The organism is Peptoniphilus rhinitidis 1-13 (assembly GCF_000246925.1).
GTDB lineage: Bacteria > Bacillota > Clostridia > Tissierellales > Peptoniphilaceae > Peptoniphilus_A > Peptoniphilus_A lacydonensis.
The window spans coordinates 57,672-115,342 of the sequence record NZ_BAEW01000004.1 but is presented as its reverse complement, the minus strand read 5'-3'; the positions used below and the strand labels follow the sequence as shown (position 1 = coordinate 115,342).

The window sequence follows — 57,671 nt, the reverse complement described above, 5'->3', positions numbered from 1 at the left end:
GGAGTATGACAAAAATATAAAAAATAAGTTTGTCGCTTTTAAGGATGAAATTCCAAGGGACACTTTGGGAGAAGTTTTAGAAAAAAATAAAATAAACCAACTTAGAATTGCAGAAACTGAAAAGTATGCTCATGTTACATTTTTCTTTAATGGTGGACGTGAAAAGCCATTTGAGTTGGAAGATAGAATCCTAATTCCATCACCAAAGGTTGCAACTTATGACTTAAAACCAGAGATGAGTGCAGATGAGGTGACTGACGCTGTAATAGAAAAATTAAATGAAGATAAATATGGTGTAATAATTTTAAATTTTGCAAATCCAGATATGGTTGGACATACAGGAGATTTAAAAGCTGCTATAAGAGCAGTTGAAACAGTTGATAGAGATTTAGGTAGAATTCTAAAAGTTTTAAAAGAAAAGGATGGCGTGGCAATAATTACTGCTGATCATGGAAATTGTGAATACATGATTGACGAAAGGGGGAATATTGTGACAAGTCATAGCACAAATCCCGTTCCAGTTTTTGTATTTAATAAGGATGTAAAACTTAGAAGTTGCGGAGCACTTTGCGATTTATCGCCTACAATTTTAAAAATTTTAGATATAGAAAAGCCAGAACTTATGACTGGAGAAAGTTTATTTTAGGAGGAATTATGAGTTTAATTGATTATGTTTATGCAAGAGAAGTTCTTGATTCAAGGGGGAATCCAACTGTTGAAGTTGAGGTTGCAACAGTAAATGGTGGATTTGGATCAGCAATCGTGCCAAGTGGGGCATCAACAGGTGTTCACGAAGCCGTAGAACTACGTGATGGTGAAGATAGATATAATGGCAAAGGTGTAGAAAAGGCTATCCAAAATGTAAATGGAAAAATTGCAGAAGAATTAATCTATTTTGATGTTTTTGATCAACTTGGAATTGACAAAATGTTAATAGAACTTGATGGAACAGAAAACAAAGGTGAACTTGGTGCCAATGCAATTTTGGGAGTTTCAGTAGCAGTTGCAAGGGCAGCAGCAAATGAAGCGGGTCTTCCGCTATATCAATATCTTGGCGGAGTAAATGCAAAGACAATGCCAATTCCAATGATGAATATAATAAATGGTGGAGAGCACGCTGACAACAATGTGGACATTCAAGAATTTATGATTATGCCAATAGGAGCAGAATCTTTTAAAGAAGCACTTAGAATGGGTTCAGAAGTTTATCATGCACTTAAAAAAGTTTTAAGGGACAAGGGACTTTCAACTGGTGTTGGCGATGAAGGTGGTTTTGCACCAAATCTTGAATCAAATAAAAAAGCTTTTGATTGCATAATTGAAGCAGTGAAAGTTGCAGGATATGAACCAGGAAAAGATATTGTACTTGCAATTGATGCAGCAGCTTCAGAATTTTATGATGAAGACAAGAAGAAATATATTCTTGAAGGTGAAGGACGTGAATTTAGTTCCAAAGAACTTTCAAAGTTTTATGAAAAACTCGTAAATGAATATCCAATTTATTCGATTGAAGATGGACTAGCAGAAGATGATTGGGAAGGCTGGAGGAATCTAACAGAACTTCTTGGAGAAAAGGTTCAATTAGTTGGAGATGATTTCTTCGTTACAAATACTAAAAGACTTCAAAAAGGAATTGATGCTAATTCTGCAAATTCAATTTTGATTAAATTAAATCAAATTGGAACAATTACTGAAACATTAGATGCAATTGAACTTGCAAAAAGGCACAATTACACAGCAATAATTTCTCACAGATCTGGAGAAAGTGAAGATTCAACAATTGCAGATCTTGCAGTTGCAACTAACGCAGGATTTATAAAAACTGGAGCGCCAGCAAGAAGTGAGAGAGTTGCAAAATATAATGAACTCCTTCGCATTGAAGATGAATTAGAAGACCTTTCAAATTATCTTGGATTTGATGCTTTTTACAATTTAAAAAATATAAAATGAAAATATATTTTATAAGACATGGCGAAGCAGAAATTTATGCAGAAGATGACTTTAAGAGAAAACTTACAACTTTGGGAAAAAGAAAGTTGGAAGAATCGTTCAAAGCCTTTACAAATAATTTGGAAAATAAAAATTCTTTTGTAATTTATTCTTCTCCTCTTGAAAGAGCAAAGGAAACTGCAGAAATTTTAGCAAGACATTTAGATTTGAAATATGAAGTAAAGGATTATTTGGCTGGCGGAAGAATAGATGACATTTTAAGAACTTTAGATGAAGATAAAAACTATATTTTTATTTCACATGAACCTTTTATATCAAATTGGATTTACCAATTAACTGGCGAGATGAAAATTATTTCAAGGGGAAGCATTAATTTAGTTGAACTTAATAAATAAAAGTAAATTTCAGCTCCAAGTGGGCTGATTTTTTTATTGTATATGGCTAACTTCATTTTACAATCTTTCTTAAAAATATATTTTATAAAGAATAGTAAAAATCTTGTAATAATTTCTTTAAGATTTGAAACTTGTAATAATTATTCAATAAATATATAATACTTGAGGTAATCAAATAGATTTTTAAGGAGAAAAAATGAAGACTTCCTATATATTAATGGCAATCACAATAATTTCAAAAGTTTTTGGTCTTGTTAGAGAAAAGGCTCTTGCATATTTTTTTGGCGTTGGAATGGTAGCTGATATTTTTCTTATCGCTTTTCAACTTCCTATGACTTTTACAAATGTAATAAGCGGTGCGGTAGCCAATGGCTATATCCCAATGTATGATAAGATAAAAGAAAGAGAAAATAAAAAGAGTGCAGATATTTTTACTGCAAATCTTTCAAATATTATTTTAATTGTTTTTTCGATTATTACGATTTTATCGATTATTTTTGCAAGACCTCTTGTCAAACTAATGGCAGAGGGGTTCACTGGTGAAAAACTTGAAACTGCAATTTTTGTTTCTAGAGTTGCAATGCTTTCCATTGCTGTTACCGCTGTAAGTTCGATTTATAAGGCTTATCTGCAAATTCATGAAAAGTTTATAGTTTCAGTTTTACATTCTATTTTAATGAATGTAATAATAATTATTTCAATGGCTATTTCTTATAAAAAAGGGATAAATTATCTTGCAATTGGAATTTTAGTGGCATTTGTATTTCAGTATTCAATTTTTATTATGCCAATTAAAAAACTTGGATATAGACACAGATTAAAAATTGATTTTAATGAAGATATGAAGGCAATGTTTGTTTCAATTGTTCCCATTTTAATTTCAACTTCGGCTATTGAAATTAATTTTATGGTTTCGAGATCTATTGCTTCAGGAGTTTCATCTGGAGGAATTTCTATTTTAAATTATGCTTATAAACTTCAAAGTTTTGTAACAGGGATTGTTGTAACTTCAATAATTACTGCAACATATCCAAAACTTGCAAGTTTTGGCTCTAAGAAAGATTATCTAAATTTAAAATCGTCGCTCTCAGAAGGGCTTTCAAATATGCTTTTATTAGTTGTACCTGCGGCTTTTGGACTTTTTGTTTATTCTTTTCCAATTGTAAATTTGTTATTTGTTGGTGGAGAATTTTCTGTTGCAGATGCTAAAGTCACAGCAGTTGTACTGTCTTTTTTTGCCTTTGGTGTAATTGGTATAGGTGTACGTGAAATTATTTCAAGAGTTTTTTATTCTCTTGGTGATAACAAGACTCCTGTTGTAAATTCTGTTTTAATTGTAGCTATAAATGTTTTTCTTTCAATAATGCTTTCAAGAGTTATCGGAATAGAAGGGATTGCTCTTGCAACTTCAATTTCTTTTATTGTTGGCGCTATAACTCTTTACATTCCTTCAATAAAATTAATTGGAAATGTATTTGATAAAAAGTTATTTACAAATATAATAAAAATTACATTATCTTCTGTTGCAATGGCTTATGGTTCTAAATTTTTCTATGATATTTTGTTAAATAAATTTGGAATGAATTTATCTCTATTGATTTCAATAGTAATTGCAGCAATTATTTATTTAATTTGTCTAATCATTTTTAAAGTAGATGAGTTAAGTGATATTTTAAAGAAGGTTTTAAAAAAGTAATTTAGTAAATTAAAAGCTCCTTTTATTTTGCTCTTTAATAGTGTAAAATGGTAGTAAAGGAGTGATATTGATGAAAGTAATTTTTCATGTAGTTGAAGCGGACAAGTGGGATGACGTAATTTCAAATGTAAAGGATTTATTAAATAATATTGATGATATAAAAATAGAGATAATTGTAATGTCAAAGGCAGCATCACTTTTTAATAGATATTCTGGTGTTGATTTTGAGGGTGTAATGGGAAATCCTAAAGTAAATATTACAATTGGAAAGAAAGCTTTGGAAGAAAATAGACTTACAAAGGAATTAATTCCTTCTAGCATCAAGGTTGAAGACTTAGTTATAACAAAAATTGTACAACTTCAAAATGAAGGATATGCATATATTAGACTTTAATTTTTTAAAATTCTGCCATTTGGTGGAATTTTTTTATTATGCACCTTGAAAATTGTTATTAAAAATGATAAAATACCTATTTGCATAATAATAATTAGAGTGGTGCACTTTACTCTAATTCGATCCATTCATTTGAAAGGCTAGGGTGAAAAATTAATGGTACATCCTGTAAAATATGGGAAACGTGAAAGAATGAGTTTTTCTCGTGTAGATGAAGTAATGTCACTTCCAAATCTTCTTGACGTGCAGACTTCTTCATACAAGTGGTTAATTGAAGAAGGATTGAAAGAAGTTTTCGATGACGTCTCACCAATCGAGGATTACTCTGGAAATTTAATTTTAGAATTTGTCGATTATCATTTATCTGACGAGATAAAATATGATATAGATGAATCAAAACAAAGGGATACAAATTATTGTGCTCCCTTAAAGGCAAAAGTAAGACTTATAAATACTGAAACTGGCGAAGTAAAAGAACAAGAAGTTTTCATGGGAGATCTTCCTCTTATGACGCCCACTGGTACATTTGTAATAAATGGAGCAGAGCGTGTAGTAGTTTCACAACTTGTCAGAAGTCCAGGAGCTTATTACAAAGAAGAAAGAGATAAGACAGGTAAAAAGATTTATTCGGCGACTCTTATACCAAATAGAGGTGCTTGGCTAGAATTTGAAACTGATGCTCAAGGTGTTATAAATGTAAGAATTGATAGAACTAGAAAAATTCCTATTACAATACTTTTAAGAGCAATAGGAGTTGAATCGAATCAAGAAATAATTGACATGCTAGGCGAAAGTGAAGCTTTATTAAAGACAATAGAAAAAGACTTGACGACTAACAAAAATGAAGCACTTCTTGAAATTTATAAAAAACTTAGACCAGGGGAACCCCCTACTATTGATTCTGCACAGTCACTTTTTGAAAATATGTTTTTCGACGATAGAAGATATGATCTTGCAAAAGTTGGAAGATATAAATTTAATAAAAAACTTGGGATAAGTGCTAGAATTGAAAATAATATTCCAGCAGAAGACATTGTTGACCCTATGACTGGAGAAATATTAGCAGAAGAGGGCGAGCTTCTTACAAGAGCAAAGGCTGAAAAAATTGAGGCTGCTGGAGTTAACCAAGTTATTTTAAAAACTGATGAGAATTATGAAAACGCAACTGAAAATACAATTGTTATAGGAAACAATTTTTCTTTTGTAGATGCATATGATCTCGATTTTGATATGGAAGAACTTGGTTTTAAAGAAAAAGTGTACAGACCACTTTTTGATGAACTTTATGAAGAATATTCTGAAGATACAGAAAATTTTAAAAAAGAACTTATAAAGGCACATAGAGAACTTTCTCCAAAACATATTTTAATTGATGATATTATTGCTGGAATTAATTATGAATTTGGACTAATGAATAATGTTGGAGAGGTTGACGATATTGACCATTTAGGCAATAGAAGAATAAGATCAGTTGGAGAACTTTTACAAAATCAATTTAGAATAGGTATTTCTAGAATGGAAAGAGTTATTCGTGAAAGAATGACAGTTCAAGATGTTGATGCTACAACGCCACAATCGCTTATAAATATAAGACCTGTAACGGCAGCTATAAAAGAATTTTTCGGTTCTTCACAACTTTCACAATTTATGGACCAAAACAATCCTCTATCAGAATTAACACACAAAAGAAGGTTATCTGCACTTGGACCTGGTGGGTTGAGTAGAGATAGAGCTGGATTTGAAGTGCGTGATGTCCATAATTCACACTATGGAAGAATGTGCCCCATTGAAACTCCTGAAGGGCCAAACATTGGTCTTATAACATCACTTACAACTTATGCAAGAATTAACGATTATGGTTTTATCGAAACTCCATATAGAAAAGTTGTTGACGGAGTTGTAACTGATCAAATTGATTATTTGACAGCAGATGTTGAATACGAACAAATTATTGCACAAGCTGATGAAAGGCTTGATGAAAATAATAAATTTGTAGAAGACAGAATTGCAGCAAGGGGTCATGGCGGAAATGCAGATATATTTGACATTAAAGATGTAAACTATATGGACGTTTCACCTCAACAAATTGTTGCAGTTGGTACTTCTATGATTCCTTTCTTGGAAAATGATGATGCCAACAGAGCACTAATGGGTGCCAATATGCAGCGTCAAGCAGTGCCTCTTTTAAAAACAGAAGCACCTGTTGTTGGAACTGGTATTGAATACAGAGCCGCAAAGGATTCTGGTGTAGTTATAGTAGCTAAAAATGCAGGAACTGTTAAAAAAGTTGATGCAGTTCATATTGAAATCGAAAGAAAATCAGACAAGGGAATAGACCACTATAAACTTCACAAATTTATGGGTGGAAACCAAGGAACTACAATTAATCAAAGGCCTATTGTAAATGCAGGTGATGTTGTAGATGAAGGCGAAATTATTGCTGACGGTCCAAGTACTGACCAGGGCGAAATGGCACTAGGTAAAAATATTCTAATAGCTTTTATGAACTGGGAAGGATATAATTACGAAGATGCAATGCTTGTAAGTCAAGAACTTGTTATTGATGATGTACTCACTTCACTTCATATTGAAGAATACGAGTCAGAAGCAAGAGATACAAAACTTGGGCCAGAAGAAATCACAAGAGATATTCCAAATGTTGGCGAGGATATGCTAAAAGATCTAGATAGCAGAGGAATAATTAGAATTGGAGCAGAAGTAAAGCCAGGAGATATATTAGTTGGAAAAGTCACTCCTAAGGGTGAAACTGAACTTTCTGCAGAAGAAAGACTTCTTCGTTCAATCTTTGGTGAAAAAGCAAGAGAAGTAAGAGATACATCTCTTAGACTCCCACATGGAGAACATGGTATTGTTGTAGATGTAAAAACATTTAATAGAGCAGATGGAGATGAACTCCAACCAGGCGTAAATGAAATGGTTAGAGTTTTCGTTGCAACAAAAAGAAAAATTCAAGTTGGAGATAAAATGTGTGGTCGTCATGGTAATAAAGGGGTTATTTCTAGAGTAATGCCTAAGGAAGATATGCCTTATATGCCAGATGGTACACCTATTCAAATTGTTCTAAATCCACTAGGGGTTCCTTCTCGTATGAACCTTGGACAAGTTCTTGAAGTTCACTTGGGACTTGCCGCAAAAAAGCTGGGATGGCATGTTGCTACTCCGGTATTTGATGGTGCAAATGAAAATGACATCTTAGATACTTTAGAAGAAGCAGGATATTCAAGAGATGGCAAAATTCAACTTAGGGATGGTAGGACTGGAGAAGAATTTGACCACCCAGTGACAGTTGGTTATATGTATATGTTAAAACTTCACCATTTAGTTGATGAAAAGATCCATGCTCGTTCTACTGGACCTTATTCACTTGTAACACAACAACCTCTTGGTGGTAAAGCACAATTTGGTGGACAAAGATTTGGAGAAATGGAAGTTTGGGCCCTTGAAGCTTATGGTGCCAGCCATACATTACAAGAAATGCTTACAGTTAAGTCTGATGATATAGTTGGTCGTGTTAAGACTTATGAAGCAATTGTAAAGGGTGAAAATATTCCGCAACCAGGAGTTCCTGAATCATTTAAGGTTTTAATAAAAGAATTGCAAGCATTGGCGCTTGAAATTCAAGTATTAGATGAAAATGGAAATGAAGTAGATCTTGAAGTTGATGAAGATGAACTTACAAAAATTGACAATATAGATGATAAAAGTTCTGAATCAGAAGATGATATAAAGGAACTTATTGAACACACAGGAACTGGAAACATAGGAATCAGAACAATTTCAAATGATGAAGTTGAATCTTTTGAAAAAAGCCACTACTATGAAGATGAGGATGGCGAATTAGAAGATGTAGATTCTGATGATGAATCCGATGAATCTGAAGATTAATTAGTTATATTTTAACTTGTATGAAAGGAGAAGTGCTCCTTGAGCGAACATGAATTATTCCATTCAATAAAAATTGGACTTGCTTCACCTCAAAAAATAAGATCATGGTCTTATGGTGAAGTAAAAAAACCGGAAACCATAAATTACAGGACATTAAAACCTGAAAAGGAAGGCCTATTTTGTGAAAAAATATTTGGACCTACGAAGGATTGGGAATGCTCCTGTGGAAAGTATAAAAGAGTAAGATATAAGGGAGTAGTCTGCGAAAAGTGTGGCGTTGAAGTCACAAAAGCAAAGGTTCGTCGTGAAAGAATGGGTCATATTGAACTAGCTGCTCCAGTATCACATATTTGGTATTTTAAAGGAATACCTTCAAGAATGGGTCTTGTACTTGATATGAGTCCAAGAGCACTTGAAAAAGTTCTTTATTTTGCATCTTATGTAGTAACGTATGTTGAACCAGGCGAAACAACTCTTTATGAAAAGCAACTTCTCTCAGAAATTGAATATAGAGAGTTAAAGAGAGAATATGGAGATAAGTTTACTGCAAAAATGGGTGCAGAAGCCATTAGAGATCTTCTTGTAAAAGTTGATTTGCAAAAAGAAAATGATGAACTAACAGAAGAATTACAAGATGCAACAGGTCAAAAGAAAATTAGAATAACTAGAAGACTTGAAGTAATAGATGCTTTTATCCAATCAGATAACAAACCTGAATGGATGATACTTGATGCAATTCCAGTAATTCCACCTGATCTTAGACCTATGGTACAACTTGACGGTGGTAGATTTGCAACAAGTGATTTAAATGATCTTTATAGAAGGATTGTAAATAGAAATAATAGACTTAAGAAGTTGATGGACATCAATGCTCCAGATATTATTGTAAGAAATGAAAAGAGAATGCTTCAAGAGTCTGTTGATGCTCTTATTGATAATGGAAGACGTGGAAGGCCTGTAACTGGTCCTGGAAATAGACCGTTAAAATCTTTATCAGAAATGTTAAAGGGTAAACAAGGACGTTTTCGTCAAAATCTACTTGGAAAGAGAGTTGACTACTCTGGACGTTCTGTAATTGTTGTTGGGCCAGATCTTAAGTTTTATCAATGTGGTCTTCCAAAGAATATGGCGCTAGAACTCTTTAAACCTTTTGTAATGAGAGAACTTGTAAAAAGAGAACTCACTTACAATATAAAATCTGCAAAGAGAATGGTAGAAAGAGGAAGAGATGAAGTTTGGGACGTTCTTGAAGATGTTATAAAGGATCACCCAGTTCTTCTCAACCGTGCACCGACACTTCACAGACTTGGTATTCAAGCATTTGAACCAGTCTTAGTAGAAGGAAAGGCTATTAAACTTCATCCACTTTCTTGTACAGCATATAATGCCGATTTTGACGGTGACCAAATGGCAGTCCATTTGCCACTATCAACAGAAGCTCAAGCTGAAGCAAGACTTTTAATGCTATCTACAAATAATATTTTAGCACTTAAAGATGGAAAACCGATTACAACTCCAACTCAAGACATGGTATTAGGATCTTATTATTTGACACTTGATAGAAAGGACAAATTAAAGGGCGATGGCTCAGTTTACAGGAATTTTGATGAAATGTTCCACGCTTATGAATCAGGATTTTTACACCTACAATCTCATGTATCTGTGAGAAGATATGCAGATGAAAATGACAAGAGAGGTAAAATTGTTCCATCAACTGTTGGGAGATTTATTGTAAATGAATTTATTCCTCAAGATTTAGGATTTGTAAATAGAGATGAAGACAAATATTCTCTCGAAATTGATCAAGTTGTGGACAAAAAATTACTTGGCAAAATAATTGAAAAGACTTATAAAAAACATGGAAATATAAGGACCGCAGAGCTTTTAGATAATATTAAGGCAACTGGATATCACTACTCAACTATTGGAGCAGTTTCAATTTCAATGGGTGATGTAGAAATTCCTGATACAAAACCAGAACTTTTGGCGAATGCCGAAAAAGAAGTTGCTAAATATGAAAAAGCCTTTAGAAGAGGTTTAATATCTGACGAAGAAAGATATGAAAAAGTAATAGAAATTTGGAACAAGGCAACTGACGACTTAACTGACGATGTAATGGACGGCTTTGATGCTCTTAATAATATCTACATCATGGCAGACTCAGGAGCCAGAGGTTCAAAGAACCAAATTAGACAACTTGCAGGTATGCGTGGACTTATGGCATCACCATCAGGAAGAACTATTGAAGTCCCAATTACTTCAAACTTTAGAGAAGGTCTTTCTGTACTTGAGTTTTACATGTCAGCCCATGGTTCCAGAAAGGGACTAGCTGATACTGCACTAAGAACAGCTGACTCAGGATATTTGACAAGAAGACTTGTAGATGTATCACAACAAGTTATAGTATCAGAAGAAGATTGTGGAACTGATGAATATTTAGTAGCTAGAGCCTTTAAAGATGGAAAAGAATTAATCGAATCCTTGGCAGATAGAATAGAAGGAAGATATTCCTTCGAAGACATAGTTAATCCAGAAACGGGAGAAACTATTGTAGGTGCAAATGAAGTTATCTCAGATGATGATGCAGTACTCATTGAGTCACTTGGAATTAAAGAAGTAAAAGTTAGATCTGTTCTTGGATGCAAGACTAAAAATGGAGTTTGTGCTCACTGCTATGGAAAGAATCTTGCAACGGGTTCAAAAATTGGAATCGGAGAAGCTGTTGGCGTAATTGCAGCACAATCAATTGGGGAACCAGGTACACAACTTACAATGAGAACATTCCACACAGGTGGTGTAGCTGCAGCAGCAGATATTACACAAGGTCTTCCAAGAGTTGAAGAACTTTTTGAAGCTAGAAAGCCAAAGGGACTTGCAATTATAGCAGAACGTGGTGGAATTGTTGATATAAAAGAAAACAACAAGAAAAGAGAAGTTCTTGTAACAGCAGAAGACGGAACAGTAGATTCTTATAATATTGTCTACGGATCGAGATTAAAAGTTAAGCAAGGCGATGAAATAGAAGCTGGGGACGAACTTACACAAGGTTCTGTGTATCCACAAGATTTACTTCGTGTAAAAGGTGAAAAGGGTGTACAAGAATATATTGTAAAAGAAGTCCAAAGAGTTTATAGGCTTCAAGGTGTAGACATAAACGATAAGCACATTGAAATAATAGTAAGACAAATGCTATCAAAGTGCAAAATAGAAGATGCAGGGGATACAGAATTACTTCCAGGCTCTCTTGTAAATGTTGTTGACTATAAAGAAGCTAACAAAGAAGCAATAGATGTAGGTAAAGAACCAGCGGTTGGTAAAGTGAATTTACTTGGAATTACAAAAGCATCTCTTGCGACAGATTCTTTCCTATCAGCGGCATCTTTCCAAGAAACAACTAGAGTTCTTACCGATGCAGCAATAAAGGGCAAAGAAGATATGCTTGAAGGGTTGAAAGAAAATATTATAATTGGACAACTTATACCGGCAGGTACAGGTGCACGTATAAACTCACGTGTTCAAATAGGAATAGACGAAAGTTTAAAAGAAGATTACAATATTCTTGAAAATTCTGAAGTAATAACAAGTGATGATGTGAAACTTGAACTTGAAACTGTAAAAGAAGAGTAATAATTTTATAAAAGTCATGACATGATGAACTGAGTGAAACGAAAATAAGTTCTATAATATCTGTTAGGGGGTAAAAATATCCTTTAACAGATATTTTTTTGCAAAGAAATAACACTTGCACCCTATATCCTTTAAAATAAGTTCTCTAATATCTAAAATTATAAAAATTCTTTTATAAAATTTACAACAAATTTAATTTTAAATAACATTATATACACATAAAGGATTTAAATTATATAAGAGGTGATTAATATATATAAAATTTTTATTTCATCTTCTCTTATGTGGGATTTTTCTGGAGAAGAGATTTTTGGATATGCCTATAACAATAAAATTTCGGGTATAGAGTTCTGGTCTCAACAAATAGAAGATAAAAACTTATCCACTAAAAAATTAAGAGATTTGTCAAAAAAATTTAACCTAGACCTAACACTTCATGCTAAAAGTTGGGATTTAAACCTAGCTTCTATTAATGAAAGAATTAGAGAAGTAAGCCTTAAAGAGATTTTAGATGATATAGATTTAGCAAGAAATATTGGAGCAAAAGAAATTACAATTCATCCGGGTAGATTTTCAGTGAGTTTTAATAAGGAATTTTATTATAAATTTTTAAAAGAAAGTTTACATACCATTTTAGATTATTCTACAAAGAAAAATATAAATGTTTCAATAGAAGTAATGGAGAAAACAAAAAATGAATTTATTATAGATCTCAAATCTTTAAAAAAACTTATGGGAAATAATTACGAAGATTTTAAATATACTCTTGATATATCTCATTGTGATTCTTTAGAAGAGATATATTTTAATTTGGATAATATTAAAAATATATCTAAGTGCCATATTAGCAATAGATTAGAAAATAAATATCACACTGAGCTTGCAAGAGGAATTTTTCCAATGGAAGAAATTATTTTTAAAATAGGAGAGAAAAATATTCCTATGGTAATAGAGGGTATGGAAATAGGTAGAAGTACGACTTTATTGGATAAAAATATTAGATATTTAAAGGAGAAAAATTTATTATGAAAAGAATATTCGCTGTAATTTTAATAGCTCTCACTCTTGTAGCTTGCTCATCAAATTCTAGTGAAGTTGCAAGAGAAAATCCATCAAGTGCCAATAAAAATAACAAGACTGCAAGTATAGAAAAGGAAGGAAAAGATGTAAAAGGAACTATAACATTATATACTTCACAACCAGAAGAGGACGCAAAAAAATTAATTGACGGATTTAAGAAAGTCTACCCAGAAGCTGATGTTGTAGTTTTTAGATCAGGAACAGAAGAACTTGTTTCTAAAATTCTATCTGAAAAAGAAGTTAATGCACTACAAGCTGATGTTGTATTAGTTGCAGATACTGTTACTTTTGAAATTTTAAAATCAAAAGATATCCTAGAGAAATATGTTTCGCCAGAGCTTGAAGGCATTGATAAAAAATTCTACGATGAAGAAAACTACTATGCAGGAACAAAAGTAATTTCAACAGGAATTATCCAAAATACAGATGTGTATAAAGGTGAAGTAAAAGGATTTAATGACTTAATCAAAGAAGAAACAAAATCACAAACTATTATGCCATCTCCTTTATATTCTGGAGCAGCCGCTTATAACTTATCACTTCTAACAAGAACAGAAGGAATTGGTTGGGAATTTTATAATGGACTTAAGGAAAATAACATTTTAGTTGATAAGGGAAATGGTGCAGTTCAAAAATCTGTTGTAGCAGGTCAAAAGGGACTTGGTATTATTGTAGACTATATGGCAAATCGTTCAAAAAATGAAGGTGCACCAGTTGAATTTATATATCCAGAAGAAGGATCTCCAATAGTTACAGAACCAGTGGGAATTGTAAAGGGAAGCAAAAATATTGATACAGCTGAAGCTTTTTATGATTATATAATTTCAAAAGATGGTCAAGAACTTGCATCTGCAATGGGTTATACTCCAATAAGAGGAGATGTAAAGGCACCTGAAGGGCTTAAATCATCTAATGAATTAAATATTTTAACAGGAAATAATAAAGAATTATTAGATAATAGAGAAACTGACAAAGAAGAATTTTCAAAACTATTTCAATAAGAGGAATAAACCTTGAAAAGAGATAAAGTACTAGACTATTTAATAGCCATTGTAGTTTTATTTGTATTTGTCATCCCATTTGTAAAGCTTTTTATTAGAAGTTTTGGAGAGAATGGTCTTATTATCAACTATAGTAGAATATTTTCAGACAAAAGAATTATAAAGGGAATAATAAATACATTTATTATAGGGATAATATCTTCTTTTTTAACTTTAGTAGTGGGGTCTTATCTGGCACTTATAATAGCTTATACTAATATTAGATTTAAAAGTATTTTAAAAATATTAGTGTACCTTCCTTTTATTGTGCCAAGTTATATTATGACACTTGCTTGGACAAATATAACATCAAGTGTTGGGATTGTTACAAAATTACTAACTGCTCTAGGGTTAAAATCAATAAACCTGTATTCAATAGGTGGCATAATTTTTCTTATGATTATTTGCTATACACCCTTTGCCTATTTAAGTGTTTACAGGAGTCTAATTAAAGTTCCACAAAGTCACGAATATGCATCAAAATTATTAAACTATGGAAGTTTTGAAACTTTTAAAAATATAAATTTAAAACAAATTACGCCAACTTTAGTAAGTACTTTTGTCCTTGTGTTTCTATCAAGTTTAGATAATTTTTCAATTCCAGCATTTTTAGGAGTTCCAGCAGGTATTTCTGTTCTATCTACTTTAATTTATGAAAAGACAATATCTATATCAACGGGAGGTTTTACTGATCCTGCTGTTTTATCGGCACTTTTATTTATAATTTCCGTTTCAGCTTCTGGTATTGAATCATCCATAATTAAGAGATCGAGAACGAGTAAAGACTCATCAGAAGATACAAGTATAAGATACTCCTTTAAACCAGGTGTTAGAAAAGTTGTAGAAGTTTTAACTTTTGTAATATTTATATTTATAAACATTGTACCAATAAGTTTTATGATTTATTCTTCACTTGTAGTAAATTATGTGAGTGGATTTTCTTTTTCAAACTTTAGCCTAAAAAATTATAGATTACTATTTTCAATATCTTCAATTAAGATGTCCATTACAAATAGTATAACCTATGCAATTATAACGGTAGTGTTGTGTGCAATTTTATCGATTATTTATGCTTATTTTAAATGGAAAAAGAGATTCAATATAAGTATATCTTTACTGGAGAAGGCCACAAGTATTTCATACTCCTTACCAGGTATGGTATTTGCACTTTGCATGATATTTCACTGGGCAAAACCAATTCCTGGACTTAATATTGGTTTTTATGCTAGTCCAATAATAATTTTAATTGCCTATGTAAGTAGATTTTTAATTATAGATATGAAGTCGGCATATCAAGGTTTTTCATCTATATCAACAAGCTTAGAATATGCCGCAGATCTATCAAATGGTTCCAAGTTAAAAAAATGGACAAAAATATTTTTGCCATTAATTTACAGATATATTTTAACATCAAGTTTATTGATTTTTGTATATTCTCTATCAGAACTTAGTCTGTCTGCCATATTATCAGGGCCATTTACAAAGACTATTGGACTTTTCATTTTTAACTTACAACAATCAGGTGATTATAATTTGGCTTATGCAATGTCAACATTGGTGTTAATAGTCCTATTAATAATGTATATTATAATAGAAAAAATAAATGCAGGGGGAAAAAATGAGCTTAAAAATTAATAACATTTATAAAAGTTTTGGAGATAAAATAGTTCTAAAAAATATAAACTTAGAAATTAAAGACGGAGAGTTTGTATCTCTTCTTGGAGCGAGTGGATGTGGTAAAACTACACTATTAAAAATCATTGCAGGATTTGAAAGGGTTGACTCTGGAGAGATTACAAAAGATGATAGAGTTTTTATAAGTGATAATAAAATTTTTCTTCCCCCACAGGATAGAAGTCTAAATATGGTATTTCAACAGTTTGCTCTTTGGCCACATATGAATGTAAAAAAACATCTTGAGTATGCACTTAATGGGAGAAATAAAAATATAAATGCAGATGAAGATATAAAGTATATGCTTGAAATAGTGGGACTAAGTGGATTTGAAGACTCCTATCCCGAAGACCTTTCAGGTGGACAAAAACAAAGAGTTGCCTTGGCAAGAGCTTTGATAACAAAACCAGAAATGCTTCTTATGGACGAACCGTTATCAGCCCTTGATGCAAATTTAAAAATTGAGATGCGTAAATTTATAAAGGAAATTCATATGAAATTTAAAACTACGATAATTTATGTAACTCATGATCAAGATGAAGCTTTAGCAATGAGTGATAGAATTGTCATTATAAAGGATGGAGTTGTTGAGCAAGAAGGAAGTCCTTATGAAATATACGAAAATCCTAAAACAGAATACGTAGCAAAATTTGTAGGTAAATCAAATTTAATAAGAGGAAAGTGGCAAGGAGATTTATTTGTAGTAGAAGATTCTGATATTTTCTTTCGAAACAAGTCAGTAAAAGAAAACTTTTCGAATAAAAACCTATATCCAATAAAACCAGATGAGCTTTATATATCTAAGGGTGGATCTGGTATAAGTGCAAGAATATTATCCATTGAATATATGGGAACAGGGTACGAATATAAACTAGAATCTAAACATGGAATATTAAATGTACACAGCAAAAGTTCAATATATAGACCTGGTGAAGAAGTAAAAGTAACGAAGGAGGAAGTTTATAAAAATGCTATGTGACCTTCATACTCACACAATAATAAGTGGTCATGCTTACTCAACTTTAAGGGAAAATATAGAAGAAGGAAAGAAAAAGGGACTTAAACTTTTGGGAACAAGTGAACATTCTCAAAAGATGCCTGGATCTTGTAACAATGTTTACTTTTACAATATGAAAATATTAAAAAGAGATTTTGATGGGATTTTTTTGTTAAGAGGTGCTGAAGCAAATATAATGAATTATTCGGGAGAACTTGATCTTACAGAAGAAAAACACATAAGAAATCTAGATTATATCATAGCATCACTTCATACAACTTGCATAAGAAATGGAGGTATTACAAATAACACGGAAGCTTTAATAAAAGCCATGGATGGACAAAAGGTTAGAATAATAGGTCATCCTGATGATGATAGATATCCTATAGATAGAGAAAGTCTTGTACTTTCTGCAAAAGAAAAAGGAATATTAATAGAACTTAACAATTCTTCACTGGCAAAAAATAGTTCAAGAAAAAATGCAAGAGAAAATAATATAGAAATTTTAGAATTTTGCCAGAAACACAAAGTAGATATAATAATTAATTCAGATGCTCATGTAGACTACCAAGTAGGTGATTTTAAAAGAGCAGTAAATCTTATAGAAGAATTAGATTTTCCAAAAGAACATATAGTAAATTTTGACAATAATGAAGATAGACTCTTTAGTTATCTTAAAATAGATAAAGATAGTTTTTATAATAGTTAAAATATTAATCAAAAATCTCCTAACATAAGGGAGATTTTTGATATAATTAAATTGAGTTTTAAGTATTTTATAATTGTTTAAAAATATATATACTATCTTGATTTGCTTAATTTTTACAACTTATCATATTTTAAAATTATTTTTATTGTCGCTTTTATTTGTTGTTTATAATTTAGTAAATGTTAATCGTTTTGATTTTTATTTGGACAGTTTTACAACTTATCAAATAATAAAAAATATTTACATAATTTTAAAATAAAGTCATAAATATGAAAATATATGAAGAATTAGCTAGTTTCTAATATTTTTTATTGACTTAATAGCTTTGTAATGATAGAATTGATGAGTATTTGAAATGTAAAGACTACCTAATAGTGGGTAGTCTTTGAATTGTCAAATATTATTATTAAAACAGGAGGTGCAATTAATGCCTACAATTAACCAATTAGTAAGAAATGGTAGAAAGAAAATTCACACAAAATCTAAATCGCCAGCTCTTGATGTAAATTATGACACACTTAAAAAAGTTGAAACTGAAGTTAATTCTCCACAAAAAAGAGGAGTTTGTGTTGCAGTAAGAACAGTAACACCTAAAAAACCGAATTCAGCTCTTAGAAAAGTTGCCAGAGTTCGTTTAACTAACGGATATGAAGTTATGGCTTATATTCCAGGAATCGGACACAACCTACAAGAACACAGTGTTGTTTTAATCCGTGGTGGAAGAGTTAGGGATTTACCAGGTGTTAGATACCATATTGTAAGAGGTACTCTTGATACAGCTGGAGTTACAGACAGAAAACAATCTAGATCTAAATATGGTACTAAGAAACCTAAAAATTGATAGAATTTTTTAAAGAATTTATAGATTTTTGGCTTACGGGCTCAACCTGAGTACCAATGAATCGACTGAAAATAGTTAAGGAGGGAAGTTATGCCAAGAAAAGGACATATCCAAAAACGTGAAGTTATGGCTGATCCAGTATATAGCGATGTTGTAATCACTAAACTTATAAACAATGTTATGCTTGACGGTAAAAAAGGTACTGCTCAAAGAATTGTTTACGGAGCACTTGAAACTGTTGCAGAACAGACTGGTGAAGACGCACTTGAAGTATTTTATAAGGCACTTAATAATGTAATGCCTGTACTTGAAGTAAAGGGAAGAAGAATTGGCGGTGCTACTTACCAAGTTCCAATGGAAGTTAGACCGGAAAGACGCCAAACACTAGGACTAAGATGGTTAGTTAGATATGCAAGGGCTAGGGGCGAAAAGACAATGGACGAAAGACTTGCAAAAGAAATACTAGACGCATCTAACGGTTTAGGCGGAAGTGTTAAGAGAAAAGATGAAATGCATAGAACAGCAGAAGCTAACAAAGCCTTTGCTCACTATAGATGGTAATAAGGGGAGGAATTTATGGCTCGCGAAATACCATTAAAAAAATATAGAAATATAGGTATTATGGCCCATATTGATGCTGGAAAGACTACTACTACAGAACGTATTCTTTTCTACGCCGGTAAGATTCACAAGATTGGTGAAACTCACGAAGGTGCAGCACAAATGGACTGGATGGAACAAGAACAAGAAAGAGGTATTACTATTACTTCTGCAGCTACAACTGCTCACTGGAAAGGTTACAGACTTAATATTATAGATACTCCTGGACACGTTGATTTTACTGTTGAAGTAGAGAGATCTCTTAGAGTACTTGACGGTGCTGTTGCACTTTTTGATGCAAAAAGTGGTGTAGAACCTCAATCAGAAACTGTTTGGAGACAAGCAGATAAATATCATGTTCCAAGAATTGCACATATTAATAAGATGGACGTTACAGGGGCTGATTTCTTTAGATCAGTTGATACAATTGATAAAAAATTACACGGCAATCCTGTTCCAATTCAAATCCCAATGGGAGCAGAAGATACTTTCATAGGAATGATTGACCTTATTGAAATGAAAGCAGAGATTTACAAGGACGAACTTGGTAAGGAAATTGAAATTACTGATGTTCCTGAAGAGTATTTGGACCTTGCTAATAAATATAGAGAAAATTTAATTGAAGTAGCTTCAGAATTTGATGAAGATTTAATGATGGCTTATCTTGAAGGAGAAGAAATAGATAATGAACTCCTTAAGAAAGCTATTAGAAAAGGTACTCTTGCAGTTGAAATCACTCCAGTATCTTGTGGTTCTTCTTACAAGAACAAAGGTGTTCAACTTCTTCTTGATGCTATTATTGATTATCTACCATCACCATTAGATGTACCAGCTATTGAAGGTATTGACTTAGATGAAAATGAAGTTAAAAGACATTCATCAGATGATGAGCCTTTCTCAGCACTTGCATTTAAAATTGTAACTGACCCATATGTAGGTAAGCTTGCATACTTTAGAGTTTACTCTGGAGTTTTAAAGGCAGGTTCTTATGTAATGAACTCTACAAAAGGTAAGCGTGAAAGAATCGGAAGAATTCTTCAAATGCACGCAAATAAGAGAGAAGAAATTGAAGAAATCCATGCAGGAGAAATTGCTGCAGCTGTAGGTCTTAAAGATACTACAACAGGAGATACTCTTTGCGATGAAAAAGAACAAGTTATTCTTGAAAATATGGAATTCCCAGAACCGGTTATTTCAGTAGCAATTGAACCTAAGACAAAAGCATCTCAAGATAAGATGGCTCTTGCACTTGCAAAACTTGCTGAGGAAGATCCAACTTTCAGAACTTATACTGATGATGAAACTGGACAAACAATTATTGCTGGAATGGGAGAACTTCATCTTGATATTATTGTTGACAGACTTCTAAGAGAATTTAAAGTAGAAGCTAATATAGGTAACCCTCAAGTATCTTACAGAGAAGGTATTAAGAAGGGTGCTGATGGTGAAGCAAAATATGCTCGTCAATCAGGTGGTCGTGGACAATATGGTCACGCTAAAATTAAGATTGAACCTAATAAACCAGGCGAAGGGTTTGTATTTGAAAATGCAATTGTCGGTGGTGCAATTCCTAAGGAATTTATCGGACCTACTCAACAAGGTATTGAAGAAGCACTTCAATCAGGTATTGTTGGTGGATATGAAGTACTAGATGTTAAAGTAACTCTTTACGATGGTTCTTACCACGAAGTCGACTCTTCTGAAATGGCATTTAAGATAGCAGGTTCTATGGCAGTTAGAGATGCTCTTGCAAAAGCAGATCCAGTTCTTCTTGAACCAATGATGAAAGTAGAAGTTACAACTCCAGAAGAATACATGGGAGATGTAATTGGAGATATCAATTCAAGGCGTGGAAGAATGGAAGGTATGGAACTTGTAGCTGGAGCACAAATTGTTACAGCTTATGTGCCACTAGCAGAAATGTTTGGTTACGCAACTAGTCTTCGTTCAAATACACAAGGAAGAGCAAATTACTCAATGCAATTTGACCACTACGAAGAAGTGCCTCAATCAATTGCAGACGAAGTAGTTGGAGATAAAAAACAAAATTAAAATTAGGAGGAAATATAATGGCTAAAGCAAAATTTGAAAGAAATAAACCACATGTAAACATTGGAACAATAGGTCACGTTGACCACGGCAAGACAACATTAACAGCAGCAATTACACTAGTAATGAATAAAAGATATGGCGGAGGAGAATTCGTAGACTACGCACACATAGACAAGGCTCCAGAAGAAAGAGAAAGAGGAATCACAATCTCAACATCTCACGTAGAATACGAAACAGAAAACAGACACTACGCACACGTAGACTGCCCAGGACATGCTGACTATGTAAAGAATATGATTACAGGAGCAGCACAAATGGACGGAGCAATCCTAGTAGTATCAGCAGCAGACGGACCAATGCCACAAACAAGAGAACACATACTATTAGCAAGACAAGTAGGCGTTCCAAAAATTTGTGTATTCCTAAACAAAGAAGACCAAGTAGATGATCCAGAACTAATCGAATTAGTAGAAATGGAAGTAAGAGATTTACTATCAGAATACGACTTTGACGGAGATAACACACCAATCGTAGTAGGAAGTGCACTAAAAGCCCTAGACGATCCAGACGGAGAATGGGGAGATAAAGTAGCAAAACTAATGGAAGAAGTAGACGCATACATTCCAACACCAACAAGAGATACAGATAACCCATTCCTAATGCCAATCGAAGACATCTTCTCAATCACAGGAAGAGGAACAGTAGCAACAGGAAGAGTAGAACAAGGAGTAGTAAAAGTAGGGGACACAGTAGAAGTAGTAGGTCTAACAGACGAAAAAAGACAAGTAGTAGTAACTGGAGTAGAAATGTTCAGAAAACAACTTGACCAAGCAGAAGCAGGAGACAACATAGGAGCCCTACTAAGAGGAGTACAAAGAGAAGAAATCCAAAGAGGACAAGTACTAGCAGCACCAGGAACAATACACCCACACACAAAATTTGAAGCAGAAGTATATGTATTGACAAAAGAAGAAGGAGGAAGACACACACCATTCTTCAACGGATACAGACCACAATTCTACTTCAGAACAACAGACGTAACAGGAGATATCCAATTAGCAGAAGGCGTAGAAATGGTAATGCCAGGAGATAACTCAACGTTCACAGTAACACTAATCACACCAATCGCAATGGACGAAGGATTAAGATTTGCCATTCGTGAAGGTGGAAGAACAGTAGCATCTGGTGTTGTATCTAAGATTATTGACTAATCCTTTAAATATAAGCATAAGATATGGGGCAGGGAACTGTCCCTATTTTTGTGAGTTTTTTTAGAAAATAAAAAATGGCACAATAAATACTTGCACCATTAAAAAAATTTTTTGAATTCTAATAAACTTAGAAAAGTTATATTAGTTCTTCTATTTTTTTATCAATTTTGTCCATTTTTTCAGTTGGTTCAAATCTTTCTACAACATTACCATCTCTATCAACTAGAAATTTTGTAAAATTCCATTTGATATCCGAATTGTTTTTGTAATCTGGGTCGATTTTTTTCAGCATTGCACTCATAGCAATAGCTTTTGGGCCTTTTCCAAATCCTTCAAAGGATTTTTTTGATTTTAAAAATTTGTAAAGTTTTATTTCATTTTCGCCGTTGACATCGGCTTTTTTCATTTGAGGAAATTTTATATCATAGTTCAATTGGCAGAATTTAGTGATTTCTTCATCACTTTCTGGAGCTTGATCTTTAAATTGATTGCAAGGAATATCAATTATTTCTAAACCTTTATCGTGATATTTTTCGTATAAATTTTCAAGGTCTTCATATTGCGGTGTAAAACCACATTTTGTAGCTGTATTAACTATTAAGATAACTTTACCCTTTAGTTCACTTAAATCTAAAAAACTTCCATTTTGTTTTTCAACTTTATAATCGTAAATCATATTGCCTCCTAAAAATTTTATACAAACAGATTACCCAGAATTAAAAAAATTACACAAAAAAAGATGGATTTCAAAATCCACCTTAAAACTATTTATTTTCGTCTATAAGTTTATCTAAAGTTTTTTCAAGTTTTTCTTTTTCGAACTTTCCAACAAAGCCCCCTAAAATTTTCCCTTCGCTATTTACGAAGAATGTTGTTGGTATTGCAGTTATATTGACTAAATTATCTTCCGTAGTTGGATTTGGCATAATATTTATATAGTTTACACCAGAATCTTTTATAATTTTCTTTGCTTCTTCCACATTTGTGTCCATGTTTGCGTTGGTGTCGACTACAACTCCAAGGAAGTTAATTTTATCTTTGTATTTTTCATGTAACTTTGCAAGATCAGGCATTTCTTCCTTGCATGGGCCACAGAAAGTACCCCATATATTAACTAGTGTTATAGGTTTTTCTTTGTAAAAATCTTCTGATTTAATAACTTTGCCGTCAACTATATCGATAGTGTGAAAGTCAAAGTTGTCGATAGGCATTTCTTCAAGTTCTATTGCAGATGCAGTTTTCTGAGAAGAATTTTCATCAGTGTTTTGAACATTTTCATTATTTTTTTTATTGCATCCAAAGAAAGTAAGTGCAATTGCAAATAGAATAAGTATTTTAGAAACTTTTTTCATGTAATCACTCCTGTTTAAATTTTAAATTTTCTAAATTAATTATACTTGAAACATAAAAGCTTGTCTATTCGAAAAAAATGGGGTATAATTAATCACACTTGTTCGAGAACTCCAAGTATAAAAAACTAATTGTTCTCCAAAGAATGGAGGTTTTTATAATGAAAAAATTAATTATTGACGCAGATCCCGGGATAGATGATTCAATTGCTATAATTTTAGCGAGCTTGGCAAAAGAATATGATATTCTTGGGATTTCTTTAGTTGCAGGAAATGTAAATGTTAATAAAGGATGCAAAAATATCTTAAGACTCTCAAAATTTTTAGATAGAGATTTTAATATTTATATTGGAAGTGATAAACCACTTTATAAGGAATATATAAATGCAGAAGATACGCATGGTAGAGATGGACTAGGCGAAACTTATTTGGATTACGAAAAGAAAAAAATGAAAGGAGATGCAGTGGACTTTTTAATCGGAAAAGCACAAAGTGGAAATCTAACAATTTTTGCACTGGGGCCGCTTACAAATATTGCAATGGCTCTAGAAAAAAATAGAGATGCCTTTAAAGATACTCGAATAATTGCAATGGGTGGGAGTTTTAAGTCTTATGGAAATATGAGTCCAGTTTCTGAATTTAATTTTTATGTAGATCCAGATGCAGCTAATTATGTTATAAAGAATGCACCTAATAAACTAGAGATTGTGCCACTAGATGTGACTAGAAAGTTTGTACTTACACCCAATATTTTAGGATACATTAAAAGATTAAATAAAGAAATGGGAGATTTTATAGAAGAAATCACAAATTTCTATATGGATTTTCACTGGGAATATGAAAAAATTATTGGATCTGTGATAAATGATCCGCTTGTAATTTTAGTTGATAGACATAAAGAATATTTTGGATCTAATTCTTATTATGCAGAATGTATAATAGATGGTCCTGCTAGGGGCATGCTAATGGTAGATTCCATGGATTTTTTAGGGAAAGATAAAAATATAATTTTGTATGAAGATTTAATGTTAAAAGAAGTGTGGAGAGATTTTATAGAAATAATTACTAATGCAAATGTAGATGAAAATATTTTAGGGGAACTAATATGAAGTTTGGTTCTAAAAAAGTTACTTTCGTTGCGTTATGTGTGGCAATTAATTGTGTAAGTGCGTGGTTTGCTTTTTCGCTAAAGCTTCCAGTTTATTTAGATTCAATAGGAACTATTATGGCGGGTTTTTCTTTTGGACCAGCTTTTGGTGTTTTGACAGGTGTTATTTCTGCTTTTGTAAATAGCATAGGTGATTCAATCGCTATTTATTTTATGCCAACTCAAATTATAGTTGGTTTTACTTCTGGTTATTTTGGTTTTTTGAAGAAGGATAATTTTAAATCGAAATTTTATCTTACACTGGCGATGTCAATTCCGGTAGCAATATCTTCATCTCTTATTGCGACATATTTATTTGGAACTGTGACAACAGCGGGATCAAGCTATATTGTTCAAGCACTTCGTGCAATTTTAGATTTATCGGATTTTGTAATTGTATTTGTAGTGCAAATTATTACAGATTATGCAGATAAATTAATTTCAATTTTATTAGTTTCTAAAATATACAATATGAAAAGTTTTCAAAATATTCTGAAAAAATGAAAATGTTTCAATCAAAAGTGCTTGATTGAAGCATTTTTTTATTGAAATCAAAGGAATAAATAGAAAATTAAGGGCAATTTTATGTTGATTTTAAAAGTAAAATTTGATAAAAATTTATTTTTTTATCAAAATTTTAAATAAAAAATATAAGAGAGGGTATCATATAACCATAGCTCATTTAAAATATAATTTATAACTATATTATTTTTTTAATATTATAGTTAAATAATAATTTAACAAGTGATATAATTAACTTAAGAAATGATTTTACACTGGAGGTGATTTAGTGTCAGATGATGCATTAAAAAAAGTTAAGGACACTGAAGCAAAGGCAAAACAAATTGTCGATGATGCAAAAGTAAGGGCTGAGGAAATTATTGAAGATGCAAAATCTCAGGCAGAAGTTTCTTATAGGGAAATTGTCCAAAGGGCAAAGGATGAAAAAGATGAGCTTCTCGAAAAGGCTAAAAAAGAAGGAGAAGAATCTGTAAAACCTATAAAAGATAAGTCAAAAAAAGATGTTGCTGAAATCTCAAATATTTCCAAGGACAAGGAAGCTGAAATTGTAAAGTCAGTGGTAGAGAGGATTGTGAATAATGGCAATAGTTAATATGAAGGAATTCAAACTCTTTATCTTTGATGACAGTAGAGAAAAGTTAATCGATAGATTTCAAAAATTTAATTATGTTCATATTGTAGAGTCTGATTTTGATAAAGACGAATATATAGAAGACGACTTTGCAAGGCCTAAGTCTTTAGATGATTTAATTGAAATTGATGACAAAATTAAAAGATCTAAAGATGATATTGACTTATTACTTAAATTTAAAGAAAAAGAAAGTGCTATAAAAAGTTTAAAAGATGGAGTGGAAAATATTACTCTTGAAGAGCTTGCTGATAGAGCTTTGAGATTTCCCTTTGAAAAGATTGATAAGGAAATAAGGTCTTTAGTTAATCAAAAGGACAAAAACAATAGCAAAGTTCAAAATATTGATTCTAAAATATTTGAATTAAAACCGTGGAGAGGCCTTTCTTCTTCTTTGGAGGGCACAAGTTCTATGGACTCTGTAAATGTTTACACAGGTACAGTTGCTGCAAATTATGCAGACAAATTTGAGAGAGAGTTTTTGGAAAATGAGCTTATTTATATTGAAAGAGTTTCACAAGATAAAAACTTTCGCTATTATCTAATCATCGTGGAGAAATCCGTAGACAATGAAGTCAAAGATATTTTCTCAAGTTATGGATTTACGCCTATAAACATTAAGGCCGATAAAAAGGTAGAAGATAAAATAAATTCTTATGAAAAAGATAAAGAGCTTTTATTTGAAGAAAATAAAGATATAGAAGAAAATTTAAAAAAATATTTAAAGTATCTTGACGATTTAAAATATTCCTATGAATTTTATCGTAATGAAAAAGTTAAGATAATGTCACAGAGGAAATTTTTAAAAACTACAAAAGTAGATATGATTGAAGGTTATGTTCCCAATGAAAAACTTTCTAATTTTGAAAAGGAAGTTAAAAAAGTATGTGGCGACAATTATTATTTAAGTGCTTATGATGCCAATAGGGATTCAAATGAGGTTCCAATTCTTCTGGAAAACAACTCTTTTGTGAAACCTTTTGAGCTTATGACAGAAATGTATGCTATGCCAAGATATAATGAAATTGACCCCACGCCTTTTTTTGCACCATTTTATTTTATATTTGCAGGAATAATGGTAGGAGATTTTGGATACGGACTTCTTGTATTTTTAGGTACGCTTTTTGCACTTAAAAAGTTTAATTTGACAGATAAAAAAAGGAGATTTTTAAAGTTTTTTAATTATCTTTCTATTTCTACTATTATATTTGGACTTGTATTTGGTTCTTTCTTTGGTGGAATTATAGAATTACCAAGTTTAATAGATCCAGCGGAAGATTCTACTCTTCTCGTTATATTGTCTTTAATACTTGGGGGGATTCATATATTCTTTGCTCTTGGAATAAAGGCATATATGGACATTCGTGACGGTAAGCCAAAGGACGCACTTTATGATGTTGGATTTTGGTATATGGCTTTAATAGGAATCATTGGTTTACTTCTTCAAATTAAACTAGAGAACTTAGCACCATATAAAAATGTATTTTTAGTAGTAATGATACTTGGAATGATTGGAATAGTTGCAACAGGTGGTCGTGAAGAAAAGACGACAGGAGAGAAGATAGGTTGGGGAATTTATTCCTTATACGGAATTTCCTCTTATCTTGGGGATTTTGTATCATATCTTAGAATGATGGCACTTGTGCTTTCAGGTTCATTCTTGGGACTTGCAATTAACATGATTGCAGGAATGTTATTTGAATCAAATATACTTGGAAAAATCTTTGCGATAGTAGTTTTTGTAGTATTTCAATTATTTAACGCATTTTTATGTTATTTGTCAGCTTATGTTCACACTGCAAGGCTAACTTATGTAGAAATGTTTAATAAATTTTATGAAGGTGGAGGAATACCTTTCAAAAAAATGATAGAAAATTCAGATTATTTTAATATAGACTAGGAGGAAAAATATGTTAAAAGAAGTTATGGGACAATATGGTGGATTAATTTTTGGATCTATTGGGATCTTTTTTGCAGTTGCTCTTGCAGGTGCAGGCTCTGCAAAGGGAGTTGGTATGGCTGGTGAAGCTGCGGCAGGAGTTGTGATTGATGAGCCAGAAAAATTTGGTAAATCACTTGTGCTACAATTGTTGCCAGGTACTCAAGGTCTTTATGGATTCGTAATTGGACTATTTATTTTATTTAGGCTTAAAACAGATACACCAGTAAATACTGGATTTATGTATATGGTAAGTGGTGCAGTAGTTGGACTTGCTGGTCTTATTTCTGCAATTTCACAAGGCAAAGTTTCTGTTGCAGGTATTAATATTTTGGCAAAAAATGAAGAACAACAAGCAAAAGGTATTATCTTTGCAGTAATGGTTGAACTTTATGCAATCTTAGCATTTGCAATTTCATTCTTTATTTTATCTAGAGCCTAAGGTGATACTATGGCAGGACTTGAAAATATTTTAAATAAAATAACTGAGGATGCTGAAAAAAAAGCTGAAGAAATTATAAAAGAAGCAGAAGATAAAAAAATAAAGATTATAGAAAATAGAGAAGACGATGCAAAAAAACTATCTGATAAACTTTATGAAGTATCAAAAAAAGAGAGAGAAGATATTTTAAAAAGAGCAAAGTCAGGTGCAGAATTAGAAGCTAGAGATAAAATTTTATCTGAAAAACACAAGAAGATTGATGAAATTTTAGAATTAGCGATAAAAGAACTTGACAACTTATCAGAAGAAGATTTTGTAAAGTATGTTAGAAACAACGTAGAGGGAATTGAAAATGAGGATTCAGTTTTAGATGTTCCCGATAAATACAGAGATGCAATAAAAAAAGCTGATTTAGGATTTCAAATTTCTGATAAAGATGTCGAGAGAGGCTTTATACTTCACAACAATAATTTAAATTACAATGGCAATTTTAAGTCGATTGTGAAATCTGAAAGAGAAGATTTAGAACAATTTTTAGCAGAAAAACTTTTTGGATAATTGGAAAAGGTGATTAAATGGATAGAAGTAAATTTATCCAAAGTTCTACAAGGCTCAGAGTTTTGGAAAAGGAACTTTTAAAAAATGAAAACTTTGTAAGAATTTCTGAGTCAGATACTTTGGAAGACGCACTTAGATCTCTATCTGATACAGTTTACAACAAGTTTATAAATAAAATATCTTCTCCAACAGAATATGAAGTAGTTTTAAAGGAAGAACTTATAAGATTTTATAAAGAACTTTATGACATTTCACCATCTACAATACCCATTGATATGGTAACTTTGAAATACTTTTATCACAATTTAAAAGTTCTAGTAAAAGAGTATATTGGAGAAAAAGATTTAACTGAGTTATATGTCAATCTTGGAGATTTTGATATCAAGGAATACAGAGATGGAATTTCAAAGGGGAGCAAAAAAAATAAGTATTTTGAACTTATAGAAAGGGTTAAAGATCTCTATGAAGAGAAAAAAGATCCACAAATTATTGATATTTATATTGACAATTTTTATTTTAAAGAGTTACTTTCAATTGCAGAAGAATCAGAAGTAGATTTGTTTATAGATTATGCGAAAAATTTAATTGATTTTACTAATGTTAGAACTCTATTGAGAGCAAAAAAACAAGAAAAAGATGTGGAATTTTTCCGACATGTGATTGTACCTGGAGGTAATATTAAAGAGTCAATTTATTTAGATTTACTAAATAAAGATATAAGTTCAGATACAGAAATTTTTAAAAGACTTGGTATTTATAAATATATAAAAGATGCTCTTGACGATTTCAAAGATAAAGGAAATCTTTCAAATTTTGAAAAAGAGATGGACAACTATTTTATAGATTTGATTAAAGATGTAAAGTATATCACTTATGGTCCTGAGGTAATTTTTGCTAATGCTTTGGCAAAGGAAATGGAAATTAAAAATCTTAGAATTATTTTAGTTTCTAAGTTAAATGGACTTAGTAGTGAATTTATTAGAGAAAAGTTGCGTGATAGTTATGTATAAAATTGCAGTTATTGGAGATAAGGATTCTGTCCTTTCTTTTAGAGCAATTGGTATTGATGTTTTTGTGGCATATAAAGACATCGAGGCGAGAAGAGAAGTGGATAATCTTGCTAAAAAAGATTATGGTGTAATCTATATTACAGAAGAGCTTGCTTCAAAAATACCAGATACAATTGAGAGATATAATAACAAATTAGTTCCAGCTATTATTGTGATTCCTTCAAATAAGGGAACACTTGGCATTGGAATGAAGAAATTAAATGAAAATGTTGAGAAAGCAGTTGGAGCAAATATATTAGGTGATTAGTTTCACTTTATTATAAAGGAGGAGCTTTATTGAAATCAGGAAAGATAATTAAAGTATCCGGACCATTAGTTGTTGCAAGCGGCATGGAAGATGCCAATGTATATGATGTGGTAGAAGTTTCTAAGGACAAATTAATAGGTGAAGTAATTGAAATGAGAGGCGATAAAGCTTCCATTCAAGTTTATGAAGAAACTACAGGTATTGGACCTGGAGATGAAGTTTATACAACTGGAGCACCGCTTTCTGTTGAGCTTGGTCCTGGAATGATTGAGCAAATGTTTGACGGAATACAAAGACCTCTTGTTGGACTTAGAGATGAAGCTGGAGACTTTTTAAAAAGAGGAGTTACAGTAAATCCCCTAGATAGAGAAAAAAAATGGGAATTTAAAAAAGTTGCAAATATTGGTGATAAATTAGTTACAGGAGATATTCTTGGAACTGTTGAAGAAACTGCCGTTGTAACTCATAAAATTATGGTTCCCAATGGAGTTAAAGGAAAATTAAAAGATATAAAAGAAGGTACATTTACTGTTGAAGATACTATTGCAGTTATCGAAACAGAAGATGGAGATAAAAATCTCACAATGATGCAAAAATGGCCAGTAAGACGTGGAAGACCTTTTGCGAAAAAAATTGATCCAAAGGAACCTCTTGTAACAGGTCAAAGAGTTATTGACACATTCTTCCCAATTACTAAGGGAGGAACAGCTGCAATACCAGGACCTTTTGGTTCAGGAAAGACAGTTGTACAACATCAACTTGCAAAATGGGCAGATGCACAAATTGTAGTTTATGTTGGTTGTGGTGAACGTGGAAATGAAATGACAGATGTACTTATGGAATTTCCAGAACTTATGGATCCAACAACTGGAGAGTCAATTATGAAGAGGACAGTTCTTATTGCAAATACTTCAAATATGCCAGTAGCTGCTCGTGAAGCGTCAATTTATACAGGTATTACAATCTCTGAGTATTTTAGAGATATGGGTTATTCTGTTGCAATGATGGCTGACTCAACTTCTCGTTGGGCAGAAGCACTTCGTGAAATGTCTGGTCGTCTTGAAGAGATGCCTGGTGATGAAGGTTATCCTGCATATTTATCTTCAAGAATTGCAGAGTTTTATGAAAGAGCAGGTCGTGTAATTGTAAATGGAAGCGAAGAAAGAGAAGGAGCGCTATCTGTTATAGGAGCAGTTTCACCTCCAGGTGGAGATATTTCTGAGCCAGTTACACAAAATACCCTTAGAATTGTAAAAATTTTCTGGAAGCTTGACTATGACCTTTCATACCAAAGACACTTCCCAGCGATTAATTGGATTGATTCTTATTCACTATATCAAGCAAAAATCGATAAATATTTAGACGAAAATGTAGATAAAAACTTTTCTAAACTTAGGAAAAGAGCAATGGCACTGTTACAAGAAGAAACATCACTTCTTGAAGTTGTAAGACTTGTTGGACGTGATACACTTTCTGACGAAGATCAAGTAAAGCTAAATTCAACGAAGTCAATTCGTGAAGACTTTTTGCAACAAAATGCTTTTCACGATGTAGATACATTTTGTCCATTAGAAAAACAATTTAAAATGTTAGATACAATTTTGTATTTCTATTACAAGTCACAAGAATCATTAGAAAAGGGAGTTTATTTCTCCGAAATTGAAGAACTCGATGTAAAAGAAGATATAGCAAGAATGAAATATGTTCCAAATGATGAACTAGAAAAAATTGATGCAATTAAGGAAAAGATTGATAGTCAACTTAAAAAATTAGAAGAGGTCGGTGATGTAGATGCTTAAAGAATATAAATCAGTAACAGAAGTTGTAGGACCTCTTATGACTGTTGAGGGAGTAGAAGGAGCAGCCTACGAAGAACTTGTTGATATCGAACTTCAAACCGGCGAAAAAAGGCGAGGTCGTGTAATTGAAATTGAAGGCGACAAAGCCATGGTTCAAATTTTTGAAGGCTCTAGTGGAATTAACTTAATGGACACAAGTGTTAGATTTCTTGGAAAACCTCTTGAACTTGGTGTATCTCCAGATATGATAGGAAGAGTCTTCGATGGACTAGGAGAACCAATTGACGGCGGTCCAAAAATTATTCCTGAAGAAAAAATTGATATAAATGGAACTGCAATCAATCCAGTTTCAAGAGATTATCCTTCAGAATTTATTCAAACAGGAGTGTCTGTAATTGATGGACTTAACACTCTTGTAAGGGGACAAAAACTTCCAATATTTTCAGAAGCAGGTCTTCCACACAACGAACTTGCAGCACAAATTGCAAGACAATCAACAGTACTTTCTGGTGGAGATTTTGCCGTAGTATTTGCAGCAATGGGCATTACTTTTGAAGAAGCACAATACTTCATTGATGACTTTACAAAAACTGGTGCCATTGACAGAGCAGTTTTATTTATGAATCTTGCAAATGACCCAGCAATTGAGAGACTTGCAACACCCAAAATGGCACTTACGGCAGCAGAATATTTGGCATTTGAACTTGGTAAACACGTTCTTGTTATTTTGACAGATATGACAAATTACGCAGAAGCACTTAGAGAAGTGTCCGCAGCAAGAAAAGAAGTACCAGGTAGACGTGGATACCCGGGTTATTTATACACAGATTTAGCAGGTATATATGAAAGAGCTGGAAGAATAAAAGGTAAAGAGGGTTCTATCACACAGATACCTATTTTGACAATGCCAGAAGGAGATATTACTCACCCAATCCCAGACTTGACAGGATATATAACAGAAGGGCAAATAATTTTATCAACAGAATTATATAAACAAGGATTAGAACCGCCAATTAATGCAATACCTTCACTTTCAAGACTTAAAGATAAAGGTATTGGAGATGGAAAAACTCGTGAAGACCATGCTGATACAATGAATCAAATTTATGCAGCTTACACTGCAGGTAAAGAAGCAAAGGAGCTTTCTGCAATACTTGGAGAAACTGCACTATCTGAAACAGATAAGGCCTTTGCAAGATTTGCAGAGATGTTTGAGAAACAATATGTATCACAAGGGTTTGAAACTAATAGACCAATTGAAGATACTTTGAATTTAGGATGGGAATTACTTTCAATAATTCCAAAGACTGAACTCAAGAGAATTGATGATAAATTAATAGAAAAGTATTTGGGGGAAAAGGAAAATGAAGATAAGGATTTAGAAGATTCTGAAAGTGAGTCAAAAGACTCTCAAAATTTAGAAAATGAGGGATAATAATGACGAGATTAAAAATAAATCCCACTAGAATGAATTTGTCTATTCTAAAGTCTAAATTAGAAAATGCTACAAGGGGACACAAACTCTTAAAGGACAAACAAGATGAACTTATGAGACAATTTATAGCGCTCATAAAGGAAAATAAAAAACTTAGACTTGAAGTAGAAGATAAATTACAAAATTCTTTTAGTGCATTTCTTATGGCATCAGCTGCTATGAGTCCTGAAATGCTTGAAGAGGCTATCTCACTTCCAACTATGAAGACATTAGTAGATATTAAAAAGAAAAATGTAATGTCTGTTGATGTTCCAGAGATGGAATTTATTACTAAGAAAACATCAGAAGGGACATCACGATATCCTTACGGATATGCACAGACTACATCTGATCTTGACTATGCAATAGATAATTTAACAGAAGTTATGGAAGAACTTTTGAAACTTACCCAAAAGGAAAAAGCAGCTCAACTTATGGCAAATGAAATTGAAAAAACAAGAAGAAGAGTAAATGCCCTAGAGTATAAAACAATTCCTGACTTAGAAGAAACAATAAAATATATTCGCTCAAAACTTGATGAAAGTGAAAGAGCAAATATAACAAGGCTAATGAAAGTAAAGGACATTATTTCAAAGGATGAAATGAAAGAAGAAAAGTCTGAAAAAGTAAATGCAGAGCTTGCATATTTAAAATAGATTAAATTAAAGGAGATATTGACAATGGAAAAAATAAAAAAACAATTTTAATATTAATAATTACATTCTTTATTATCAATATTAATGTTTTTGCTTATCAAGAAACAACTGAGGATAAAGAATATGTTACTTTTAAAATATATGATAGTTTAGATAAGTATGAAGAAGAAAATCAGTATGAAATTGTTCCTTACTCATTAGGAAAAATATCAACATTAGAACCTGTATTTATTAGGCTAAATGATGGGACAGATTCAGTTGAAGTTTATTTTAAATATTTGGGTTCAGATTCAGCAAATCTTTTAGAAGTAAAGAATTTTATTGTTAAAGATTCTAATTTTTTGAATCAAAAGATATTGGCAGAAATACCTCATGCGTTCATTAAGGAGCATGCGAATACACTTGTATATTTTAAAATAGGATAAATAAGTTTACCAAAAAAATTTGATAAAGTTAGAGTAGATTGTACTCAAATTAAAAAATATATATTAAATTATGGTGGTATGTCGCTAGTGATCCAATAGGATCAGGGGTAGTAAAGAAATGAATCAAGCTGAAACTATAAAGGAAAAATTTATAAAATTCAAATTACCTAGAAAAAAATCATCTGATGAGATTTTAACTTGGATAGAAGACAGATATGATGCTTATAAAATTAGCTTTTCAGAATATATAAAGAACAATAGAGTAGGATTTAATTTTATTTTAATGAATCTTATAAATCATCCATACACTTACAAATTTTCTGATGAAATTTTAGAAATTGTTATATATAAAATACCTAAAAATGAAAAGACAGAAATTTATTTTTTAGAAAATGAAACTTATAACAAATCAGATTATTATTATCTTGTATTCGAAAAAAATACACAATATTTTAGCATAGATCAACATATTATTTTTGAAGAAATTTTTCTGTATAAAGGAATATCAGAAGATGATAGGAAAGAAGATTCAATTAACTATTTAGAATATTTGACAAACATTGAATTTTTCTATAACAACTTATAAAGTTGAAATATCTATTGATTGCAAAATTTTCAATAGATATTTTTTTATTAACTTTGTGTGTAGGTAGAAAATATTGGTATAAATAGGAGGGATATTATGAAATTTTTACACACAATGATTAGAGTAAAAGACTTGGAGAAATCTGAAAAGTTTTATAAAGAAGCTTTGGGATTTGTTGAAAGTAGACGTAAAGACTTCCCAGAAGATGAATTTACACTTTTATATTTAAAGCTTGAGGGTTCACCATATGAACTTGAGCTGACATATAATTATGATGGAAGAGATTACACAGTGGGCGATGGTTATGGTCACATTGCAGTATCTCATAAAGATATAAAGGCATTTAGAGAAGAGTTAAAGAATAAAGGTTATGATGTGACAGAATTAAAATCGCTTTCAGACAATTCAGATTCCTACTTTTTTGTAAAAGATCCAGATGGCTATAAGATTGAAGTAATAGGCGAAAAATAATAAAAAAATTCCACATCAGTGTGATGTGGTTTTTCTACTTTATAGTATAAACAAAAGTTTAGCGAAGCTTAAATCTAGTCTAACAATATACCTCTTAAAATTCCATGGAGAAGGTGATCTCCATTTTCATCATAGACATCAGAAGTTATGTCTATAAAGTTTCTATCTTTTTTATTTTCTATATTATCCACAACATTTATACTTTTAATCTTTCTTCCAGTATAAGCTTTTTTCAAAAAATCAAATTCCATTTTATACATTAAAATGTCGTAGTCGCCGCCAATTTTATTTGTAAGGCTTGCAGTTAAAAGTCCCTGTAAAAGATATTCACCCTTTTCATTTGGACCTTTGTGATGTTTTCCCCAAAAATTTGCATTTTTTGCGTAGTCATACACATCTTTTTCTGTAAAAATTCTTTCATAAATAACTTCATCATCTTTATTTAATTTCATAAAAGCACCTCATAATTAATATACCCAATAAATATTTTTAAATATGGTACAATAAAATTGAGGTGTTAAAGTGAAAAAAATTTTATTGTATGGACTAGATATTGAAAAAACAAAAATAGTGGAGAAAGTTGCAAGGGAATTTGAAATTGAAATAAATAAAATAACAAAAAATGAGCTTGACAAAAAAGTTGGCGAGCTTTTTGAAATGGATTTAAGTAAAAGTGAAGTGGAAAAAGACAAAGGCAAAGAAAAACTAATGGTATTCTCTGATTTTGACAGAAATATTTTGAGAGATTTTTTAATTTCGCTCAGAAATGAAGGAGTGACAGTTGATAACAAATGTGTTTTTACAAAGACAAATTCTAATTGGACTTTTTCATATTTAATGGGTCATATAGCAGACGAACACAGAATGATGATGAAGTTTAAAGAACTTGGCGGACTTGTAAAAATTGCACTTGATAGGTTGAAAAACACAGAAGATGATGAACTAATGAGTTTAGTTGAAAGGGCAATAGAAAATAAAAACAAGGAGTTAGATGAGAAAAGGCTTGATAAGGATATAAATGACTTAAAAGAAAAATTAAATTTAAAATAAATATAACCTCTGTGCATTGCATGGAGGTTATTACTTTATAAAAAAAACGATACAATAAAAGTTTGCACCGTTTTTAAAAATATAAATTTTATAAATTAAAATTGTGAAATATCATATATATCCATATTTTCTTCGTGGAATTTTTTATTTTTTACAGCTACTCTGGCAGCAAGTGTATCAAGGCTTGTAACTATGTCAATTCCATATTCTGTTGCCATTCTTCTTATTTTAAAGCCATCTCTTGTAGAGTCGCCACCTCTTGTTGGTGTGTTAATTACTATGTCAATTTCTCCATTTCTTATTACATCTAAGATATTTGGTCTTGGATCATTTATTTTTCCAATTTCTCTTGCTTTAATTCCTTTTTCTTCTAGAAGTTTTGAAGTTCCCTTAGTTGCAATAAATTTGTAGCCCATCTCATTCATAGTTTTTGCAATTTCTAAAAATTCTTTTTTGTCATTGTCATTTACTGTCGCCAAAACTACTGGATCTTTATCTTCTATTGCAGAGCCTGATGCCAAAAATCCTTTAAATAGTGCTTCTTCAATATTTTTGCCAACGCCCAAAACTTCGCCAGTAGATTTCATTTCAGGTCCAAGAGAAATTTCTACACGATTTAATTTTGACATTGAAAATACTGGAACTTTTACAGCTACAAGATTAGGTTCTTTATATATTTCTATTCCATATCCAAGGTCAGATAATTTTTCGCCAAGCATAGTTTTTGTTGCAAGATCAACTATTGGCACGCCAGAAACTTTTGAAATATATGGCACAGTTCTTGATGCACGAGGATTTACTTCTATAATATATAGTTCATTTTTGTATTCAATGAACTGAATATTTATCATTCCTTTAACGTGAAGGGCTTTTGCAATTTTTTTAGTGTAGTCTAGGATTTTTTCTTTTATTTTATCAGAAATATTTATGCTTGGATAAATTGTAATTGAATCGCCAGAGTGAACTCCTGCTCTCTCAAGATGTTCCATAATTCCTGGGATTAAAACGTCTTTGCCATCTGATATTGCGTCAACTTCAATTTCACGACCTATTAAATACTTGTCAATTAAAACAGGATTTTCTGGATCCCTTTCGAAGGCTCCCCTTAAATAAGTTGTAAGACTCTCTTCGTCGTAAGTTATTTGCATTCCTTGTCCACCAAGAACATAAGAAGGCCTTACAAGAAGAGGATAGCCAAGTTCTTTTGCAGCTTTTAGCCCTTCGTCCAAAGTGAAAACTCCATGGCCCTTTGGTCTATTTATATTTAATTCTTCAAGCATTTCGTCAAATTTTTCTCTGTCTTCTGCTCTGTCGATGTCTTCGAAATCTGTTCCCAAAATATTTATTTTTTGAGAGTGAAGATATTTTGCAAGTTTAATTGCAGTTTGACCACCAAAGGCAAGGATTACTCCCATTGGTTTTTCTATTTCAATAATACTTTTTACTTCTTCTTCAGTAAGTGGTTCGAAATACAATTTGTCTGATGTGTCAAAATCTGTTGAAACAGTTTCTGGGTTGTTATTAATAGTAATTGTTTCAATGCCAAGGTTTATAAGTGCTTTGATTGCGTGAACACTGCAATAGTCAAATTCAATTCCTTGACCAATTCTAATAGGACCAGATCCAATTACAATAATTTTTTTGTTGTCTGTAACAATATTTTCGTCATTTTTTTCATAAGTTGAGTAGTAATAAGCACCATTTTTTCTAAAAGGAGAAGTGTCAACTCTTCTATAATTAGGAATTATATTATTTTTTTCACGAAGTTCTATTATTTTATCAATGGAAACTTTAAGGGATTTTGCAATAGTTTTGTCGGAAAAGCCAAGTTTCTTTAATTTTGAAAGTTCTTCATTTGAAATTGTTTCAATTTTTAAATTTTTAAGATTTTCTTCTTCACGAACTATGTTCTCAATTTTTTCTAAGAAATAGAGGTCAATTCCAGTTATGTCGTGAATCATTTCAATAGAAAGTCCACGTCTTATAATTTCTGCAACATCAAAGAGTCTTTCATCATCAGGGAATTTAATTCTCTTTTTAAGTTCTTCGGTAGTTCTATTTTCAGAAAATTTTGATTCAAGAGAAAATTTTGAAATTTCAAGAGATCTTATCCCCTTTAAAAGTGCTTCTTCAAAGGAAGAACCAATTGCCATGACTTCGCCAGTTGCCATCATCTTTGTACCAAGTTTTCTATTTGCAAATTTAAATTTATCAAAAGGCCATTTAGGAATTTTCACGACTACATAATTACACTTAGGTTCATAGTATTCAATACTTTCTCCAGTTGTTTCGTTTTTAATTTCAGAAAGATTTAGACCAAGTGCAATTTTTGTGGCAATTCTTGCAATTGGGTATCCAGTTGCCTTTGATGCAAGTGCAGATGAACGAGAAACTCTAGGATTTATTTCTATAACTGCGTATTCAAAAGTTTCAGGATTAAGTGCAAGTTGAACATTACAAGCTCCAACTACATTTACATTTTCTACAATATTAAGTGCAACATTTTTTAGTTTTTGTAAAACATCTTTATCAAGACTTTGACAAGGAGCTACAACTATTGAATCACCAGTATGGACACCAACGGGGTCTACATTTTCCATGTCGCATACGATTATTTTTTTCCCCGAAGCATCTCTTATTACTTCAAATTCAATTTCCATCCAACCACGAATAGATTTTTCAAGAAGGCATTCATTTACTGGACTAAGAGATAGACCATGAGATAAAACTTCAACTAATTCTTCCTCATCATAGGCAAAGCCGCCACCAGTTCCGCCTAAAGTGTAAGCAGGTCTTATAACTAAAGGGTAGCCAATTTCTTTAGCAATTTTTTTGCCTTCTTCCAAAGTAGTTGCAATTTCAGATTCTATGATTGGTTCACCGATTTTTTTCATAGTATTTCTAAAGATATCCCTGTCTTCACCCTTTTTAATTGCTTTTATGTCAGTGCCAATAACTTTTATTCCATATTTATCTAAAATTCCATTTTCAGCAAGCTCGAGTGTCATATTTAGACCAGTTTGTCCACCCATCCCTGCAATAAGAGAGTCAGGCCTTTCTTTTTCAATAATTTTTTCTATAAAGGAAATAGTAATTGGTTCGATGTAGATTTTGTCTGCAACTTCCTTGTCAGTCATAATCGTAGCAGGATTTGAATTGACAAGAATAGTCTTAACACCATTTGCCTTTAGCGTTTCACAAGCTTGCGTACCTGAGTAGTCAAATTCAGCAGCTTGTCCAATTACAATTGGTCCAGATCCTATTACAAGTGTCTTTTTAATTTCATTATCTCTTGGCATTTTTTTCTCCTTTTTCGCATAAAAGATCAAACATTCCTAAAAATGGGCAAAAAAAATTTAAGGTATTAAATTTGCTCAAAAAAAAATCATGCACAAGGACATGATTTTATTCAGTCCTTGGACTGATTTTTTATTTTTTTATCTTTATCATTAAATCACTTTTTGAAAAAAAATGCAAGCATTTTAAAAAAATTTTTTCAAAAATTTCACAGAGTAAATAAGTATTCAAATTATAATAAATTTATTGTATACTTTAGAGAGTAAGGAGGAGAAGTTATGATAAAAGTTCTCCACTTAATTAGTGGCGGCGATACAGGAGGAGCAAAGACACATATCTTTACTCTGATGAAAGGTCTAAGTGGAAGAGTAGATACAAAGATAATTTGCTTTATAAAAGATACTTTTTATGCTGAAGCAAGGGAAGAGGGTATCGACATAGAAGTTTATCCACAGGAGAAAAGATCAGATCTTTCCGTTGTTTCTAAATTAAGTGACGAAATAAATAATGGAAACTATGATTTAGTTCACGCACATGGTGCTAGGGCTAATTTTATTGCCATGTTTTTAAAAAAGAAAATAAATGTTCCCATGGTTACGACAATACATTCAGACTATATGCTTGACTTCAAGGATAGTTTTTACAAAAATTTAATCTATACAACATTAAATAAAAGAGCACTAAAAAAATTTGACCATTATATATGTGTAAGTGATAATTTTAAAAAAATGTTAATTGATAGAGGTTTTGACAGAGATAAAATTCACGTTCTTTACAATGGAATTGAAACTGATGAAAAGATTGACTACATTCCTAAAGAAGTATTTTTGGAAAAATATAAAATAAATTACAATGGAGAGCTTTTAGTTGGAATAGCTGCAAGACTTGATAAAGTAAAGGATCATGAAACTTTTATAAAGGCCGCAAAGGAAACTTTAGAAGTAAATCCAGATATAATTTTTCTAATAGCAGGAGAAGGTGACGAGAGGAAAAACCTAGAAGAATTGGCAAGGGAATATAAAATAGATAAAAATATTTATTTTCTAGGTTTTGTAAAGGATAAGTATTCCTTTTTTAATGCAATAGATATAAATGTACTTACAAGTATTTCAGAGTCTTTTCCATATGTAATTTTGGAAGCAGCTCTTTTGAAAGTCCCAACAATTTCTACAAAAACTGGAGGAATATCTGAGATTGTAAAGGATGATGAAACAGGATATCTTTTTCCAGTAGGAAAGTACAAAGTTTTATCGAGATATATTCTAAGTCTTTATGACGATAGAAAATTATTGGAGAGTCTTGGAGAAAATATAAATAAAAGAGTAATAGAAAATTATTCTCATGTATCAATGGGGAATAGACAGTGTGAAATTTATGAAGAGATATTAAATGGAGGAAGTAATGAAGGTAATTGATAAAAAAGGAAGACTTTTTGGTCTAATTAATATTGTAGATTTAATAGTCTTAATTTTAATTATTGCACTTGTGTTTGTGGGAGTAAAAAGATTTGGAACAAAATCTGCTGTTGGTGAAGCTACTACTTCTAAGGGAGTAATTACAGCTGAGGTAAAAGATGTTAGAGATGTCACAGCAAATAATATTAAAGAAGGAGATCCAATTTACGATTATGACAAGGGAACTTATCTTGGAAAAATTGCAAAAGCGGAAGTTGAACCATATACAGACGAAACAGAATATCAAGGTAAATTTATAAATGCAGAAGTGCCAAATAAATACAGAGTTACTATGACAATTGATGCTGATATAAAAGAAACAGAAGATTTTTATCAAGTTGGCACAGAGCAAATAAGAATTGGACAAGAGATGAGAATAAAAAATAAAAAAGTAGCTGTATTTATGACGATACTTGGAGTAGAAGTAAAGAACTAAGGTGATCCATATTAATTCATTTACCATAAGGTTTTTAAATAAAATTCACCTTTTTTTAAGTGAATGTTATAAAGATTCATTTACTAAAAAAGTTAGAAATTTTATAACAAGACCAATAGAAAAAAATTTTGCAAATTCAAATACTAGAAAAGTCTTTGCCGGCGATAAAATTTTATTTGCAAATACTTTTATTTATAAAATTTACAGAGGATTTTTCAACTTAATAGAAAAATTTATGGGATTTCTGGGAAGAGTTTTTGTACCACTTATAAAAGATTCTTTCTTTTTAGGAGCTTTGCCAAAGTCATTGGAATCTTTTGATGAAATAGCAGGAATAATATCAAACATAATGTTTTATTCAGGATTACTTACCCTTGTTATTTCAGTTGCATTAAAGGCAACACTAAAAATCCCAGTAGTTTTAACAATTTTGGGAATTTTATTGTCATTATTAAAAGGAAAATATATGGACATAATAAAGGGATCAAAAGTGTTAGAATTTTTTACAAGTTTTTTTAAATTAGATGAAGGTGGTGAAAACTGGTGGTAAGATCAAAAAAAATTAATTATATATTATTATCGGCAGTTTTTCTTTCATTAATTTATTATTTTTTTGGCACAAAAATTTTTTTGACAGCTTTTGTTGGAATTTGTGGAATATTACTTGTTATTTATGACATAAAAATAGGACTATTTGCAAGTGCATTTTTATATCCCTTTGTGCCTGACGCACTTGGTCTTATAATGCTTCTTTCTATGGGATTTTTTGTACTGTTAAAGGCAATGCTTTACAAAGAAAATTTCTCGGTAACAGATATGGGCGTTCCCATTGGAATCTTTGCATTTATTGCTATTTTTTCCACAATAACTTCGATAGATCCATCGGGTTCAGTTCGTGACCTTGCACTAAATGCAGCTGGAATTTCCTTTGTGTTTGCTATGACAAATTCTATAAAGACAAAGAAAGATTTAAACACATTTGTATCAGTTCTTTTATTTTCCTCTCTTGTAGTTGCACTTCTTGGAGTATTTCAATATTTCACAGGAGTTGAAATGAGACCAGAATGGCTTGACACAGAAAATAATACAGATATTGCAGTGAGAGTTTATTCAGTATTTTTAAATCCAAATATTTTGGCAGAATATCTAGTTCTTATGACTCCATTGGCAGTTGGAATGACTTGGTACACAAAGAGCATGAGAAAAAAATTTTTATTTTTGGCATCGACAGCAGTTTTATTAATTTGCCTAGTTATGACACTTTCAAGAGGTGGATGGGTTGGTATAGCACTGGCAGCTCTTGCATTTGTACTCTTAGTTGACAAAAGGCTTATTTTAATTGCCATACCAATTGTATTAGGTGTATTCTACGCTTTGCCACAAAAAGTGTTAGACAGAATTATATCTATCGGTTCCACAGTAGATTCATCAAATTTATACAGAATAAAAATTTGGAAAATCACAAAAGACGTAATAAGAGATAATTTAATAGCAGGAGTTGGATTTGGGTATACACCTTTTAAAGAAACTTTTGAAAAATATATAAGAACTATGCCAATTTATCACGCACACAACACTTATTTAGAGGTTGCCGCAGAAATTGGGTTAATTGGATTTATATTTTTTATGCTATTGTTGTTCTCTGTACTTAAATACAACTATGTAAATTTAATTAAGTCAGAAGATAAGTATTACAGATATCTCGGAGCAGGGCTTTATGCCAGTATAATTGGTATCATGGGTCATGGACTTGTAGAACATTTTCTCTACATTCCAAGAATAATTTTCACATTTTGGATAATAATAGGAATTACAATGACGGCAATAAGAATAAAAAAGTCGGAAAGAGAAAAATCAAAAAATCTAGAAAATAAAACTTCAAAAAAGTTAGAATCAAAAGACAAAGATTTAGAAATAAAAATAATAGCAGAGTGATGGTTGAATGGTATGAAAAAAATTGTAGTATCAGGTTACTTTGGCTTTGATAACTCAGGCGATGATGCCATATTAAAAGCCATGGTAGAAGATTTTAAAAAATTAAATAAAGAAATAAAAATAACAGCACTTTCTAAAAATCCTGAGAAGACAAAAAAGATCTATGGCATAGATGCAGTAGATCGATTTTCAATACCTAAGCTTATAAAGACATTGAAAGAGTCAGATATATTGCTCTCAGGAGGAGGCTCGCTACTTCAAGATGTTACATCAACTAGGTCAATAATTTATTACCTGACAGTGATAAAAATTGCAAAGTTTTTTCATAAAAAAGTGTATGTATATGCCAATGGAATAGGTCCAATTGAAAAGAAAATAGGGAAATTATTGACAAGAAGAGTTTTAAATAAAGTTGATTACATCACACTTCGTGACGAACTGTCCTATGAGTTTGTAAAAGAACTTGGCGTCAAAAATGAAAATATAAAGGTGACATCAGATCCAGTTTTTACACTTAAATCAGAAGATGAGGATAGAGTTGCAGAAATTTTAAAAATAGAAAACATCGAGATAAAAGAAAATACCATAGGATTTTGTATAAGAGATTACAAAAAAGATGAATCAATAAAAGAAAAATTTGCAAAGGCCATAGACCTATTAATAGAAAGTGGTTATGATATTTTACTAGTGCCCTTTCATACACCAAGAGATAATGTCTATTCACAAGAAGTTGCAGAGAAGTGTGTGCATAAAGACAAAGTGAAACTCATAAAAAATACTTATTCGGCAGGCGAGCTAATGGGCATATTTAAAAAATTAGAATTATTAGCAGCAATGAGACTTCATTCTTTGATTTACGCAGCAAGTGTAAATCTTCCCATGGTTGGAATAATCTACGATCCAAAAGTAGAGGCAATGGTAAAAGAGCTTGGAATAAAAGAGTATGTAGACGTAGAAGATTTTTCTGCAGAAGAACTTTATGGAGAGATAAGAAAAGCCTTAAACTCGATAGAAGAGAGAAAGATAATTTTGGAAGAAGAAACTGAAAAAATGAGATCTGCATCCAAAGAAAATGTAGAAATAGCTATAAAACTTTTAGAAAAATAAAATTATTTAGACGACAATATTATGCCGTCTTTTTTTTATTAGAATACCCATGGTTGGAACGGGGATTCAGTTTAATTCATATTTATACTTCTCTTTTTATTTCTATTAAAAAACTTTCCATTATTCTAGTGATGTCTTTTTCTTTGCATTCTAGTTCTAACGTGAACATATTTCCAGTTCCTGTAAACTCAAAATGTTCTTTTAATTTTTTAAAAATTTTCTTCAAGTCAAAGTTTAGATTTTGAGAACGTAGAATTAAAATCTTTGACCTGCCTCCATTTTGAAGTCCGTAAATTTGGATGTAATTTTCTTCTTTTAATATGTGATTTGAAATTTCTCTTAATTCTTTTAAATTGACGTCTTTTAAAATCTTGTAGATGTAATTTATTCCAGAAACTTCTGTGGCGTATCTTTTGAAACTTTCTACTACTTGGTAAAATAGTGGAGATTTTTCAGGAGAATTGTTATTTTTAATATTTTTAAAGTCTTTAATTGTAGGAATTTCATTTTCCTTTGAGTCTGTATTATTTTTTCCTTTTTCAAAAACTTTCTCGAGTTTAGGAAGTTTTTCAGTTTTAGGAAGTTTTTCTAAAGCTTCAACTTTTTGAGTTTTTTCAAGATTTTTGTCTTTTGCAAAGTTATTTTCTCTAGATAAATTTTTTGATTTTAATTTTTTTATATCAGAAAAAGCATCTTCGATACTGTCACTATTTAAATACATTTTAATATTATTTAAAAGATTTAGCGAATTTCTTGCTATTTTGTAGCCATTTTCTCCTGAAGAAATATTGAGCCTTATTGCCGAATTTATTTTGTCAACAGAAGTTATAAGCACAATTCCAATTTCACCAGTTCTTTTTAGAGATGGGCCGAAGTATTCTATATTAGCAAGCCTTTCTATAGAAATGTGATCTTCATAATTTGTGATTTCAAGATTTGAAAAAACTGCATAGTTTACTAGAGATTCAAGATTTTTTACTGTCATAAATTTAAAGTCTTTTGCTTCAATGTCAATATAGGATGAATTTCTATTAACTTTGTAATTTAAAATTTTAAAATTTGTGTTTGCGTTTAAAAAATGTCTAACAAGGGCGTTTCCCAAGTTTTCTTGCATGAGTAAAAGCCTGTTTTTCCAATTTATTTCTAATTCTATTGAGTCTTTATCTTCTAAAAGCTTAATATAACTCCTGTTGCCAGATAAAAATTCTATAGGTTTTCCATTTATTTTTACTTCATCTCCACAGACTTTTTCATTTCCTAAAAAGAAAGGAACATCTTCTATTTTTCCATAATTTATACCATTGCGATTTATTTTATCAATTATTTGTAATTTGTAATTTTTTTTGTAAGGATTTTTGTATTTAGAATTCATAATTACCTCCTGTAATATATTATCATATTTCGTGGCTTCACGCTTTAAAAAGATATATAATAAAGAGGGGTCATAATGTATTTATTTTTTGCAGTAATTTTGGGAATTTTATTTTCAATTTACATAAAATCTTATTGGATAATTTCAATTATTTTAATTTTAATTTCCATTTTTATTTTGATTAATAAAGTGGATAAAAAGTTTTTGATATTTCCCTTAATTATTTTTTTAGTATTTTTAAATTTTAGTTTTAGAGATTATAAATTAAAGGATTTTTCAGGAGAAGTAACAGGTAAAGTTGTATATGCAAAGGAAAATAAATCTATTCTTAGAACTGATACTATTAATGGGAAAAAATATAGAACTAAAATTTTGTTTTATGAAAAGCTAGATAGAGGGGCAAATTATAAGATCAAAGGCAATTACAATTCTCCACTTCCTGCAATGAATTATGGTAATTTTGATTTTGAAAAAAATTATAAATCTCAGGGGATTTATTCTCTTGGAAAAATTGAAAGCATTAAAAAAGTTTATGATGCCAATTCTTTTTACAGATTTTCAAACTTTTTTATAGATAGATCAAAAAATATTTATGACAAAAATTTAAATAAGAGAAATTCAAATTTATTAAAGGGAGTTGTTCTTGCAGACAAGTCTTTTTTAGAAGATGAAGATATAGAAAATTTCGATACACTTGGGATTAATCATATTTTGGCTGTATCTGGTCTTCACATAGGTGTTCTTGCTGTATTTTTAAATTTTATTTTTCTAAAAATTACAAAAAACAAGAAGTTGACAGATATTTTTGTGATGGCAATAATTTTATTTTACATAGTTTCAATAGGGCTTCCAATATCTGCAATTCGTGCTTTTCTATTTTATATACTTTATAAAGCAAATTTTTATATGAGAATCGATTTTACGCCTAAAAAAGTTTTTTTCGCAAGTCTTGGTATAATTTTATTTATAAATCCAATGGCAATTTATTCTATTTCACTGATTATGTCATATACTGCAATTTTTGGGATTATCTTTATTTTTCCAGCTTTAATTAGTAAGCTCTCTAGTAAGAGTATTTTTACAAAATCAATTGTCTGTACGGCTTCTGTACTTATTTCACTTTTTCCAATTTTAAATTATTATTTTTATGGAGTTTCCATTTTAGTTTTTATTGCAAACTTATTAATTGTGCCAATTTATTTTGTTATAATTTCTTTTGGATTCGTAATGGGTTTTGGAATTTTTCCATCTGCTGGGAAATTTTTAAATATTTTAATGGATGCAACTTATGGGATTGAAAGTATTTTTTCTTCAAGAGGGAGTATTTTTTTATCTTTAAAGTTTTTTAAGTTGGAGTATGTTTTTATATATTATTTGGTTTTGATTGCAATTTTAAATAGAAATAAATTAAAAGAAATAATAAGACCAAATTTAAAGGTTATAGAAATTTATTTAATTTTTGTATTTTTTGTAGCAGTTCTTGGCGTTTTAAAAGATTACAATACTTATAATGAAAGGCACATTTATGTGGATCAAGGCGACTGCACAATTATAAGTATTCGTGGAAAAAATTATCTAGTAGACACAGGAGGTGCAAGATTTGAAAATAAAATTGCAGAAAAGTATTTGTTTTCCGCTTTAAATAATGCTGGAATTTCAAGAATTGATGGAGTTTTTATATCTCACTTTGATGAAGACCATTGTGGAAATTTAAGCAAATTATTGAAAAATTATGAGATAGATAATATTTTTATAAATCACTTGCCAAAAGATAGAGAAATTTTGAGAGATGCATCTAAGTTTTCAAAAATAATAATGCTTGAAAAGGGTGACAAAGTAAAAATTTGTGAAGACACTTATGCTGAAATTTTGTCCGATAAGGAAAATAGGAATAATGAAAATGACAATTCCATGGTGGTTCTTTTAAGTCACAAAGGTTTTAAAACTTTATATACTGGCGACATTTCAAAAGATGTTGAAGAAAAAATAAATACGAGGGTAGATTTGCTAAAGGTTTCTCACCATGGTTCAAAAACTTCCACAAGCGAGAAGTTTTTGGAAAATACAAGCCCAAGATATGCAGTTATTTCTGCGGGAGCACATAATTCCTATGGACATCCGCACAAAGAAACTTTAGATAAGCTTAAAAAACATGATATTATATATTATGTCACATCGAGAGATGGTGAAATTGATTTTAAAATTTATAAAAGTAAATTAAATGTTAAGAAAAAATTAGAAAAAGAAGATTATAAATTTTACTTTTGTCTTGTGGTTTTAAATACAATTTTACTTTATATGGTAGCGAGGGAAAATTATGAATTACAAAAAGATTTACAAAGATAAAGAGCATAGTGGTGCATATTTATTTTATGGCAAAGAAAAATATTTAATTGAAAATGCAGTGATATATTTGATAAATAAATATGTAAAGGGTACAGAAGCTTTTAATTATACAAAATTTAAAGGCTCAGAGGTAAAACCAGAGGATATAATATCTGCTTGTGAAACTTATCCTGTCATGAACGAGAAAAAAATTGTGATTGTGCGTGATGTCTGCGATTTTTTAAGTGAAAACAATATTAAAAATTCATTTTACGATTTTTTGGACAATATTTCTGATTTTGTAATTTTAATTTTTTGGGATACTGCAAATATAAAAAAGACTACAAAATTTTATAAAGAATTTAAGAAAAAAGATAGGGACATAGAGTTTGGAAAATTGAGCCAAGTGGACTTAAATAATTTTGTAAAGGGATATTTTATAAGAAAGGGCAAAGAAATAGGGCCAAGTGAAACTTCTTTTTTTATTGCAGAAAGTGGTTATAATTCTAAAAATGAGGACATGAGCCTTTTAGATTTAAAAACGGAAATGGATAAGATCGTTTCTCTTTCAGGTGAAAAGAGAATAAAAAGAGATGATATTGAAAAGTCAATTACAGAAAATATTGACTCAAATATTTTTAAATTTTTAGATGCAATGATGAATAGGAATAGCGAAAGAGCAATAATTGAGTTAAATAATCTATACAAATTAAATGAGCCAAGTTTAAAAATTTTTACAATGATAATTAGGCAAGTTAAAAATTTTCTTTCTTACAAAATACTTTCAGTAAAGAAAATGAGTCAAAGCGAAATTATTAGAAAAATGGACGTAAAAAAATATGAATATGGAAAAATTCAAAGCACACATAGAAATTTTACTAAAGAATTTTTGACAAACTTTTATGAAGAACTTATAGATGCAGACCAAATGTTAAAAACATCTTCTATTGACGAAAAAATTATTATGGAAACTTTGGTAATTAAGTATTGCAATGATTTTAATTTCTCTCACAGATGTTAAAAATGCCCTTGCAATCAATGTAAATTCGTGGTAAAATAGCAAAAGCGTTAATTGTGGAGGTGAAATAATGGCAAATATAAAATCAGCAATTAAAAGAATTGATGTAGCAAAGAGAAATTCTGATAACAATAAACCAGTTAGAACAGAAATGAAAAATGCAATTAGAAATTTTAATAAAGCTATTGATGAAGATAGAATTGATGATGCAAAGGAACTTTTAATCGTTGCAGATAAAAAATTAAAGAAAGCTGCTAATAAAAATATAATTCATAAAAATCAAGCTTCTAGAAAGCTAAGTCGACTAGCTAAGAAGTTAAATGATAAGACAGCTGAAATGGCTAACTAAGAGAAATTTTCCCGGGAAAGTTTCTCTCTTTTTTTTTAAGATAAAGGGGTAGATGATTTACCTACCTCTTATTTTTTACTTTATCTGAAAAAATTAAGCTCCACTTGATTTGATAAATCTCGTCCCTTTTTTGTTAAATAAATTCTATTTTCTTTTAATTCAATTAATCCTAATTCGATATTTTTTTCAATTTCATTTTTATAGAATCTTATAAAATTTTCTTCAAATCTTAAATCAAATTCATCTAAGCTAATCCCACAGTTGAGTCTTAGTCCCATCATTATAAACTCGTTCATTCGATCCTTTTTTGATAAATTTTCAAAAAAATCTATTGGTTTTTCATTTTTATCTATTGAGTCGAAATAGTTTTTAAAATGAAAAGTATTTGTATATCTAAGATTTCCAACACTAGATGAAGAACTTAATCCAAAGGAAATATAATCTTTTAGTTTCCAATAATTTAAATTGTGTCTACACTCATATCCATTTTTGGAAAAATTTGAAATTTCATATTGATTTATCTCTAATTTTGAAAGAGAATAAGTCATATAATGGTACATTTTTCTATCTTCATCTTCTGTGGGAAAAGATAGAGGACTTTTTTTATGCATTTCGTAAAGCTGGGTATCTTCTTCTAAAATTAGTGAATAATAAGATGTGTGAGGAATTTTTAGTTCTTCTATGCAATTAATTGATTTTTCTATATCAGAAAATTTTTGGTGAGGAAGTGCAAGCATCAGATCTAAATTTATATTTTTAAATCCAGCAGATTTTGCATTTTCAACTGCATTATAAATGTCAGAAGATTTGTGAATTCTTCCAATTTCTTTTAAAATTTTGTCGTTGAAGGATTGAGCACCAATAGATATTCTATTAATTCCGCTTTCAAAATAAATTTTTGTCTTTTCACTTGTAAGGGAATTTGGATTTGATTCAATGGTAATTTCAATATTTTCTGCAAATTCAAAATTTTTTAAAATTTTTAAAATCTTCACAACAAATTTTGCATCAACAGAAGTTGGGGTTCCGCCTCCAATAAAAATAGTGTCAATTATTTTATTTTTTAAAAAATTTTCATATAATTTTATTTCTCTTTCTAAATATAAAAAATATTTTTCAACATTTTCTCTATTTAAAAGAGAAGAGCAGAAGTCACAATAGTGACATCTACTCTCGCAAAATGGTATGTGAATATAAATCGAAATCTTATTTTTCTTCATCATATTTTAAAACTGACAAGAAAGCATCTTGTGGAATATCAACATTTCCAACAGTACGCATTCTCTTTTTTCCTTCCTTTTGTTTTTCAAGAAGTTTTCTTTTTCTCGTAATATCTCCGCCATAACATTTTGCAAGAACATCTTTTCTAAGGGCACGAATAGTTTCCCTTGCAATAATTTTGTTGCCTATGGCAGCTTGAATTGGCACTGCAAATTGGTGCCTTGGAATTACATCTTTTAATTTTTCGCAGACTTTTCTTGCACGAGTGTAGGCATTTGATTCATGGACAATTAATGAGAAGGCATCTACGAGTTCTTCGTTTATTAGGATATCAAGTTTTACAAGATCAGATTTTTCGTAGCCAATTAATTCATAATCGTAGGATGCGTAGCCACGAGTTTTTGATTTTAAAGCATCAAAAAAATCGTAAATGACTTCGTTTAGTGGCATGTGATAAGTTATAAGTGCTCTTGTTTCTTCGAGATACTGCATATCCTTAAAGATACCACGCCTATTTTGGCAAAGCTCCATAACTTGACCTACGTAATCTGTTGGTGTCATAATTTCTGCTTTTACAATTGGTTCTTCCATGTATTCAATTTCATTTTGGTCAGGAAGATTTGATGGATTTTGAATAGAAATCATTGTTCCATCTTTTTTCATAACATTGTAAATAACAGAAGGGGCTGTCGTGACAATATTTAAATTAAATTCTCTTTCAAGCCTTTCTTGAATAATTTCCATGTGAAGAAGTCCCAAGAATCCACACCTAAATCCAAAACCAAGAGCGACAGAAGTTTCTGCCTCAAAGTCAAGGGCTGCATCATTTACTTGCAATTTTTCTAATGCTTCACGGACGTTATTATACTCTTCTCCTTCGCCAGGATAGACCCCGCAGAATACCATTGGAACAACTTTTTTGTAGCCAGGCATTGGTTCTGAAGTTTTATTATTTTTAAGAGTTATTGTGTCGCCAACTCTTGCATCTTTTACATTCTTAATTGAAGCTGTTATATAACCAACTTCGCCAGCACTTAGCGAGTCAAGGGCTATATGACCATTTGATGTCACACCAACTTCTACTACTTCAAAAGTTTTTCCAGTTGCCATCATAAGTATTTCATCGCCAGGTTTCACAGAACCATCAATTATTCTAACATGACATACTACACCTCTGTAAGAGTCGTAAATGGAATCAAAAATAAGTGCTTTTAGAGGTGCATCGTGATCGCCACTTGGTGCAGGAACTTTATCCACAATTTCATGAAGCACATCTTCTATTCCTATCCCTTCTTTTGCAGAAATAAGAGGAATGCCTTCTGTTTCAATTCCAATTATATCTTCTATTTCTTCTTTTATTTCATCAGGTCTTGCACTTGGAAGATCAATTTTATTTATTACTGGAACAAGTTCAAGATCTTGATCAATGGCAAGATATACATTGGCAAGAGTTTGTGCTTCAACACCTTGTGCAGCATCAACAACTACAATCGCACCTTCGCAAGCTGCAAGAGAGCGGGAAACTTCGTAGTTAAAATCAACATGACCAGGAGTGTCTATTAAATTAAAAATGTATTCTTCTCCATCTCTGTCATCTTTATAAATAAGTCTTATTGCCTTTAGTTTAATTGTGATTCCCCTCTCACGCTCAAGTTCCATTGAATCCAAGACTTGTTCGTCCATTTCTCTTTTTGTTAACATTCCTGTAGATTCAATAAGTCTGTCGGCAAGAGTAGATTTTCCGTGGTCAATATGTGCAATTATTGAAAAATTTCTAATATTTTTTTGATTTCTCAAATTATACCTCCAAAGTTCTAGGGGATTTTATCTATTAAATAAATATAAAATTTTATTAATTTTTATTTTTACTTTCAAGTTCAAGGGATCCTTTGTCTTTAATAGGGAACATTCTATATACAGCAGCAGATTTAATTCTTTTTTTATTAATTGGGCCGAAATATCTGGAGTCAACGCTCATCTTAGGAAGTCTATTGTCGCCCATAACGAAGTACTCATCTTCTTTAAGAGTTAATTTTTCTATTGAGGACTCAGTATAATCACTTGAAGTATAATTTTCTTCTAGGACTTTTCCATTTAAAATAACTTTTCCATCTTTAAATTCAATAGTGTCGCCACCCTTTGCTATAATTCTCTTGATGTAATTTCTACTATCATTGGGTGCATCAATTACAACAATTTCACCACGAGGAAGATCTTTAAATCTTTTATAGGAAAGGCAAATTAATTTGTCTTTTTCATTTAAAGTTGGATTCATAGATTCTCCATTTACAACAGCTATATTAAAAATAAAGTTTCTAACAAAAAGTGCAATTAAAACTGCAATTACAATTGTAAGAACAAAGGATAGTGTTTCATTTTTTTTCAAAGTAATCATCTCCAAATATTAATTTTAACACAAAGAGAGTGAAGATTGGAAAAATTTTTAAGTTTAATAAATAAATGTATTTTAAAAAATTTGAATTTAATTTTTGTAAGAAATTTATTTTGATTTAGAAAAAGAAAGATAAAATAAAAAAAATTTTAAAATTCCTTGACAAAGTTACAAGGAGGGAGTACTATATATGTAAGTTAGCACTCGATACAAATGAGTGCTAACAAAAAGGAGGAAAATTATGGATGATCGTAAAATGAATATTTTAAATGCCATAATTGAAGCATATATTGATATGCCTACTCCCGTCGGTTCCAGAACTCTTTCCAAGGAGTACAATCTAGGAGTGAGTTCTGCGACTATAAGAAATGAAATGGCAGATCTTGAAGACCTTGGTTTTTTAAATAAGCCTCATCAATCAGCAGGAAGAATTCCTTCCGACAAGGCTTATAGATTTTATGTTGATGAAATTTTTAAAAATTTTAGTACTTTTCACGACATGGAAGCATCACTTAAAATCAAGGATAAAATTTTATATAATTCAAGCAATTTAGAAGATTTTTATAAAAACACTGTGAGTTTACTTGCCAGCATTAGCAATTGCACTGCATATTTAATTGCACCAGAAAAAGCTGACAAAAAGATAAAAAGGCTCACTCTTGTAAAAATTGATGAAAAAACTGCACTCCTTGTCTTAATAGGAGATAGAGGAGTTATGGAAAGATATTTTCTAGACATAGAAAATATTCCCAATGATGATTTTTATTATATTGAGAGAGTTTTAAATGAGAAAGTTTCAGGAATTGATTTTGATAAGATTGAATCGTTAAAGATTTCTCTTTCTGATAATATGGTAAGACATGCAGCTTTTATTTCAAATATTATAAAAATTGCAAGTAATTTTAATAAAAAAGTATCTTCCATTGAGATTTATTATGACGGCCTCACTAATATTTTGAATTTTGATGAATACAAAGATCTTGAGAAAGCTAAAGATTTTATGAATTTAGTTGAGGACAGAGATAGTTTATTTCAAATTCTAAAAGAGGATAACTTTACAAGTGATGTTGAGGTTATTATTGGTTCAGAAAATAGTGCCAATCTTATGAAAGAGAATACTATTATAAGAGCACCCTTTGCTACAAGTTATGGAATTTATGGGAGCATTGGTCTTATTGGACCTGTTAGAATTGACTATATGAGATTGGTTAAAGTCGTAAAAGTTTTTAGCGATGCTGTTAAAAGTGGATTAGAAGAAATGTGAGGGAGTACATGACAAATGATGATATAAAAAAAGAAGATGTTTTAGATGAAGAAAATTTAGAAAAAGATGAAACAGAAGAAATAGAAAACGAAGAAGGTTCTGAAGAAGTAAAAGAAGAAGCTTCAGATGAAGATGAAAAATATAAAAATTTAATGGACAAATTTATGAGACTTCAAGCCGACTTTTCAAATTATAAGAGGAGGACTGAAACTCAAAAATCTGAGTTTGTTGAACTTGGTGTAAAAAAAATAGTAAATGATTTACTTCCTGTTATTGACAATTTTGAAAGAGCTATGGATTCTATTGGTGATAAGGATTCAACTTATGACGGGATAAGAATGATAAAAGATCAACTTACTGATGTTCTTAAGAACGAAGGTATAGTAGAAATGAAAGCACTGGGCGAAGAATTCGACCCAATGTATCACCACGCAGTGCTAACTGAAGATTCTGATGAATATGAAAGTGGCTATGTAATTGAAGTTTTACAAAAAGGTTATTTAATTGATGATAAGACATTAAGACCAGCAATGGTTAAGGTTTCACAATAATTTAGTTTATTTAGGAGGAAATTTAAATGGGAAAAATAATTGGTATTGATTTAGGAACAACTAACTCTGCAGTAGCAGTAATGGAAGGTGGAGACTCTGTAATAATTCCAAATATAGAAGGTAATAGAACTACTCCATCTGTTGTAGCTTTCACAAAAGATGGCGAAAGATTAGTAGGAGAAACTGCTAAAAGACAAGCTATAACAAATCCAGATAGAACTGTTTCTTCAATTAAAAGACACATGGGTTCTGATTTTAATGTAAAAATAGATTCAAAAACTTATACACCACAAGATATTTCAGCGATGATTTTACAAAAATTAAAATCTGATGCAGAATCCTATCTTGGAGAAAAAATTACAGAAGCTGTTATAACTGTTCCAGCTTATTTTACAGATGCTCAAAGACAAGCAACTAAAGACGCAGGAAGAATTGCAGGACTTGATGTAAAGAGAATTGTAAATGAACCAACTGCAGCAGCTCTTGCTTATGGAGAAGATAAAGATGGCAAGGCACAAACTGTTATGGTATATGACCTTGGCGGTGGTACTTTTGACGTTTCAATTCTTGAACTTTCTGATGGAGTTTTTGAAGTACACGCAACTCGTGGTAACAATAAACTTGGTGGAGATGACTTTGACAATAGATTAATTGATTATATTGCAGAAGAATTCAAAAAAGAAAATGGTGTTGATTTAAAAGCTGATAAGATGAGTCTTCAAAGATTAAAAGAAGCAGCTGAAAAAGCTAAGAAAGAACTTTCTTCTACAATGTCAACAAATATAAATCTTCCATTTATTACAGCTTCAGCATCTGGTCCACTTCACTTAAATATGGATATAACTCGTTCTAAGTTTGATGAACTTACTGCTGATTTGGTTAAAATGACTGAAGGACCTGTTAAAGATGCTTTAAAAGATGCAGGACTTTCTGCAAATGATATAGATAAAGTTCTTTTAGTTGGTGGTTCAACAAGAATCCCAGCAGTACAAGAATGTATTAAAAAATTAACTGGAAAACAACCACAAAAAGATATTAACCCAGATGAATGTGTCGCTCTTGGTGCAGCTATTCAAGGTGGAGTTCTTTCAGGAGATGTAAAAGATTTATTACTACTTGATGTAACACCACTTTCCCTTGGAATTGAAACAATGGGTAATATTACAACAAGACTTATTGAAAGAAATACAACTATTCCAACTAAGAAGTCACAAGTTTTTACAACTGCAGCAGACAATCAAACGTCTGTAGAAATTCACGTACTTCAAGGTGAAAGACAAATGGCAAAGGACAATGTTACTCTTGGAAGATTTACGCTTGATGGAATTGCTCCAGCAAGAAGAGGAGTTCCACAAATTGAAGTAACATTTGATATTGACGCAAATGGTATTGTAAATGTAAATGCAAAAGATCTTGGAACAGGTAAGGAACAACATATTACAATCACATCTTCTACTAACTTAAATGAAGAAGAAATTGAAAAGAAAGTTAAAGAAGCTGAAATGTATGCACAAGAAGACGCTAAGAAAAAGGATCTAATCGAAGCTAAGAACAATGCCGATTCAATGATTTATCAATCAGAAAATACTTTGAAAGATGTTGAGGGAAAGATCTCTGATGCAGATAAAAATAAAATTGAAGAAGCAATTAAAGGTCTTAAAGATGTAAAAGATGGCGAAGATTTAGAAGCTATAAAATCTAAGACAGAAGAACTTACTCAAGCTTTCTATGCAATTTCTGAAGAAATTTACAAGCAACAACAAGAACAAGCAGGAGAAACTGGAGCAGATAATTCAAATCAAGACGATGATGTAGTTGATGCTGACTATGAAGTTGTAGATGACGACGAAGAATAATAATTAAATAAAATTGTTGCAGTTTCGGCTGCAACTTTTTTTATGTAATATTTTATGTTTTAAAATTAATGAATAACTAAAATAAATATGCTTTATTTTTTTTACGATTTATATTAGAATATAAAACTATTGAGGTGGAAGATGAGAAATTTTTATGAGATTCTTGAAGTTGAAAAAAATGCAAACAAAGATGATTTAAAAAAATCCTATAAAAAACTTGCAAAAAAATATCACCCAGACTTAAATCCAGGGGACGAAGTGGCAGAGGCAAAGTTTAAAGAGATTTCCTATGCTTATGAAGTTCTTTCTGACGATGAAAAAAGACAAATTTATGATGTCTATGGAGAAGAAGGACTTAAAGGAAATATGGGTGCTGGTGGAAGCGGCTTTGGTGGCTTCTCTGATATTTTTGATGATATATTTGATATTTTTGGCGGATCAAAATCTAGTCGATATGATTCTAGAAGTAGAAAAGATATGCCTAGAAAGGGGCCTGACACTAGAGTTGATGTAACACTTGATTTTTTTGAAGCAATCTTTGGCGCTGAAAAAGAAATTT

At 31.1% G+C, this 57,671-nt stretch carries 50 protein-coding genes (2 of these 50 cut by a window edge); 42 read left to right on the top strand and 8 right to left on the bottom strand.

From position 1 onward, the window contains the following. From gpmI to tuf, 16 genes are all read left to right on the top strand, one after another. On the top strand, window positions 1-646 hold the final stretch of the coding sequence (gene gpmI, locus RH95_RS04370) for a 2,3-bisphosphoglycerate-independent phosphoglycerate mutase (protein WP_010244983.1). The gene continues 857 nt to the left of window position 1, outside the view; the window shows 646 of its 1,503 coding nt (coding positions 858-1,503); its start codon lies off the left edge, out of view; its stop codon occupies window positions 644-646. Window positions 647-654: 8 nt separating this feature from the next. Continuing rightward, complete coding sequence (gene eno, locus RH95_RS04365) at window positions 655-1,950, top strand: phosphopyruvate hydratase (RefSeq protein WP_010244980.1); 1,296 nt, start codon at window positions 655-657, stop codon at window positions 1,948-1,950. Further along, the gene (locus RH95_RS04360; RefSeq protein ID WP_010244978.1) at window positions 1,947-2,345 is read left to right on the top strand and encodes a SixA phosphatase family protein; all 399 of its coding nucleotides are present in this window, start codon (window positions 1,947-1,949) and stop codon (window positions 2,343-2,345) included. The genes eno and RH95_RS04360 overlap by 4 nt, the downstream gene beginning before the upstream one ends. A 196-nt stretch (window positions 2,346-2,541) precedes the next feature. After that, window positions 2,542-4,041, top strand: a complete 1,500-nt coding sequence (gene murJ, locus RH95_RS04355; protein WP_010244975.1) for a murein biosynthesis integral membrane protein MurJ — start codon at window positions 2,542-2,544, stop codon at window positions 4,039-4,041. 70 nt (window positions 4,042-4,111) lie between these two features. Then, the gene (locus tag RH95_RS04350; protein WP_010244972.1) at window positions 4,112-4,435 is read left to right on the top strand and encodes a DsrE family protein; all 324 of its coding nucleotides are present in this window, start codon (window positions 4,112-4,114) and stop codon (window positions 4,433-4,435) included. Between the two features lie 156 nt (window positions 4,436-4,591). Next, complete coding sequence (gene rpoB / locus RH95_RS04345; RefSeq protein WP_010244969.1) at window positions 4,592-8,341, top strand: DNA-directed RNA polymerase subunit beta; 3,750 nt, start codon at window positions 4,592-4,594, stop codon at window positions 8,339-8,341. A gap of 39 nt (window positions 8,342-8,380) precedes the next feature. Further along, window positions 8,381-11,968 (top strand): DNA-directed RNA polymerase subunit beta', encoded by a 3,588-nt coding sequence (rpoC, locus tag RH95_RS04340; protein WP_010244966.1) that lies wholly within the window; start codon window positions 8,381-8,383, stop codon window positions 11,966-11,968. Between the two features lie 243 nt (window positions 11,969-12,211). After that, window positions 12,212-12,997 (top strand): sugar phosphate isomerase/epimerase family protein, encoded by a 786-nt coding sequence (locus tag RH95_RS04335; protein WP_010244963.1) that lies wholly within the window; start codon window positions 12,212-12,214, stop codon window positions 12,995-12,997. After that, a complete protein-coding gene (locus RH95_RS04330) occupies window positions 12,994-14,049 on the top strand; it encodes an ABC transporter substrate-binding protein (protein WP_010244960.1) in 1,056 nt (351 codons plus the stop codon). The genes RH95_RS04335 and RH95_RS04330 overlap by 4 nt, the downstream gene beginning before the upstream one ends. Window positions 14,050-14,061: 12 nt before the next feature. After that, window positions 14,062-15,723 carry an ABC transporter permease gene (locus RH95_RS04325; RefSeq protein ID WP_010244957.1) on the top strand — a complete coding sequence of 554 codons (1,662 nt, stop codon included), beginning with the start codon at window positions 14,062-14,064 and terminating at the stop codon, window positions 15,721-15,723. Beyond that, a complete protein-coding gene (locus RH95_RS04320; RefSeq protein WP_010244954.1) occupies window positions 15,707-16,741 on the top strand; it encodes an ABC transporter ATP-binding protein in 1,035 nt (344 codons plus the stop codon). Before RH95_RS04325 ends, RH95_RS04320 begins: the two co-directional genes overlap by 17 nt. After that, entirely contained in the window at window positions 16,731-17,468 is a 738-nt protein-coding gene (locus RH95_RS04315) for a phosphatase (RefSeq protein ID WP_010244951.1), read from the top strand. Before RH95_RS04320 ends, RH95_RS04315 begins: the two co-directional genes overlap by 11 nt. Before the next feature lie 427 nt (window positions 17,469-17,895). After that, window positions 17,896-18,309, top strand: coding sequence for a 30S ribosomal protein S12 (gene rpsL / locus RH95_RS04310; RefSeq protein WP_010244948.1), 414 nt, complete (start codon window positions 17,896-17,898; stop codon window positions 18,307-18,309). A 90-nt stretch (window positions 18,310-18,399) separates the two neighbouring features. Beyond that, window positions 18,400-18,870 (top strand): 30S ribosomal protein S7, encoded by a 471-nt coding sequence (gene rpsG / locus RH95_RS04305; RefSeq protein WP_010244945.1) that lies wholly within the window; start codon window positions 18,400-18,402, stop codon window positions 18,868-18,870. Window positions 18,871-18,885: 15 nt separating this feature from the next. Then, window positions 18,886-20,961: an elongation factor G gene (gene fusA / locus RH95_RS04300; RefSeq protein ID WP_010244941.1), complete on the top strand. Its 2,076-nt coding sequence runs from the start codon at window positions 18,886-18,888 to the stop codon at window positions 20,959-20,961. Between the two features lie 17 nt (window positions 20,962-20,978). After that, the gene (tuf, locus tag RH95_RS04295) at window positions 20,979-22,172 is read left to right on the top strand and encodes an elongation factor Tu (protein WP_010244938.1); all 1,194 of its coding nucleotides are present in this window, start codon (window positions 20,979-20,981) and stop codon (window positions 22,170-22,172) included. A 136-nt stretch (window positions 22,173-22,308) separates the two neighbouring features. Here the strand turns inward: tuf and RH95_RS04290 are convergent, their stop codons facing one another. Both RH95_RS04290 and RH95_RS04285 read right to left on the bottom strand, forming a co-directional pair. Then, complete coding sequence (locus RH95_RS04290; protein ID WP_010244929.1) at window positions 22,309-22,848, bottom strand: glutathione peroxidase; 540 nt, start codon at window positions 22,846-22,848, stop codon at window positions 22,309-22,311. 88 nt (window positions 22,849-22,936) lie between these two features. Beyond that, window positions 22,937-23,524 (bottom strand): TlpA family protein disulfide reductase, encoded by a 588-nt coding sequence (locus RH95_RS04285; protein WP_010244927.1) that lies wholly within the window; start codon window positions 23,522-23,524, stop codon window positions 22,937-22,939. A 158-nt stretch (window positions 23,525-23,682) separates the two neighbouring features. On the opposite strand from RH95_RS04285, the gene RH95_RS04280 reads away from it, so the two are divergent. The 13 genes from RH95_RS04280 (at window position 23,683) to gloA (ending at window position 35,485) form a co-directional block, all read left to right on the top strand. Further along, complete coding sequence (locus RH95_RS04280; protein ID WP_010244923.1) at window positions 23,683-24,630, top strand: nucleoside hydrolase; 948 nt, start codon at window positions 23,683-23,685, stop codon at window positions 24,628-24,630. Beyond that, window positions 24,627-25,172 (top strand): ECF transporter S component, encoded by a 546-nt coding sequence (locus RH95_RS04275; protein ID WP_010244922.1) that lies wholly within the window; start codon window positions 24,627-24,629, stop codon window positions 25,170-25,172. The genes RH95_RS04280 and RH95_RS04275 overlap by 4 nt, the downstream gene beginning before the upstream one ends. A 286-nt stretch (window positions 25,173-25,458) precedes the next feature. Beyond that, the gene (locus RH95_RS04270) at window positions 25,459-25,782 is read left to right on the top strand and encodes a late embryogenesis abundant protein (protein WP_010244920.1); all 324 of its coding nucleotides are present in this window, start codon (window positions 25,459-25,461) and stop codon (window positions 25,780-25,782) included. Continuing rightward, the gene (locus tag RH95_RS04265) at window positions 25,769-27,718 is read left to right on the top strand and encodes a V-type ATP synthase subunit I (protein ID WP_010244916.1); all 1,950 of its coding nucleotides are present in this window, start codon (window positions 25,769-25,771) and stop codon (window positions 27,716-27,718) included. The genes RH95_RS04270 and RH95_RS04265 overlap by 14 nt, the downstream gene beginning before the upstream one ends. Window positions 27,719-27,728: 10 nt before the next feature. After that, on the top strand, window positions 27,729-28,199 hold the full coding sequence (locus tag RH95_RS04260; protein ID WP_010244913.1) for a V-type ATP synthase subunit K: 471 nt from the start codon (window positions 27,729-27,731) through the stop codon (window positions 28,197-28,199). A 9-nt stretch (window positions 28,200-28,208) separates the two neighbouring features. After that, the gene (locus RH95_RS04255; protein WP_010244910.1) at window positions 28,209-28,757 is read left to right on the top strand and encodes a V-type ATP synthase subunit E; all 549 of its coding nucleotides are present in this window, start codon (window positions 28,209-28,211) and stop codon (window positions 28,755-28,757) included. Window positions 28,758-28,774: 17 nt separating this feature from the next. Beyond that, window positions 28,775-29,767 (top strand): V-type ATP synthase subunit C, encoded by a 993-nt coding sequence (locus tag RH95_RS04250; protein WP_010244906.1) that lies wholly within the window; start codon window positions 28,775-28,777, stop codon window positions 29,765-29,767. Further along, window positions 29,760-30,074 carry a V-type ATP synthase subunit F gene (locus tag RH95_RS04245; protein WP_010244903.1) on the top strand — a complete coding sequence of 105 codons (315 nt, stop codon included), beginning with the start codon at window positions 29,760-29,762 and terminating at the stop codon, window positions 30,072-30,074. The genes RH95_RS04250 and RH95_RS04245 overlap by 8 nt, the downstream gene beginning before the upstream one ends. A 29-nt stretch (window positions 30,075-30,103) precedes the next feature. Continuing rightward, window positions 30,104-31,873 (top strand): V-type ATP synthase subunit A, encoded by a 1,770-nt coding sequence (locus tag RH95_RS04240; RefSeq protein ID WP_010244900.1) that lies wholly within the window; start codon window positions 30,104-30,106, stop codon window positions 31,871-31,873. Next, window positions 31,866-33,308, top strand: a complete 1,443-nt coding sequence (locus RH95_RS04235; RefSeq protein WP_010244897.1) for a V-type ATP synthase subunit B — start codon at window positions 31,866-31,868, stop codon at window positions 33,306-33,308. Before RH95_RS04240 ends, RH95_RS04235 begins: the two co-directional genes overlap by 8 nt. Before the next feature lie 2 nt (window positions 33,309-33,310). Further along, window positions 33,311-34,003: a V-type ATP synthase subunit D gene (locus RH95_RS04230; protein ID WP_010244894.1), complete on the top strand. Its 693-nt coding sequence runs from the start codon at window positions 33,311-33,313 to the stop codon at window positions 34,001-34,003. 543 nt (window positions 34,004-34,546) lie between these two features. Beyond that, complete coding sequence (locus RH95_RS04225) at window positions 34,547-35,014, top strand: hypothetical protein (protein WP_010244890.1); 468 nt, start codon at window positions 34,547-34,549, stop codon at window positions 35,012-35,014. 96 nt (window positions 35,015-35,110) lie between these two features. After that, window positions 35,111-35,485 (top strand): lactoylglutathione lyase, encoded by a 375-nt coding sequence (gloA, locus tag RH95_RS04220; RefSeq protein WP_010244886.1) that lies wholly within the window; start codon window positions 35,111-35,113, stop codon window positions 35,483-35,485. A gap of 74 nt (window positions 35,486-35,559) precedes the next feature. Here gloA and RH95_RS04215 read toward each other — a convergent pair whose 3' ends face one another. Beyond that, the gene (locus RH95_RS04215) at window positions 35,560-35,937 is read right to left on the bottom strand and encodes a hypothetical protein (protein WP_010244883.1); all 378 of its coding nucleotides are present in this window, start codon (window positions 35,935-35,937) and stop codon (window positions 35,560-35,562) included. Between the two features lie 70 nt (window positions 35,938-36,007). On the opposite strand from RH95_RS04215, the gene RH95_RS04210 reads away from it, so the two are divergent. After that, window positions 36,008-36,535, top strand: coding sequence for a DUF3783 domain-containing protein (locus RH95_RS04210; protein ID WP_010244881.1), 528 nt, complete (start codon window positions 36,008-36,010; stop codon window positions 36,533-36,535). 95 nt (window positions 36,536-36,630) lie between these two features. Here the strand turns inward: RH95_RS04210 and carB are convergent, their stop codons facing one another. Beyond that, entirely contained in the window at window positions 36,631-39,834 is a 3,204-nt protein-coding gene (gene carB, locus RH95_RS04205) for a carbamoyl-phosphate synthase large subunit (RefSeq protein ID WP_010244878.1), read from the bottom strand. Between the two features lie 276 nt (window positions 39,835-40,110). Between carB and RH95_RS04200 the strand changes: the two genes are divergently transcribed. The 5 genes from RH95_RS04200 to csaB are packed head-to-tail and all read left to right on the top strand — an operon-like array spanning window position 40,111 to window position 44,764. Then, window positions 40,111-41,247 (top strand): glycosyltransferase family 4 protein, encoded by a 1,137-nt coding sequence (locus RH95_RS04200; RefSeq protein ID WP_010244874.1) that lies wholly within the window; start codon window positions 40,111-40,113, stop codon window positions 41,245-41,247. Beyond that, complete coding sequence (locus RH95_RS04195) at window positions 41,234-41,722, top strand: DUF4330 domain-containing protein (protein ID WP_010244871.1); 489 nt, start codon at window positions 41,234-41,236, stop codon at window positions 41,720-41,722. The genes RH95_RS04200 and RH95_RS04195 overlap by 14 nt, the downstream gene beginning before the upstream one ends. Window position 41,723: 1 nt before the next feature. Continuing rightward, window positions 41,724-42,272: a hypothetical protein gene (locus RH95_RS04190; RefSeq protein ID WP_010244869.1), complete on the top strand. Its 549-nt coding sequence runs from the start codon at window positions 41,724-41,726 to the stop codon at window positions 42,270-42,272. Continuing rightward, on the top strand, window positions 42,266-43,657 hold the full coding sequence (locus tag RH95_RS04185; protein WP_010244866.1) for an O-antigen ligase family protein: 1,392 nt from the start codon (window positions 42,266-42,268) through the stop codon (window positions 43,655-43,657). Before RH95_RS04190 ends, RH95_RS04185 begins: the two co-directional genes overlap by 7 nt. A 12-nt stretch (window positions 43,658-43,669) precedes the next feature. Next, window positions 43,670-44,764, top strand: a complete 1,095-nt coding sequence (gene csaB, locus RH95_RS04180; protein WP_010244863.1) for a polysaccharide pyruvyl transferase CsaB — start codon at window positions 43,670-43,672, stop codon at window positions 44,762-44,764. Between the two features lie 82 nt (window positions 44,765-44,846). Here csaB and RH95_RS04175 read toward each other — a convergent pair whose 3' ends face one another. Then, entirely contained in the window at window positions 44,847-46,136 is a 1,290-nt protein-coding gene (locus tag RH95_RS04175; protein ID WP_010244860.1) for an alanyl-tRNA editing protein, read from the bottom strand. A gap of 75 nt (window positions 46,137-46,211) precedes the next feature. Here RH95_RS04175 and RH95_RS04170 point away from each other — a divergent pair, with 75 nt between their 5' ends. The 3 genes from RH95_RS04170 to rpsT all read left to right on the top strand — a co-directional run bounded on the left by RH95_RS04170 (window position 46,212) and on the right by rpsT (window position 49,828). Next, a complete protein-coding gene (locus RH95_RS04170; RefSeq protein WP_010244857.1) occupies window positions 46,212-48,482 on the top strand; it encodes a DNA internalization-related competence protein ComEC/Rec2 in 2,271 nt (756 codons plus the stop codon). Beyond that, window positions 48,454-49,482, top strand: a complete 1,029-nt coding sequence (gene holA / locus RH95_RS04165; RefSeq protein ID WP_010244854.1) for a DNA polymerase III subunit delta — start codon at window positions 48,454-48,456, stop codon at window positions 49,480-49,482. The genes RH95_RS04170 and holA overlap by 29 nt, the downstream gene beginning before the upstream one ends. A gap of 67 nt (window positions 49,483-49,549) precedes the next feature. Beyond that, on the top strand, window positions 49,550-49,828 hold the full coding sequence (gene rpsT, locus RH95_RS04160; RefSeq protein WP_010244851.1) for a 30S ribosomal protein S20: 279 nt from the start codon (window positions 49,550-49,552) through the stop codon (window positions 49,826-49,828). A gap of 80 nt (window positions 49,829-49,908) precedes the next feature. On the opposite strand, the gene hemW is transcribed toward rpsT, so the two are convergent. From hemW to lepB, 3 genes are read right to left on the bottom strand one after another with little or no spacing between them, the layout of a single operon-like run. Then, complete coding sequence (gene hemW, locus RH95_RS04155) at window positions 49,909-51,048, bottom strand: radical SAM family heme chaperone HemW (protein ID WP_174265928.1); 1,140 nt, start codon at window positions 51,046-51,048, stop codon at window positions 49,909-49,911. After that, entirely contained in the window at window positions 51,035-52,846 is a 1,812-nt protein-coding gene (lepA, locus tag RH95_RS04150; RefSeq protein WP_010244845.1) for a translation elongation factor 4, read from the bottom strand. The genes hemW and lepA overlap by 14 nt, the downstream gene beginning before the upstream one ends. Window positions 52,847-52,901: 55 nt before the next feature. Then, the gene (lepB, locus tag RH95_RS04145) at window positions 52,902-53,444 is read right to left on the bottom strand and encodes a signal peptidase I (RefSeq protein ID WP_439645725.1); all 543 of its coding nucleotides are present in this window, start codon (window positions 53,442-53,444) and stop codon (window positions 52,902-52,904) included. A gap of 238 nt (window positions 53,445-53,682) precedes the next feature. On the opposite strand from lepB, the gene hrcA reads away from it, so the two are divergent. From hrcA to dnaJ, 4 genes are all read left to right on the top strand, one after another. Next, window positions 53,683-54,705 carry a heat-inducible transcriptional repressor HrcA gene (hrcA, locus tag RH95_RS04140; protein WP_010244839.1) on the top strand — a complete coding sequence of 341 codons (1,023 nt, stop codon included), beginning with the start codon at window positions 53,683-53,685 and terminating at the stop codon, window positions 54,703-54,705. Window positions 54,706-54,713: 8 nt separating this feature from the next. Continuing rightward, window positions 54,714-55,256, top strand: coding sequence for a nucleotide exchange factor GrpE (gene grpE / locus RH95_RS04135; RefSeq protein ID WP_010244837.1), 543 nt, complete (start codon window positions 54,714-54,716; stop codon window positions 55,254-55,256). Window positions 55,257-55,282: 26 nt separating this feature from the next. After that, window positions 55,283-57,112, top strand: a complete 1,830-nt coding sequence (dnaK, locus tag RH95_RS04130; protein ID WP_010244833.1) for a molecular chaperone DnaK — start codon at window positions 55,283-55,285, stop codon at window positions 57,110-57,112. A 141-nt stretch (window positions 57,113-57,253) separates the two neighbouring features. Continuing rightward, window positions 57,254-57,671: the 5' end (the start) of a molecular chaperone DnaJ gene (gene dnaJ / locus RH95_RS04125; RefSeq protein WP_010244830.1), read on the top strand. 710 nt of this gene lie beyond the right edge of the window; the window shows 418 of its 1,128 coding nt (coding positions 1-418); the start codon lies at window positions 57,254-57,256; the stop codon falls past the right edge of the window.

Coding starts and splice junctions, on each gene's coding strand:
- RH95_RS04280 (WP_010244923.1), top strand. CDS start 23,683: ATGAAAAAATTAATTATTGACGCAGATCCCGGGATAGATGATTCAATT.
- rpsG (WP_010244945.1), top strand. CDS start 18,400: ATGCCAAGAAAAGGACATATCCAAAAACGTGAAGTTATGGCTGATCCA.
- tuf (WP_010244938.1), top strand. CDS start 20,979: ATGGCTAAAGCAAAATTTGAAAGAAATAAACCACATGTAAACATTGGA.
- RH95_RS04360 (WP_010244978.1), top strand. CDS start 1,947: ATGAAAATATATTTTATAAGACATGGCGAAGCAGAAATTTATGCAGAA.
- RH95_RS04200 (WP_010244874.1), top strand. CDS start 40,111: ATGATAAAAGTTCTCCACTTAATTAGTGGCGGCGATACAGGAGGAGCA.
- RH95_RS04235 (WP_010244897.1), top strand. CDS start 31,866: ATGCTTAAAGAATATAAATCAGTAACAGAAGTTGTAGGACCTCTTATG.
- RH95_RS04245 (WP_010244903.1), top strand. CDS start 29,760: ATGTATAAAATTGCAGTTATTGGAGATAAGGATTCTGTCCTTTCTTTT.
- carB (WP_010244878.1), bottom strand. CDS start 39,834: ATGCCAAGAGATAATGAAATTAAAAAGACACTTGTAATAGGATCTGGA.
- eno (WP_010244980.1), top strand. CDS start 655: ATGAGTTTAATTGATTATGTTTATGCAAGAGAAGTTCTTGATTCAAGG.
- RH95_RS04260 (WP_010244913.1), top strand. CDS start 27,729: ATGTTAAAAGAAGTTATGGGACAATATGGTGGATTAATTTTTGGATCT.
- RH95_RS04285 (WP_010244927.1), bottom strand. CDS start 23,524: ATGAAAAAAGTTTCTAAAATACTTATTCTATTTGCAATTGCACTTACT.
- rpsT (WP_010244851.1), top strand. CDS start 49,550: ATGGCAAATATAAAATCAGCAATTAAAAGAATTGATGTAGCAAAGAGA.
- RH95_RS04255 (WP_010244910.1), top strand. CDS start 28,209: ATGGCAGGACTTGAAAATATTTTAAATAAAATAACTGAGGATGCTGAA.
- rpoB (WP_010244969.1), top strand. CDS start 4,592: ATGGTACATCCTGTAAAATATGGGAAACGTGAAAGAATGAGTTTTTCT.
- murJ (WP_010244975.1), top strand. CDS start 2,542: ATGAAGACTTCCTATATATTAATGGCAATCACAATAATTTCAAAAGTT.
- RH95_RS04230 (WP_010244894.1), top strand. CDS start 33,311: ATGACGAGATTAAAAATAAATCCCACTAGAATGAATTTGTCTATTCTA.
- RH95_RS04265 (WP_010244916.1), top strand. CDS start 25,769: ATGGCAATAGTTAATATGAAGGAATTCAAACTCTTTATCTTTGATGAC.
- RH95_RS04215 (WP_010244883.1), bottom strand. CDS start 35,937: ATGAAATTAAATAAAGATGATGAAGTTATTTATGAAAGAATTTTTACA.
- gloA (WP_010244886.1), top strand. CDS start 35,111: ATGAAATTTTTACACACAATGATTAGAGTAAAAGACTTGGAGAAATCT.
- RH95_RS04170 (WP_010244857.1), top strand. CDS start 46,212: ATGTATTTATTTTTTGCAGTAATTTTGGGAATTTTATTTTCAATTTAC.
- RH95_RS04195 (WP_010244871.1), top strand. CDS start 41,234: ATGAAGGTAATTGATAAAAAAGGAAGACTTTTTGGTCTAATTAATATT.
- RH95_RS04250 (WP_010244906.1), top strand. CDS start 28,775: ATGGATAGAAGTAAATTTATCCAAAGTTCTACAAGGCTCAGAGTTTTG.
- hemW (WP_174265928.1), bottom strand. CDS start 51,048: ATGAAGAAAAATAAGATTTCGATTTATATTCACATACCATTTTGCGAG.
- dnaK (WP_010244833.1), top strand. CDS start 55,283: ATGGGAAAAATAATTGGTATTGATTTAGGAACAACTAACTCTGCAGTA.
- RH95_RS04320 (WP_010244954.1), top strand. CDS start 15,707: ATGAGCTTAAAAATTAATAACATTTATAAAAGTTTTGGAGATAAAATA.
- RH95_RS04175 (WP_010244860.1), bottom strand. CDS start 46,136: ATGAATTCTAAATACAAAAATCCTTACAAAAAAAATTACAAATTACAA.
- holA (WP_010244854.1), top strand. CDS start 48,454: ATGAATTACAAAAAGATTTACAAAGATAAAGAGCATAGTGGTGCATAT.
- grpE (WP_010244837.1), top strand. CDS start 54,714: ATGACAAATGATGATATAAAAAAAGAAGATGTTTTAGATGAAGAAAAT.
- csaB (WP_010244863.1), top strand. CDS start 43,670: ATGAAAAAAATTGTAGTATCAGGTTACTTTGGCTTTGATAACTCAGGC.
- fusA (WP_010244941.1), top strand. CDS start 18,886: ATGGCTCGCGAAATACCATTAAAAAAATATAGAAATATAGGTATTATG.
- RH95_RS04275 (WP_010244922.1), top strand. CDS start 24,627: ATGAAGTTTGGTTCTAAAAAAGTTACTTTCGTTGCGTTATGTGTGGCA.
- rpsL (WP_010244948.1), top strand. CDS start 17,896: ATGCCTACAATTAACCAATTAGTAAGAAATGGTAGAAAGAAAATTCAC.
- RH95_RS04290 (WP_010244929.1), bottom strand. CDS start 22,848: ATGATTTACGATTATAAAGTTGAAAAACAAAATGGAAGTTTTTTAGAT.
- RH95_RS04315 (WP_010244951.1), top strand. CDS start 16,731: ATGCTATGTGACCTTCATACTCACACAATAATAAGTGGTCATGCTTAC.
- RH95_RS04225 (WP_010244890.1), top strand. CDS start 34,547: ATGAATCAAGCTGAAACTATAAAGGAAAAATTTATAAAATTCAAATTA.
- hrcA (WP_010244839.1), top strand. CDS start 53,683: ATGGATGATCGTAAAATGAATATTTTAAATGCCATAATTGAAGCATAT.
- lepB (WP_439645725.1), bottom strand. CDS start 53,444: ATGATTACTTTGAAAAAAAATGAAACACTATCCTTTGTTCTTACAATT.
- RH95_RS04350 (WP_010244972.1), top strand. CDS start 4,112: ATGAAAGTAATTTTTCATGTAGTTGAAGCGGACAAGTGGGATGACGTA.
- RH95_RS04330 (WP_010244960.1), top strand. CDS start 12,994: ATGAAAAGAATATTCGCTGTAATTTTAATAGCTCTCACTCTTGTAGCT.